The sequence below is a fragment of the Candidatus Burkholderia verschuerenii genome, assembly GCF_001189365.1.
Classification (GTDB): Bacteria; Pseudomonadota; Gammaproteobacteria; order Burkholderiales; family Burkholderiaceae; genus Caballeronia; species Caballeronia verschuerenii.
Genome location: NZ_LFJJ01000001.1, coordinates 1 through 56,553, shown reverse-complemented (window position 1 = coordinate 56,553; position 56,553 = coordinate 1). Strand labels below are relative to the sequence as shown.

Below are 56,553 nucleotides of genomic sequence, written 5' to 3'. Positions count from 1 at the left end.
ACTTCGCGATTCTCGGCGAGAACTTCTTCAACGGTCCGAACCATACCTTCAACGGCGCCGATACCGTCAACGAGCAGTTCCTCGGCGTGGGCGCGCCGCGCGGCGTGTGGGTGGGGATGCGATACGCGTGGAAGTGATGCTCAACGGTCTTTCAGTTCGGCCAGCGTATTGCCGATCACGCGGTGGCAGAAGAACTTTTCTTCGTCACCGCGTGGAATCGTTTGAGCCGATGCGCGCCATTTCCGGTCGAGCAGGTCCACCATGCGATATTCCAGCTCCTTTGCGCTCACGCCCCAGCGCTGATCGATGCGCGACAACGCGACGCCCGCCGCGCGATACAGCGACATTAGCACGTAGAGATCGGGCTCGGGCTGCAGCGGGTTCTCGAGCAATGTGCATAGCCGCTCGATATCCACTCCCGTCAGTCGCGGAAAGTACGCCTGAAAAATCCGCGCGAACAGCCGCGCTTTTGCGGTGTTCAAGCGCGCGATATTCAGGTTCAGCGACGTCATCCCCTGATGGACCCGATACCGCGTCAGCGCTTCCGGCAGATTGGCGAAGCGCGCGCCCTGCAGCATGCATTCGAACCAGAAACCGAGATCATCAACGATGTCCAGATTCGGGTCATAGCGAATGCCGAAGCGCTCGACGAACTCTCGCCTCATCATCACGCTCGGATTGGCGAGATAAGCCGCGCCGATGATGAAGCGCGCCTTGATCTCCGCGTCCTCGAGCGGAAACGAACTGGTCGTGTGATCGTCGCCGAAATGCTGAATCTGCGTGCCGAGCACGGTGATCTCGGGATGCGCATCGAGAAACGCGGCCTGCTTGCTCAGACGATCCGGCAGCGCGATGTCATCGTGGTCGATACGCGCGATGTACTCTCCGCGACACAGCGAAAACGCCCGATTCGCATTGCTGGCGCGACCCTGATTATGTTCGAGCGCGAAGATGCGAATGCGTGAGTCGTTCAGCCCGCGCGCGAGTTCGAGCGTATCGTCCTTGCTGGCGTCGTCGAGCAAGAGAATTTCGAAGTCCGCATCTTGCTGCAAGAGCGACCGAAGTGTTTCGACGATATGCCTGCTGGCGTTATAAGTAGGAACGACAACGGAGATTTTCGGCATGGCGCGTGATCGGCTGGTTCGTTGAACAATGCAACCCGCTACACGGGTACAGCCATGCATTGTCTGCCAGCGAGCAAGACGCAATGTCAAAGAAGGTCGATGCTTCCCGCCTCGCGTGGCCGACAGAAACGAACGCTCAACGCGGCCGGAACGGATACACCTTCGCCGGCCGCCGTTGCTGCAAATCCGCGAGATAGTTCTCGACGAAGCGGCCGAGCGCGTTAGCCTTGAGTTGTTCGAGCATGCGCATCGCGTCGCTGGGCGATTCAGGCCCTAGCACGAGCGCGCCCACGCCGAGTTCGCCGAGCCGCGCGACCATCGCGCAGGACGAGAGCGAGCCGGAATCGAAGAGGCGGATCGCCTCGATGGCTTCGTCTTCGAGTTCGATGTCGACATCCGTGCACGGATCGAAACGAAACGCGCCGTTCTTGTCGACGAAACCGGGCAACCAACTGCAGTTGCCCTTGCTTCCCTGCGCCGCGACGAGCAAGCGCTTGCGTGCAGGTACGTCCGAGATTTCCTGAAATGCCGCAGCCAAGGTGAGCATGATGGACCTCGTTGCGGAGCCTACGCCGATACTATCAGCGCCCATGCCAGCGTCGTGTCCCGGATCATGCAACGATGCGCGGCACAAAACGAAACGGCCGCGCTTTTCGACCTACGCGTATCAGCGTCCGACGATCGATCCCGCGCTCTGCGGATACGTCACGATGCCCCAGGCAAGCGGCAAATCACCGATCTGCTTCACCTCATCATAGCTCGATGCATCGAGTACGTAGACCGCGTTGGAACGTCCGCACGCAAGCAGGATCTTCGCGCCATCGGGCGTGAAGCTGAAGTGCCAGCAACGCTGACCGACGGTGACGTCCTTCATGTGCTCGTAGGTGGTGCCGTCGAACACCTGCAAGGTCTTGTCGCGCGCGGCGGCGACGATCAGATGCTTGCCCGACGGATCGAACGAGATGCCGTACGGACCCATCTTCGTATCGACGGTCTTCACGATCTTCATGCTGCCGGCATCGAGCACGACGAACTTGTTGGTATTCTCAAGCGTCACGACATACTGCTTGCCGCCGGGCGCCGCCTTGATGCCACGCGGACGCGAACCCTTCGGCAGATGCACCGTGCGCACCGGCTTGCCCGTGCCGACGCGATACACCGACACCGTATCGTCGCCTTCGTTGGTGACGAGGAACTGCTTGCTATCGGGCGAGAACTCGACGCCTTCGGTCTCGTGTCCGCTCTTGACCGAATGCGTGACCTTCATCGTCTTCAGATCGACGATGGCGATTTCGGCCGGCGGCGAGTTGGCATCGTCGTCGTCCTTTTCGGGCTGGCCCGGCTTGGGCGGTCTGCCGCTTTCGCCCGGCTCGTACGTCACATACGCATAGCCGCCGTACACGCGCACGAATTCCGGGTTCTTGCCGATATTCACGCGGCGCGTGATCTTGCCCGTCGACGTATCGATCTCCGACAGATCGCTCGTCTCCTTGTTGGCGGTATAAAGACGCGTGCCGTCCTTGTTGAGGCTCAGTCCGCGCGGACCGTCGCGGCCGTTGTCGAACATCGTCTTCATCGACAGATCGCTCAGGTCGATCACGCCGACGCCGGCCTTCTCGCTCGTGACATAGGCGGTTGCGGCATGCACCGCGCCCGCGCTCAACGCGAGCATCGATGCGCAGGCGATAGCGATCGCCCTGAATCTGACTTGCATGGTCGTCTCCGGCAATTTCGTTTCGATTATTCGTCAAGCAACGGGCGAAGCGTCGCCCGTGCGAACGCACGTGCCTCTTGAGGAAACTTAGCCCAAGACGCGTTGTGCTGGCAATGTCGAAGGACGGGAGAAATTCCCGAATTCGCCCTCGCGCGTCGGTGTCAGCGCGTGGCCGAGGGATCGGCGGCGACGAGATCGATCAGCGCCTTGCCCGCGCGCTGCCACGAGAGGTCGGTGTTGCCGCGCATATCGACAGAGCGCTGGAACACGGCCTTGCCGTTCGATGCATCTTCCACGCGCAGGTTGATGTTGAGGATCAGGTTGCTGATCTTCTGCACCCAGCAGACGCCGACGCGCGATACACCTAGCTGCTTCGCGACGCGCAATTCGCAGCCGTTGCACGCGCTCATGTCCTGCGTGCTGCGCAACGATGCGATGAGCTCGTTCGCCGGCGCGTTATCAGTCACGTCGAACAGCGCGCGCTGGCGCAGATCGTCGCGCAGCGCGTTGCTGATCATCGCGAGGCGTTGGGCTTGCGTGCGATTCGTCGCGTCGTCGTTATAGGCGGCGTTATCGTCGATCAGCGTGCAGTCGAGCAGCGCGATCGATGGACGCGCACCTTCCGCGCGTGCATCGGCAAGCGACAACACGACGAGCACGCACGACACGAAAAAAAGCGGCAAGCGATCGGCAAATGGCATGGTTGGGGTCTCGCGTTGAATGCTGCATGACGATAACGCGGATTTACCATACCGTCCGCGCGCGCAGCGATCAAGCAATCGGCAAGCCTCGATTCGCAAGACGTTTGCCGCCGCGTTCAAGGCGGAGTAACGTTGATCCTTGAGCGATTGCTCTAAAGGAGGCGACCATGCCTGACGATTCCGCTCAATGGCGCGTGTTCGATTACGAAGGCTTCGAGATACACGTGCTGCCTCAGCTCAAGGCGACGCCCGAGCACGCCGCGCCGCGCGACTCGGACCGCTACGTGTATATCGGCCACGTCTGTCGGCACGGCGCGAACGCGCGTGAACCCGGCGAAGCCGTACACTTCCACGCGGACGGCGACGACGCGTTCAAACGCGAGGAAGACGCCGTCGACGAAGCACGACATATCGGCCGCGCGATCATCGACGGCACGCATCCGGATTTGTCCGTGTTGCCGATCGTGTCGCATCACCATCATCCCGGATGACGCAAGCACGCATGAACGAACCCGAAGACGACGACGTACGCATCGAAAGCCTGAGCACCATCACGTTCGCCACGCACGACATGGCGCGCTCGGTGCGCTTCTATGAAACGCTGGGCTTTCGCATCGTCTACGGCGGCGCGAACGAGGCGTTCACGTCGTTTGCGTTCGGCTCGTCGTTTCTCAACATCACCAGCGAAACGCACGGCCCGATCCAATGGTGGGGCCGCGTGATCATCTACGTCTCCGATGTAGACGCGTTTTATCGCCGGGCGATATCGCGCGGTATCGAGCCGCAATTCGCCCCGCGCGATGCGCCCTGGAACGAGCGCTATTTTCATCTCACCGACCCCGACGGCCACGAACTCAGCTTCGCGCGTCCGCTTTGAAACGCATCGGCCGGGCATGCCGTTCGCTTGAAAAAGAGTGGCGGCTAACGCACGCATCGGCCTTTTGATATGACCGTTCGCGTACATACCGCTGCATCGCATTCCCTGACGATGCAGTCGTACCGTGCTGCGCGTTCAGCGTGAAAGCAACATGACGATTGAGTTATTAAACGTCTGTTGCTATTTCGCAAAACGCCTGACAGCGCGCGCACGACGGGCGTAGAGTTCAAGTGCTTTGTCAGGAAAGTGGTGCGTTGCGGCACGTAATTTCGTGATCCGGGCTTAAAGCCGATGACGGCACAAGCCGTTTACCTGGACATGGAAGCCGCGTGTGGAGACTTTTGATGAAGAGCGCGTACGAGCAGTCCCTTCGATACCAGGTAGAAAAGTGGCTTGCGCCGGGCAGCATTCCGGTTCACGTCACCCAGTTCAGTCGCACCCGCGCCGATCGCCGGCGCTTTGTCCGGGTCGAGACATTTCATGGCGCGGCGTCTCGTGCCCTGTTTTTCTTCCGTCATGACGACGGACACTGGTGCCCTTATCCGCCCGCGCGCGAGCAGCGCAATATGTGCAGCGAACGCCTGGCGGCTTGATCGAAACGCTGATGTAGCGAAAGTTAAAGCTTCAGGTTGTTGAGAAACTGGAACCACATCGCACCGAGCGGATTGACATGAGCGGCGTCGGCGGTTTCCTTCACTTTCTCGCGTGGCATGTCGTTGTGGTCGCTGTCGTCGCGTTGGGCGTGAGCCGCATTGCGCGACTCGTGTAGCGCGATGGCGCTGTCCGCGATCTGCTGCGCCGATGCCTCGTCGCAATCGCGGCCGAGCAATACGCCGAACACCACATCACGATTATGGCCACGCGATGCGAATTGCATGGCCAGCGCAATCCGTTCCCTGTAGATCGCCTCTCGCGCTTCGCGCTCCTGTGCTTCGCGTGCATCGCGTTCGGCTTCTTCCTGCTTCTTTTGCGCGTTCCAGCGCTCCATTTCTTCCGCGAAAATGCGGTCGTAGACCGCGCGTTGCCCGGCATCGGACAGAATCGCGTACGCGTCCTTTATTTCGAGGAATTCCGCGCGCGCGGCTTCTTCGTTGCCGGCATTACGATCGGGATGGCAACGCATCGCGGCCTTGCGATACGCGCGTTTGATTTCATCGTCGGAGGCGTGCTCGCTCACGCCCAGCGTTTCGTATAACGTCGCCATGCTCGCGTTCGGTGGATGCAGTCGCGAAGATGCTATCACGCGAAATTTGTCACCTTATTTGTCACGTTTATGCGCGCGTCGCCATGATTCCGTCATACTGGGGCGCGAGAATCCCGCGTCCGCCACCCGCGTCCGCCACCCGCACCCACGCATTCCTACGATGGCTTTATCCCTTTCCCACATTCAACATCTGTTCGATCGATACGGCTCGATCGCGTATAGCGGCGAACCGGTCAGCCAGCTGCAACACGCGTTGCAGACCGCATCGCTCGCGGAAGACACGGGCGCAGCGCCGGAACTGATCGTCGCGGGTCTGCTGCACGATCTCGGGCATCTGCTCAATCTGCAAGGCGAAACGCCGACCGAACGCGGAATCGACGATCTGCATCAATACTTCGCGCTGCCGTTTCTGCGCCCGATGTTCTCCGATGCCGTGCTCGAGCCGATTCGCCTGCACGTCGACGCCAAGCGCTGCCTGTGCGCGATCGATGCGTCGTATCACGCGAAGCTGTCGGCCGATTCGGTGCGGAGTCTGTAATTGCAAGGCGGCGTGTTCAGCGATGAAGACGCGCAGGCGTTCCTCGCCAAACCCTACGCGGAAGATGCGCTCGCGCTGCGCCGCTGGGACGATCAGGCGAAAGACGCGCAGCGCATCACGCCCGATCTGGCTCACTATATGGACATCGTGACGCGCGTCGCGCATTAAGTTAAGCGGCAACCTGCGTTGCGAAAGAGGGATCGAGTAGACTGCGAAACATGTCCTCGCCCTCACTTAGACACGCCTTGCAAGTAGCCTTCAAACGGCCGGCGTGCAGCGCGCCGTGAAAGGCGGCAACTTCCGCATCACCGCCGCCGTCGTAGCTTCCGCGCTATTCATGCAGAACATGGATGGCACCATCGTCGCCACCGCGATTCCGACGATGGCGCGCGATCTCCACATCGAAACCGTCCATCTCAGCAGCGCGATCACGGCCTATCTCGTCGCGCTGACCGTCTTCATTCCCGCCAGCGGCTGGGTCGCCGATCGCTTCGGCGCGCGGCGCGTGTTCATGTGGGCGATCGCCACGTTCACGCTGGCATCGATCGCGAGCGCGGCGGCGACATCGCTGCCGCAACTGATCGCGGCGCGCATCGTGCAAGGTCTCGGCGGCGCGATGATGGTGCCCGTCGGCCGCCTGATCCTGTTTCGCGGCGTCAAGCGCGAAGAACTGCTTCAGGCGACGACCTGGCTCACGATGCCCGCGCTCGTCGGTCCGCTGCTCGGTCCGCCGCTCGGCGGCTTTCTCACCGATGCACTATCGTGGCGCAGCATCTTCTGGGTTAACGTGCCGGTCGGGATCGTCGGGCTTTTTCTGACGTGGAAGCTGCTGCCGCCGTCGACGCCCGAGCATCGCACGCCGCCCGATCTACGCGGCATGTTGCTGTCGGGTGCATCGCTGACGCTGTTCATGATCGGCATCGAAAGCGCCGGGCGCGGCGTGTTGCCGGCGGGCGCGCCGTGGATCTGCGTTGCCGTCGGGCTGCTGCTGTTTCGCGTGACCGTGCTCCATTGCCGCAAGGTCGAGAATCCGGCGATCGACTTTTCGCTGCTGTCGATTCCGACCTTCCACGCCGCCACCGTCGCGGGCAGCCTGTTCCGTGCAGGCGCTGGCGCGCTGCCGTTTCTCGTGCCGCTCACCTTGCAGACGGGCTTCGGCTATAGCGCGACGAACAGCGGCCTCATCACGTTCGCGAGCGCGCTCGGCTCGTTCTGCATGCGCCCGATGACCGCCACCGCCCTGCGCCATTTCTCCGTGCGCACCGTGCTGTGCGCGGGCAGCGTCTGCTTTGCGGCCGTGCTGGCCGTCTGTTCGTTGATGTCGCAAGCGTGGCCTGCGTCGGCCATCTTCGTGCTGCTGCTGATCGGCGGACTCGGCCGATCGCTCAGTTTCGCGACCATGGGCGCGCTCGCTTTCGCCGACGTGCCCAAGCCGCGCCTCGCCGCCGCGACGTCTTTTCAGGGCACCGCGCAGCAGTTGATGAAGGCGGTCGGAGTCACGGTCGCGGCCGGCACCATCCAGGCGACGATGCTCGTTTCGGGCAGCACGCACACCGAGCGCTGGCAGCTCGCGTGCGGTTTTATCGCTACGGCCGCCGTCGTGCTCGCGTCGCTGCCGATGTTCCTGCGCCTTTCCGTCGAAGCCGGCGCCGGCATTTCAGCGCCGACGCCGAAGCGCGCCGAGCGCACGTTATCCCTACCGATTCGTAAAATATTTCATCATATTTAAGACAAGTCCATGATCCACAAGGGAAATTTATGCATATATAATGCGGCTTCGCCTTGATTCGTACGACCGATGCGCCGTCAAATTCTTCTACTCTTACTGTCGATCAGCCTCACGCAAGCCGCCGTCGCGCAAGGAAGCGCCCAGCCGGCCAGCGACGCCTACGCGCAAGACGCAACGACACAAGACCAGAAGACCCAGCAGGCCAGTCACAAGATTTCGGAAATGATCGCGCGCAAGTTCGGCGTGGCGCGTGAAAAGGCTCAGACCATCGCGGCGGCGGTCATGTCGTCCGCCTCGCGGTACTCGCTTCCTCCCGCGCTGCTGCTCGCCATTATCTCGATCGAATCGCGTTTCAAGGAAACGGCAAAGGGCCCGAACAATGCGTCCGGGTTGATGCAGGTCGTGCCGTCGGCGCACAAGACCCTCGTGCGCAATCTCGATTTATACGACCCGGAAGACAATATCGCCGCAGGTTCGGCGATTCTGAACGGTTATCTGAAAACCGCTCAAGGCGACGTCGATTCCGCGCTGAAAAGTTACGGCGGATCGCGTGCTTATGCCGAGAAAGTCAGTTTGCGTGTGAAGTCGTTCGAATCGGCCACCACGCCTGACGTCGGACCCGTTCTGGTGTCCGCGCCAGCGCAATAAAGCCGCTTACATATTTCTATTTCTAGTTGCGCGCCGCCGCGTGGCGGATGCCGCAGTCTTGCCCGGCGATCGCACCCGCATGCGCGCTCAGGCAAATCAATAGCCCTTCTGCGTCGACGTGCCGCCGTTCGAATTCATGCCGTTCGAATTCATCTGGTTGTTCGGCGCGCCCTGATTCTGCATCGTCCCGCTGCCGCCGTTCATGGTGCCGTTGCCCATGCCGCTCTTGACGCCGGTGCCTATCGTGCCGTCCTGCGAGCCGCCCACGCCGGTGCCGTTCATGCCGACACCCGGGCCGCCCTTGCCGGCAGCGCCCGAGCCTGCGCCGGTTGCGCCATTACCGCCCGCGCCCGCCGAGCCCATGCCCGCGCCGCCGCCTGCTCCACCGCCACCGCCCGCACCGCCGCCGGCCTGCGCATAAACGCCGCCCGACAAGCCGAGCACCAACGCGGAAATCACTAGCTTCTTCGTAGTCGAGTTCATTGCGAGTCTCCATGTTGCGTTTCATTCGAAGCGGCTAGAGCGCCGCTTCGTCCGCAAGAGTGATAGCGCAATGGGCGTGCCGCGCGATCGATCGTCAATCCCGTCAATCAATAGCCATACGCCGCCGGCGCGCACTGCACATAGGCGTGGCGATAGTTGTCGTAGCAGGTGCCCGGGGGCGGCGCGGGTTGCGCATAAGCCGGTTGGGCGTAGGCCTGCTGGACATACGCGGGTTGCTGATACACCGGTTGGGCATAGGTCGGCTGCGCATTGGCCACCGATGTCACGAGCGCGCCCAGCATCGCGCCGCCGATCAGCGCACCGACGATTGCGCCGCCGTTGCCGCCGCCGTGCCCGCCGCCGCCATGACGACCCCAGTCGCCGCGTCCGTGCGCCGATGCCTGTCCGGCCACGGTGAGACTACCGATCATCAACAAGACAAGTGCTGCGCGTTTCATGAGCTTCTCCTATCCCCGTTTGCCGGGTTGATGGAAATAATCTTAAGCAAATGGCTAAGAAACAAGTGCAGCAGTTGGTAACTGTGGAGTTCAACGCTTACAAAGTCGCTAAAGACAAATTAGTTCGGATATCGAATTAAAAGGTGTGAATGTAACAAAACCTTAAGGCGTCGTTACACTTGGACGCGTGGTCTGCGCGACTTTCGATGAACGCGCATAATGCCCGCATCGCGCGCATTTCGAACGTCCGCTTAAGCGGAATTTCATCGCCCGCTTCAAACATTTCTGGCGGCGTGCCCGCTTTTTGCTATCTCACTCTCCACATCTGCGATCCATCGCGGTGAATTTTCGCGTGAACTTTATCGATTGCGCGCGAGTCCCTTGATCCTCAGATGACTTGAACCGGTCACGTTGATCGGCCACGCTAACCACGCTCGCGGCTCAGTGTCTTTTTAATTGGGCCCGTCATATTTGCCTCGTTTGTTCAACGTCATTGCATCCGACGCATCGCACGCCGTGTCGCCGCTCAGCGCGACGCACGATAAAAACGCAGCATCGATGGAGACGTCATGACTCAACCTGCCCTGTCGCCCCGTTTTCCCAATGCCTTCGCCGAGGCCGTGAATGTCGGCCTCTCCAAGCAGCCGCAGAAAGAGCTGCCTTCGATGTATCTGTATGACGAAGTCGGCTCCGCGCTGTTCGAAGTCATCACCGCGTTGCCGGAATACGGCGTGACGCGCGCCGAGGAACGCGTGCTGAAGGCGCACGCCGCCGATATCGTCGCCGCGATGCCGGGCAACGTGACCATCGCCGAACTCGGCAGCGGCAGCGGCCGCAAGACGCGCCGCATTCTCGAGGCGCTGTCGAGAAAGCAACCTACCGCTTACCATCCGATTGAAATTTCGCACACGGCCTTGCAGTTGTGCCGCCGCGAACTGGGCGATATCGAGCGTTTGTCGATCGTCGGACACGAGCGCGATTATCTCGCCGGACTCGCCGAAGTCTACGCGAAGCGCAAGGAAGGCGAGCGTCTTCTGGTGCTGTTTCTTGGCAGCACGATCGGCAACTTCGCGCGCCTCGCCGCGACCAAGTTTCTGCGCTCGATTCGCGGCATGTTGAAGCCCGGCGACGGCCTCTTGCTCGGCACCGATCTGATCAAGCCGCTACCGATGCTGATCGCTGCGTACGACGATCCCATCGGCGTGACGGCCGCGTTCAATCTGAATCTGCTGGCGCGGATCAATCGCGAGCTGGGCGGCGACATTCCCATCGACGCGTTCGAGCATGTCGCGCGTTTCAATCCGGATGTGCGCAGCATCGAAATGCATTTGCGGGCCAAGCGCGCCGTGAGCGTGCGCGTGCGCGGCGCGGATTTGCGCGTCGATTTCCGCGAAGGCGAAACGATCTGGACGGAAAGCAGCCACAAATATTCGGCTGAAGAAGTCGCGCCGATTGCCGCCGATGCGGGCTTCGAATGCACGCATCAATGGCGCGACGAAGAATGGCAGTTTGCGGAGAGTTTGCTGATCGCGCGATGATTGCGCAATGAGTCAGTGCTGCTCGAAGCGCTCGTAACGCTTCTCGACGTGGCGCTCTTCGATCTGATAATCGGTGACGCGGGCCAGCGGCGGTCCGCGTCGCAGCCATTCGAGCATCAGATCGACCTGATTCGCCGCGCCCTGCATGACGGCTTCGACCGAGCCGTCATCGAGATTGGCCACCCAGCCGCGCACGCCGAGCGCATGCGCCTTTCTGACAGTGTGATGCCGAAAGCCGACGCCCTGCACCACGCCTCGCACGCGCACATAGTAGGTTTCGATCCTCGAATCGAGATCCGGACCGGACATCGCGTATTCCCCTTCAGTTGTCATTCATAGGCCGCATTGTAGACAGCCCGGGCGATGTCCACTCAACTGAGTCTGAACGGCTGCGCCATATCCGCATGCTCGCCCGCGCGCGGATGCGGCACGCGCGGCAGCGTCACTTCGAACAGCGTGCCCGCGCCGGCGGTCGAATGCGCGCTCACATCGCCGCCGTGCATCTGCGCGATTTCGCGCGTGATGTATAGCCCGAGGCCCAGTCCGCTCGACTCGCTCGGGCGTCGTCCGGAGCGATACGGCGCGAAAATGGTCGGCAGGACATCGGCGGGAATTTCGCCAGCGTTCTGCACGACGATCACGACATCGTCGACGCGGCCTTCGAGCCGCACCTGAATCGCCGAGCCTTCGAGCCCGTGCTGCAACGCATTGCCGATAAGATTCGAAAACACTTGCGAAAGCAGGTCGCCATCGCCGTGCAAAAGCGTATCGCCTTGCGGCAGGATGAACATGCGCCCCTTGCCGACCCGCGCCTCGTATTCCTCGACGATATTCTTCGCGAGCGTCATCAGATCGACGGCGCGCGGTTGCAGCACCACGCGTCCGCCGCGCAGGCGCGCGAGGTTCAGCAACTGATCGACCATCCGCACCATGCGCATGCCGCTCGACTTGATGCGTCCGCCGATATTCGCGACGTTCTCGTCCTTCACGAAGCGCGACAGATATTCCGCCGATGCGATCACCGCGCTCAACGGCGTGCGCAGATCGTGACCGAGCACGGCCATCAGCATTTCGTTTGCATCGAGCAGTTGCTGCACGGTCGCGAGTTGCGTCGCGAGCTGCTGCTTCTGGCGCTCCATGTGAATGAACACGTCGACCTTCGAATTGAGGATGCGCGAATCGAACGGCTTGTAGAGAAAATCGACCGCGCCCGCTTCGTAGCCGCGAAACGTGCGGTTCGCGTCCTGCGCCGTCGCCGTCAGAAAGATGATCGGCACGTGCGCGGTGCGCGGGCTGCCGCGCATCAGTTCGGCGAGTTCGAAACCATCCATGCCGGGCATGTTGACGTCGAGAATCGCGAGCGCGATTTCGTGCTTGAGCAAGAGCTCGAGCGCGGCCGGACCCGATTCGGCCTTGAGCACCGACAGATCGGGCCGCGCCAGCGATGCTTCCAGCGCGGTGATGTTGTTGCGGATGTCGTCGACGATCAGCACATGGATGGGTTGCGTCATCAAGTGACTCCTTGCCTGCCTTATTCGTTGCGGCCGATGCAGCGGGCCAGCCGCATCGCCATGTCGTCCAGCGTCAGCACTTCGTGCCGCGCGCATTCGCCGATGGCCGCGAGCGGCATCGATGACGCGCCCGCCGTGTGCGGGTCCTGCACCCAGCACGCGCCGCCTGCATCGCAGATCGCGCGCGCCGCGTGCGCCGTCGTCGTTCGCGCCCGACAGCACGATGCCGAGCAGATGTTCGCCATACGCGTGCGCGGCCGATTCGAACAGCACGTCGACCGACGGCCGCGAAAAGCGCACCGGCGGATCGACCGACAACGCAATTGCCGGCGACGCGCCGTTTTCCGCTTCGACCATCATGTGATACCCCGGCGGCCCGAAATACGCGGTGCCGCGCGCGATCACGTCCTTGTCGAACGGCTCGACGACCTTCAGCGCGCAGCGCTCCGCGAACAGCGTCGGCAGCAGGCTCGGCTGCCCTTGCCGCACATGCATGACGATCAGCACCGGCGGCGCGATATCGCGTTGCAGGGCGGGCATCAGATGACTCAGCGCCTCGACGCCGCCCGCCGATGCGCCGATCACGATCGCGCCGAATCTCTGTTCTTCGGAAGCAACGTTCATCGCTATACCTTCTGGTAAAGCCGCTCGCGCGAGTTGAAATCGAAGAAGTGATCGGTGTACTTCGAGAACCGCAAACTCTCCTTGCTGCCCAGTCCGAGAAAGCCGCGCCGCACCAGCGAATCGCTGAACAGACCGAGCGCGCGATCCTGCAGCGAACGATCGAAATAGATCAGCACATTGCGGCACGAGACCAGATGCGCTTCGAGAAACACGCTGTCGGTGGCGAGACTGTGATCCGCGAACACCACGCGCGACTTGAGCGTCTGCGAGAATTTCGCCGCGCCGTAAGCCGCGTGATAGTAGTCCGACAGCAAGCGCTTGCCGCCCGCCGCCAGATAGTTCTGGCTAAAGCCCTTCATGCGGTCGAGCGGATAGATGCCGTTTTCCGCCGCGCGCAGCGCCTGCGCGTTGATGTCGGTCGCATAGAACACGGTGCGGTCGGCGATCTTCTCTTCCGCGAACAACAGCGCGAGCGACCACAATTCCTCGCCGCTGCTGCATCCCGCGACCCACACCTTGATCGAAGGATACGTCTGCAAAATAGGCACGACCTGTTCGCGGATCGCGCGAAAGTACTGCGGATCGCGGAACATCTCGCTCACCTGCACGGTGAGGTATTGAAACAGCCGCGCGAACAGCGACGGATCGCGCAGGATGCGCTCTTGCAGATGCGACAGCGTCGGCACGTCAAAATCGTGCACCGCCTGCGCGAGCCTGCGCCGCAGCGAACTCGCCGAGTAATGCCGGAAATCGTGCTGATACTTGAGGTAGATCGCCTCGAGAATCAGCTTGAGCTCGATATCGAAGAGGGCGTCTTCGTCGTGCTTGGCGTCGTTCATCGCGTTCATCTTTGCCGAAGCCACATGCGGCACAGAGAGACGAGCTTGTCCACGTCGATCGGCTTGGAGATGTAATCGTCCGCGCCCGCTTCGAGACACTTCTGCCGATCGCTCTGCATCGCCTTGGCGGTCAGCGCGATCACCGGCAGACGCGCATGCTGCGGCTGCTTGCGAATTTCCGTCATCGCGGTGAGGCCGTCCATCTCCGGCATCATGATGTCCATCAGCACGAGATCGATATTGTCGTGACGCGCCAGCGCTTCGAGCGCCTCGCGTCCGTTGCGGGCGATTTCCAGCTTCGCGCCGAGCGGCTCGATCACGCGCGACAACGCGAAGATATTGCGCACGTCGTCTTCCGCCAGCAGGATGGTGCGGCCTTCGAACACGTCGTCGCGCTGACGCGCCGCGCGCAGCATGCGCTGCTGTTCGGGCGGCAGCGCGCTTTCCACGCTATGCAGGAACAGCGTGACTTCATCGAGCAGACGTTCCGGCGACTTCACCCCCTTGATGATGATCGATTTCGAATATCGGCGCAGCCGCTGTTCCTCTTCCTGCGACAACAAACGTCCCGTATAGACGATCACCGGCGGCGATGCATGCGCGCTGCTCGTCGACACGCGTTCGAGCAGTTCGTAGCCGGAGCCGTCGGGCAGTGCCAGGTCCATCACGACGCAATCGAACACGGCGCGCTGCATTTCCTCCAGCGCTTCGGCAATCGAACCCGCTTCGACGATCGCCACGGTTTCGCTCGCGAGCAGCGCGTGAATACTCTTGCGCAACGCGGGATCGTCTTCGACCACCAGCACGCGCCGCATGCCCTGCGACGAACGCGCTTCGAGCTTGCGGATGGCGGTCGCGAGTTCGTCGCGGGTGCTGGGCTTGAAGGTGTAGCCGATTGCACCGAGATGAAGCGCGACATCGGCGTGATCGGTCGCCGAGACGATATGGATCGGAATATGACGCGTGAGCGGATCGTGCTTGAGCCATTCGAGCACGGTCAGCCCCGATTGATCCGGCAAGCCGATATCCAGCAGGATGCCGTTCGGCTGCATCTCGCGCGCGATTTCGACGCCTTGCGTCGCGTTGGTCGCGTGCACGCAGTCGAAGTCGAGTTCGTGCGCGAGCTCGTAGAGAATGCGCGCGAAGTTCAGATCGTCTTCGATGACGAGAATCGCGCGATCGGGACGCTTGCGATTGGCGCGATCGTCGGGAATGGGCGGCGTATCGACGGCGGGAACCGGCAGCGGCCTGAGCTCCGGCTGCGCGACGGGCACGGACACAGGCAGCGCGATCGCCGCGGCCGGTTCCGGCTCCTTCATATGTCCGATGGTATCGAGCTTCGCGGTGACGGTGCCTTCGCGCGCGGCGATCGGCAAGGTGACCGCGAACACGCTGCCGCGCCCCAGTTCGCTCGATACGGAAACCGAGCCGCACAGCAATCGCGAAAACTCGCGCGAGATCGACAGCCCGAGACCGCTGCCGCCGTATTTGCGGCTCGTCGTGCCATCGGCCTGCTGGAATGCCTGAAAGATCATCTCCTGCTTTTCGCGCGCGATGCCGATGCCCGTATCGCGCACTTCGAAACGCAGCGCATCGTCGCCCGCGCGTTCGACGACCACGCTCACGCTGCCCTTCTCGGTGAACTTGAACGCGTTCGCGAGCAGATTGCGCAGCACCTGCAACAGGCGCTGATTGTCGGTGACGAAATACTGCGGCACGTTCGCGCCGTGCGCGGTGATGAATTCGAGGCCCTTGCTTTCGGCGATCGGCGCGAAGGTTTGCCGCAGCGTCTGCAGAATCGAATCGACGGCGGCGGACGTGAACTGCACGTCCATCTGACCGGCTTCGACTTTCGACAGATCGAGAATGTCGTTGATGAGCGCCAGCAAGTCGCTGTTCGACGAGTGGATCGTCGCGGCATAGCGCACCTGTTCGTCGCTCAGGTTGCCGGGCTTGTTGTCCTGAAGCAGCTTGGCGAGGATCAGCGAGCTGTTGAGCGGCGTGCGCAATTCGTGCGACATGTTCGCCAGGAACTCGGACTTGTACTGGCTGGCGCGCTCCATTTCCAGCGCGTTCGCCGTCAGTTCCTGCTGGGCGTGAAGCAGTTTCGCCTTCTGCCGCTCCAGATTCTGCGAATGTTCTTCGAGCTGCACATTGGTCTGCTCGAGCTCCGCCTGCGAGTCCTGCAACGCGCGGCCACGCTCCTCGAGTTCCTCGTTCGATACGCGCAGTTCTTCCTGCTGAACCTGCAATTCCTCGCTCTGGCGCTGCGTTTCTTCGAGCAGTTCGACCAGCCGCTGACGATAACGCGCCGATCGCAGCGCCATGCCGATCGCTTCCGACGCCGATTCCACCAGCGCCCGCGCATCCTGGAAACGCCCGTCGCGGCCGACGAAACCGAGTTCGATCGCGCCCGCGACATCGCCGTCGGCGAGCAGGGGCGCGATCAGCACTTGCGATGCCGCGCCTTCGCCCAGCGCCGAACCGGCCTTCAGATAGTGCGCGGAGGCATCGCGCAATTCGAGCACGCGCTTGTCCTCGACCGCCTGCCCGACCAGCCCCTCGCCGCGCGCGATCCGCTTCGGCGCGCCGTTCTCTTCCGGCAGCGCCCAGCCGGCCACGCGCGTGAGCGCTTCGCCGTCGAGCGCGTAGACTACGCCGACCTTCGCATCGAGATAGGGCACCAGCGTGCGCAGGATGCTCACGCCGATCGACGCCGGCGACTGCTCGCCGCGCAGCTGCATGTTCATCTGCGCCACGCCCTGCTGCAGCCACGCCGTGCATTGAACCGCCAGCCGCGATTTGATATACAGATGCGCGACCGCCGCGAGCACGAGCAGCACGAAAATGCCCATCGCGCGATTGAGCTGCAGGACGGCGATGTTCGCGCCCGGCTCGGCCACGGAGAACACGTAGCCGCCGATCATCAATATCGACGATGCGATCGCGGTCCAGACCGGCGACGACGGCCGGTCATGCCACATGCACAGCACGACCGGCAGCACGTAGAAAACCCAGATCGCGACGCGCGTCGGCGTGAGCAGATCGATGGTGAAGACGATGGCCATCGCGATCGCGATGGCGAAGTAAATCCAGGAGGCGTGGTTTCGAGTGTCTTGGGGCATCGTTCACCAGTGACGTTCGTGTTGGCACGGCTTCCCGTGCGGCAGGCACGGACCATAGCATGAGCCGCAAGTCCTTGTCACATCTGGCTTTGCGGGATTTTGACGGCGCGGCAATGGTTACGAAACACGGCCTTCTAGGCCATGACAACGAGGTAAGAATGACTGATTTTTCCGGCTCCCGCGTGCTTGTCACCGGCGCTTCGGGGTTCGTGGGCTCGGCGGTCGCGCGGCTCGCGATCGAACGCGGTTTCGATGTGCGCGTGCTGGTGCGCGCGACGAGTCCGCGCAAGAACGTGGAATCGCTCGATGCGGAGATCGTCGTCGGCGACATGCGCGACGAGGCGTCGATGCGCGCGGCGCTGAAGGGCTGCCGCTTCCTGTTCCACGTCGCGGCGGACTATCGCATCTGGGCGCCGGACCCGAGCGAGATCGAGCGCGCGAACCTGCTCGGCACCGAGGCGACCATGCGCGCGGCGCTGGCCGAAGGCGTCGAGCGCATCGTCTATACGAGCAGCGTGGCGACGCTCAAGGTGACGAGTTCGGGCGCGATCGTCGACGAAACCAAGCCATCGGATGCGCAGAGCACGATCGGCGCGTACAAGCGCAGCAAGGTGCTGGCGGAGCGCGCGGTCGAGCGGATGGTCGCGCAGAACGCGCTGCCGGCGGTGATCGTCAATCCGTCGACGCCGATCGGCCCGCGCGACGTCCGGCCGACGCCGACCGGGCGCATCATCGTGGAGGCGGCGACGGGCAAGATTCCGGCTTTCGTCGATACCGGCCTCAATCTCGTGCACGTCGACGATGTCGCTAACGGGCATTTTCTGGCGCTCGAGCGCGGCAAGATCGGCGAGCGATACATCCTCGGCGGCGAGAATCTGCCCTTGCAGCAGATGCTGACGGATATCGCTGGCTTCGTCGGACGCAAACCGCCGACGATGAAACTGCCGCGCGGCCCGCTGTATCAGCTGGCGATCGGCGCGGAATGGTTCGCGAAAATCAGCGGCAAAGAGCCGTTCGTCACCGTCGACGCGCTGCGGATGTCGAAAAACAAGATGTATTTCATGTCGGCGAAAGCGGAGCGGGAACTGGGTTACGCGGCGCGGCCGTATCGCGAAGGGCTGAAGGATGCGCTGGAGTGGTTTCGGGGGAATGGCTACCTGAACGGGTGACGGATGACGGATGACGCTTGACACGGCCCGGGCCTGAGTACTATTGCTACCGGTCGGGAGAGCGAGCGGCAAGGCCCGGCCGTCGGCGAACAGCGTTGTCGAACCGAAGCGTGCCGGACATCTGAATCCGATCAGGCGAGGTTGACCGTGCAGACACATCGGCGTCGGGATGCCGTTCGCGCATGGTTCGGTCTCGCCGCTCTCGTTCGCCCGATCCGGCGAATCCCGGCCCTGATTTTCTCCGCCGGCGCGCTCTGGGTCTGTACCGTCATGCCCGCTCACGGCGCCCGCAGTTTTTACACCGGCAGCTACGATGCAGCGGTGATGAATTTCGGCAGTATCGCCGTGCCGCGCGACGTGGGCACGGGCAATACGATCGCCACGCGCCAGACACCCTACGATTCGCTCACCGCGCATCAGGGCTATGCCTGCGGCGTGAATGTGGTCACCACGATGTCGGTCCTGATGTCGGGCTCGGGGGTATCGGGCATCTATCAAACCAACATTCCGGGCGTCGGCATCCGGATTTACATGTGGGTCACGTCGAGTTACTACAATACGCCGACCACGCCGACCCTTATTCCCAACGCGTGGACGTATTCCTATCCGGAGAGCTTCGGCAATTACGGCACGGGGATCACGCAAGTAAAAGTCGATCTGGTCGCGACCGGCGCGGTCGATCTCAGCGGCGGCAACGCGCTGGTCTATGTCGTCAACCCGTGGATCACCGTCTCCGATGGCACGAGCACGCTCAACGGCGCCTCCCTCACGGTCAACGCGACGTTCACGACCTCGACCTGCTCGGTGCTGAACAGCAACGTGCCTGTTCAGTTGCCGAAGGCTTTCGTTTCGCAACTGACGTCCGTGAACTCGACCGTCGGCGACACCGCGTTCAGCCTCGATCTGCAATGCACGGCGGGCACGAACGTCTTCGTCACCCTGACCGATGCCTCCAACACCGCGAACCGCAGCGCGATCGCCACGCTCGGGCCGGGTTCGTCGACGCAAGGCGTGGGCGTGCGGATTCTCAACGGCACGACGCCCATCTCTTTCGGCCCCGATTCGGCGCTGGCGGGCACCGTCAATCAGATCGCCGTCGGAAAAGCGGCCGGCGGCATCATGCATGTTCCGCTCACCGCGCAGTACATCTGCACCTCGTCGGGCCCGGTCGTGCCTGGCAACGTCGCCGCCAAACTGACATTCACCTTTTCGTATCAGTGAGACAGCGCGCTTCGCCCAACTCTTCTATAAGACTTAAAAAAACTTAAGTCGATGATCCGGCAAGGGAAACGCCCGTTTTCACGCTTTTTGCCGGCCCGCTTTCACACGCGCCGCCCGCAAAATCAGGCAGAATAGCGGTTTGTTGCCAGAGGGTGACGAGACCGGCGGCTTTCCCCAACCTGTTTTCGGATGTCGAGACAAGCGATGAGTAATCAGCAACCCACCATCATCTACACCCTGACCGACGAAGCTCCGCGTCTCGCGACCAGCGCGTTTCTGCCGATCATCCGTACTTTCACCGCACCCGCGGGCATCAACGTGACGACGAGCGACATTTCCGTCGCCGGGCGCATTCTGGGCGAATTCCCCGAATTCCTGACCGACGCGCAGAAGGTTCCGGACAACCTCGCCGCACTCGGCGACCTCACGCAGGACGCCGACACCAACATCATCAAGCTGCCGAACATCAGCGCGTCGGTGCATCAGCTGATCAGCGCGATCAAGGAACTGCAGAGCAAGGGCTACAAGCTGCCCGACTATCCGGAAGAGCCGAAGAACGACGAAGAGAAAGCCATCCGCGCGCGTTACGGCAAGTGCCTGGGCTCGGCCGTGAACCCGGTGCTGCGCGAAGGCAATTCGGATCGCCGCGCGCCGCTGGCCGTCAAGAATTACGCGAAGAAGCATCCGCATAGCATGGGCGAGTGGAGCATGGCCTCGCGCACGCACGTCGCGCATATGAAGCACGGCGACTTCTATCACGGCGAAAAGTCGATCACGAACGACAAAGACCGCGAAGTCCGCATGGAGCTCGTCACGAAGTCGGGCGAAACCATTGTGCTGAAGCCGAAGGTCAAGCTGCAGGCGGGCGAGATCGTCGATTCCATGTTCATGAGCAAGCGCCCGCTCGTCGAGTTCTACGAAGAGCAGATGGAAGACGCGTTCAAGACCGGCGTCATGCTATCGCTGCACGTCAAGGCGACCATGATGAAGGTCTCGCACCCGATCGTCTTCGGTCACGCCGTGAAGGTGTTCTACAAGGACGCGTTCGCCAAGCACGCCAAGCTGTTCGAGCAGCTCGGCATCAACGTGAACAACGGTCTGGTCGATCTGTACACGAAGATCGAAGCGCTGCCGGAATCGCAGCGCGAGGAAGTCATCCGCGACATGCACGCGTGCCACGAACATCGCCCGGCGCTGGCCATGGTCGATTCCGCCAAGGGCATCTCGAACCTGCACGCACCGAACGACGTGATCGTCGACGCATCGATGCCCGCGATGATTCGCGCCGGCGGCAAGATGTGGGGCGCCGATGGCCGTCCGCAAGACACCAAGTGTCTGATTCCGGAAAGCACGTTCGCGCGCATCTATCAGGAAATCATCAACTTCTGCAAGACCAACGGCCGCTTCGATCCGAAGACGATGGGCACGGTGCCGAACGTCGGCCTGATGGCGCAGAAGGCCGAAGAGTACGGCTCGCACGACAAGACCTACGAAATCGCGCAGGACGGCACGGCGCGCCTCGTCGATAACGCGACCAACGAAGTCATCGACTCGCTGACGCAGGAAGTCGAAAAGGGCGACATCTGGCGCATGTGTCTGGTGAAGGACGAGCCGATCCGCGACTGGATCAAGCTCGCCGTCACGCGCGCGAAGAATTCGGGCATGCCGGCGGTGTTCTGGCTCGACCCGTATCGTCCGCACGAAAACGAATTGATCAAGAAGGTCGAAACGTACCTGAAGGATTACGACACCAAGGGCCTCGAAATCCAGATCATGTCGCAAGTACGCGCGATGCGTTACACGCTGGAACGCGTGATTCGCGGCATGGACACGATTTCGGTCACCGGCAACATCCTGCGCGACTACCTGACCGACCTGTTCCCGATCATGGAACTCGGCACCAGCGCGAAGATGCTGTCGATCGTTCCGCTGATGGCGGGCGGCGGCCTGTATGAAACGGGCGCGGGCGGCTCGGCGCCGAAGCACGTCAAGCAACTGGTCGAAGAGAACCATCTGCGTTGGGACTCGCTCGGCGAATTCCTCGCGCTGGCGGTGTCGCTGGAAGAACTCGGCATCAAGAACGACAACGCGCGTGCCAAGCTCGTCGCGAAGGCGCTCGATGCCGCCACCGGCAAGCTGCTCGACAACAACAAGAGCCCGTCGCCGAAGACCGGCGAACTCGACAATCGCGGCAGCCAGTTCTATCTCGCGATGTACTGGGCGCAGGAACTCGCGAACCAGTCGGAAGACGCGGAACTCGCCAAGCTGTTCGCGCCGCTCGCCAAGACGCTCGCCGACAACGAGAAGAAGATCGTCGACGAACTCGCTTCCGTGCAGGGCAAGGAAGCGGATATCGGCGGCTACTATCTGCCGGACGACGCGAAGCTCGACTCGGTCATGCGCCCGAGCGCGACGCTGAACGCGGCCATCGATGCGTTGAAAGCCAACGTCAAGTAAGGAAGGTTCGACGCGCTTCGGGTGCGTCGAGGTGAAACCGGCATCTCTTTGTGGAGATGCCGGTTTTGTTTTTGCCCACACATCTGTCGTGTAATCCGCGCCTTGCAAGCAATTGGTTACAACCTGTGTCGGTCGCGTGAAAGTCGAGCAGGTAAAATCCGTGTCTTGTTGCTAGCACGCAAGACTTAAGACACTCGCATGAATCTACACGAACAGCTGGGCGCGCTGGAGTCGAGCCTCAATACGCTCCTTCAGGCCGCCGCGTCTGCCCAATCCTCCGCCGAATCCGCGCCCGCTCCCACTTCTTCGCGCGAAGAAGCGCGGACCGTTAACGAACCGCCGTCGCTCGATGAATCGCGCGTCGACGAACCCACCGCGTTGAACGAACCGCCGACGCTGACCGTGTCGCGTCCGCAGCGCGATGCCATCGAGATGACCATCGGCGACAAGTCGGTGCTGCTGAGCGCGCAGGGGATTTCGGAGCTGATCGAAGAGTTGTCGAACGTGCGGGCGTCGATGTCGGTCGAGCAGCCGGGCGGCATCGCGCCGGGCTGGCGCTTCGCGACGACGAAGAATCCGATCATGGCGGTGCAGAAGCAGCCGAACGGCGACCGCCTGCTGATCATACGTCACAACGGACACGGCTGGGTGCCGTTCACGTTTTCGCCGAACATGGTCATCGAGTTGTATGCCATGTTGACGCAGAAGTAAGCCGCAGGAAGATTCAGGAACCTTCCTGCGTCGGCGCCTGAACACGCGCCTTCCATTGCCCGCCCTTGCCGCTCCAGAAACGCACCGCCGAACCGATCGTCGCGCTCACATAGAACGCGGCGATCAGCGGCAACAGCGGCGCCCACAGCAGCGACCTCCGGTAATAACGCAGCATCGGCGCATAGGCGATGCACATGCCGATCCACGCCAGCCACGCGGGCCAGGCGCGCGCGCCCATCGTCAGCGCGAGGAGCGGCGGCGCGATATAGATCACCAGCATGCCGAGCACCGTGCCCGCCAGCAGCAGCGCCGAATAGCGCAGCTGCGTGAACGCGGTGCGCGCGATCATGTTCCAGATCTCGCGCCACGAATCGTACGGACGCAGCGACTCGCTCGAATCGGCGAGATCGAGGCGAATCGGTCGCGCATCGCTCTTGCCCGCGCGATGCTTGATGCGCTCGGCGAGACTGCAATCGTCGATCAACTCCTGCCGGATCGACTCGATGCCGCCCGCTTCCGCCAGCGCCGAGCGGCGCACCAGCATGCAACCGCCCGCCGCGCCGGCCGTTACTTTCTTCGGATCGTTGACCCACGCGAACGGATACAGCTTTGCGAAGAAGAACACGAAGGCGGGAATCAGCGCCTTTTCCCACAGCGAGTCGCAACGCAAACGCACCATCAGCGAGACCAGATCGCGATCCTTGAGGATGGTGCGCGAGACGAGTTGCGTCGCGGCATCGGCCGGATGGTAGATGTCGGCGTCGGTCAGCAGCAGATATTCGGCGGGCAGGCCGAGCGTATCGATCGCGCCGATGCCCTGCGACTGCGCCCACACCTTGCCCGACCAGCCCGGCGGCAGCGGCTTCGCGCTCAGCACGGTGAGGCGATCTTCGAGCCCGAGATCGCGGGCGGCAGCGACCGCGACGGCCGCCGTGCCGTCCGTGCTGTGATCGTCGACGACGATTACGTGAAACGCGCCTTCATAGTCCTGCTTGAGCAGCGAGCCGACCGCGCGGCCGATGACATCCGCCTCGTTGCGCGCCGGCACGACGGCGACGAGCGCGGGCCACGCGCCGCGACGCGCGATCTCGGCATTGCCGACCGCGTGAACCGTCGTCGCCGACAACGCGGGCGCGGCCTGCGCGCGCCAGAAGCCGCCGCGCGCGAACAGCAGCACGATCCAGATCAGAAGGGAAAGCCAGGCGATCAATAGCATGAGTCGTTATTCGTCTGATGATGCGGGCGCACGCAGCGGCAACCGGCCGGCGGCGCGGCAAGCCGTGCATCGTTGCGCGAAAAATACAGCGTCGCCGCTGTCTCGAATACGCGGAAAAACCGCGCGGGATCAAGCGGCGGCGGGCGGGCGGCCCCGGGAATCCAAGAGTTTAATGGGTTCTTCGATCCGCCGTATTTGCGCGCGCGACGGGCTTCGCGCGGCGCCGGGGTGCCAAGCACCCAAAAAGGGAACGCGTTAGAATACGCGGTCAATCTGGACGCGCGGATGAAAACAATCGACTCTTTTTTCGACTTTTGCGACGTGCGCCAGCGGTTCTTCGTAATCCAAATGTAAAAACAGGTGAAGCCGACCGGTCCGATGCAGTCATCTACCCTGCGTCAGCTTCACCGGCTCCCCGAAACCCGCGCCAGTCGGAGTTCGTTCGAATATGCGTATCATCCTTGCTCAACCCCGCGGCTTTTGTGCGGGCGTGGTCCGTGCGATCGAGATCGTCGATCGGGCCCTCGAACGACATGGCGCACCGGTCTATGTGCGTCACGAAATCGTGCACAATCGTCATGTCGTGGACAATCTGCGCGGCAAGGGCGCGCGTTTTGTCGAAGAACTCGATGAAGTGCCGCACGGCGCGGTTGCGGTTTTCAGCGCGCACGGCGTCGCGAAAAGCGTCGAACACGATGCGCAGACGCGCGGTCTCGACGTGCTCGACGCCACCTGCCCGCTCGTCACCAAGGTGCACGTTCTCAGGGCCGGCAATACGTCGCGCAGGGCCGCACGCTGATTCTGATCGGCCACGCGGGCCATCCGGAAGTCGAAGGCACGATCGGGCAGATTCCCGCCAAGGTCGTGCTGGTGCAGAGCGAAGCCGAAGTCGCGACGCTCGCGTCCGACGCACCGGTCGCCTACGTGACGCAGACCACGCTGTCGGTGGACGATACGCGCGGCATCATCGATGCGCTGCATCGGCGGTTTACCGATATCGTCGGCCCGGACACGCGCGACATCTGCTACGCGACGCAGAATCGGCAAGCGGCGATGCGCGAGTTGAGCACACAGGTCGATGTACTGCTGGTGGTCGGCGCGACCAACAGCTCCAATTCGAACCGGCTGCGCGAGATCGGCGCCGAGAGCGGCGTGGCGAGCTATCTCGTCGCGGACGGTTCAGAGATCAAGGCCGAATGGTTTGCGCATGCGCAGACGGTCGGCATTACGGCGGGTGCTTCGGCGCCCGAGGAAATGGTCGAACATGTGATCGATGCCTTGCGCGCCATCGGACCCGTCGAAGTGACGACGATGTCCGGCCGCGAGGAAAAGGTCGAGTTCAAACTCCCCGCGAAGCTCACGCAACCGCTCGCCGCCATCGAGGCGACGACGGCGACTGCGACGGCCGTTCGCGAAGAATAAGGAGAGCAGCAATTGTCTATTCCGATGCTTCAGAAGGCCCGAGTCGGCGCCTACATCTTCAAACAGCACATCACGGGCACCAAGCGTTACCCGCTCGCGCTGATGCTGGAACCGCTGTTCCGCTGCAATCTGGCGTGTAACGGCTGCGGCAAGATCGACTATCCAGATCCGATCCTGAACCAGCGTCTGTCGCTCGAAGAGTGCCTCGGCGCGGTCGATGAGTGCGGCGCGCCGGTGGTGTCGATCGCGGGCGGCGAACCGTTGCTGCACAAGGAAATGCCGCAGATCGTCAAGGGCATCATGGCGCGCAAGAAGTTCGTGTATCTGTGCACGAACGCGCTGCTGATGGAAAAGAAAATGGACGATTACAAGCCGAGCCCGTACTTCGTCTGGTCGGTTCACCTCGACGGCGATCGCGAAGCGCACGATCACTCGGTGTCGCAACCGGGCACGTACGACAAGGCCGTCGCGGCCATCAAGGAAGCGAAGCGTCGTGGCTTCCGCGTGAACATCAATTGCACGCTGTTCAACGATGCCGAACCGGAGCGCGTGGCGAAGTTCTTCGACACGCTCGGCCCGATCGGCGTGGACGGCATCACGGTGTCGCCGGGTTACGCGTACGAGCGCGCGCCGGATCAGCAGCACTTCCTGAACCGCGACAAGACGAAGAACCTGTTCCGCGAGATTTTCAAGCGCGGCAACAACGGCAAGAACTGGTCGTTCAGCCAGTCGACGCTGTTCCTCGACTTCCTCGCGGGCAATCAGACGTATCAATGCACGCCGTGGGGCAACCCGGCGCGCACGGTGTTCGGCTGGCAGAAGCCCTGCTATCTGGTCGGCGAAGGTTACGTGAAGACCTTCAAGGAACTGATGGAAACCACCGAGTGGGACAAGTACGGCACCGGCAAGTACGAGAAATGCGCGGACTGCATGGTCCACTGCGGCTTCGAAGCGACCGCCGTGATGGATACGGTGGCGCATCCGCTCAAGGCCGCGAAGATCGCGCTGTCGGGTCCGCGCACGACAGGCGCGTTCGCGAAGGAACTGCCGATCGACAAGCAGCGTCCGGCCGAGTTCGTGTTCTCCAAGCATGTGGAAATCAAGCTCGAAGAGATCGGGCGCATGCAGAAGGGGAAGGGATCGAAGACGGCGGCTGTGGCGAATTGATGTGCGCTAGCGGATGATAAGAAGGGCGGATGACGGTGGGTTGTCCGCCCTTTTTGTTTGTCGCGTCACGCCTCACTTCGCGCCTGACAGATTCCGGAAAGTTCCAGACATATTCAGGATCATGAACTTTCCAGTCATCCTCACCGATCGGCTCAAACGGCCGGTCGTACCACAAGACACTCCCGCGCAATTCTTCAAGTACGCGACGGCTGTCTCGATTCGATTGATGCTTGGCCGCTAATATAGTCTTTCGTCCGGTCACGATATCGCTCCTCTTCGTTCGATGGCTCTCGCTTTGAGGCAGAAGAAAGGGATTCGTTTCCAATCGACGCATTGCACACGGTAAAGAATTGTGCAAACAAAAAAAGCGCGACAGCTCTCGCCATCGCGCCCCATACCCCCGCCACAAAAAACCTCAACTCAGCAGCACTTCCCCGCCCCCGATCCATACCGCGCTTCCTGTCGCTCGCGGAAAAACTCCGCGTACGTCATCATTGGTTTGTCGGGGTGCGTCGTCTGCATGTGCGTGACGTAGGCGTCGTAGTCGGGCAGGCCGACCATCAGACGCATCGTCTGGCCGAGATAGAGGCCTGCTTGCCGGAGATCGCTGAACATCGTGCGCTCCCGACGATCAGTGGCCCGAGCGCACGGCGGCCGCCGCGCCCGAAGGCATCGCTTCGAACGGAGTCTCGCGCACCGTCGGACGCGACTCGCGACGCGCCCGCAGCACCGTCACCACGCCGAACACCGCGATGCTCAGCACCACGAACATGAACAGCCCGGCGAGCACCGCATCGACGTAATCGTTGAAGATGATGCGCTGCATCTCCGGCAGTGACTTCGCCGGCGCCATGACCTTGCCTGCGTCGAATGCGTCTTTCAGCTTGGACGCGTGGGCGAGGAAGCCGACTTTCGGATTCGCATCGAAAATCTTCTGCCAGCCCGCGGTCAGCGTGCAGATGAGCAGCCACACCGTCGGCACGAGCGTGACCCATGCGTAACGCTCGCGCTTCATCTTGAACAGCACGACGGTGCCGAGCATCAGCGCGATACCGGCCAACATCTGGTTCGAGATGCCGAACAACGGCCACAGCGTATTGATGCCGCCAAACGGATCGACCACGCCCTGATACAGGAAGTAGCCCCACGCGGCCACGCACAAACCCGTCGCAACCAGGTTCGCCGGCAGCGATTCCGTGCGGCGCAGCGCCGGATGAAACGTGCCGAGCAAGTCCTGCAGCATGAAGCGGCCAGCGCGCGTGCCTGCATCGACGGCGGTGAGGATGAACAGCGCCTCGAAGAGAATCGCGAAGTGATACCAGAACGCCATCATCGCTTCGCCGCCGATCACCTGATGCAGAATGTGCGCCATGCCGACCGCCAGCGTCGGTGCGCCGCCCGCTCGCGCGATGATCGTCGTCTCGCCGACCGCCTTCGCCGTCGACGTCAGCATATCCGGCGTCAGCATGAAGCCCCAGCCCGATACCGTCTGCGCGACCGCTTCCGGCGTCGTGCCGAGCACGGCGGCGGGGCTGTTCATCGCGAAGTAGACGCCCGGCTCGATCACGCACGCAGCCACGAGCGCCATGATCGCGACAAACGATTCCATCAGCATCGCGCCGTAGCCGATGAAGCGCATGTTCACTTCGTTGTCGATCATCTTGGGCGTCGTGCCCGACGAGATCAGCGCGTGGAAGCCCGACACCGCGCCGCACGCGATCGTGATGAACAGGAACGGGAACAGATTGCCCGCCCACACCGGCCCGCTGCCGTCGACGAACTTCGTGAACGCGGGCATCTTCAGTTCGGGCGCGACGATCAGAATGCCGATGGCCAAGCCGAGAATCGTGCCGATCTTGAGAAAGGTCGACAGATAATCGCGCGGCGCGAGCAGCAGCCACACCGGCAACACCGACGCGACGAAACCGTAACCGATCAGAATCCACACGAGCTGCACGCCGGTGAACGTGAAGTACGGCGCGATCGTCGCCGATTCCGCGACGTGGCCGCCGAACACGATCGCCAGCATCAGCCCGACGAAGCCGATGATCGACACTTCGCCGATCTTCCCCGGACGGATATAGCGCGTGTAGATGCCCATGAACAACGCGATCGGAATCGTCGCGGCGACGGTGAACGTGCCCCACGGCGAATTCGTCAGCGCCTTCACGACAATCAGCGCGAGCACCGCGAGAATGATCACCATGATCAGGAACGCGCAGAACAGCGCGATCACGCCGGGCACGGTGCCGAGTTCCATCTTGATGAGATCGCCGAGCGAGCGGCCATCGCGTCGCGTGGAAATGAACAGGATGACGAAATCCTGCACCGCGCCCGCGAACACCACGCCCGCGAGAATCCACAGCATGCCGGGCGTGTAGCCCATCTGCGCGGCGAGCACCGGGCCGACCAGCGGACCCGCGCCCGCGATCGCCGCGAAGTGATGCCCGAACAGCACGTACTTGTTGGTCGGCACGTAGTCGAGGCCGTCGTTGTGACGCACGGCCGGCGTCATGCGCAGGCCGTCGAGTTGCAACACCTTGCCCGCGATAAAGCGCGAATAAAATCGATACGCGATGAGATAAACGCAGACCACCGCGATGACGATCCACAAAGCGCTGACGCGCTCGCCGTGCGCAAGTGCGATGGTGCCGAATGCGAACGCGCCCAGCAGCGCGAGCGCGATCCAGACCAGGAATCCGGAAGCCCGATTCATGGTGTCTCCTTGAGTGTTATGACTTGGGGTAAGCCCTCGGTCTCTATCGATGCGCCGCAAAGACGCATTGGGCGGTAGTATTCGCTTTCGCTCGATCGCTCACAAGCGCAACACTACGTACGTCGCGCTACGTAGCTTCACGTAGCGGCAAACCCTGTGTCATGAATCTCAAGGCCAAGATCTTTCTGCTCGCCATCGTGCCGTTCGCGCTCGCGATCGGCGGTATCGAATATGGCGTGCGGCAACAGGCGACATCGCTCGCGCAGGCGCAGCACGCGACCACGCAATCGGCCTACATGTCGAGCAAGGAGCTCGAACTGCGGCATTACGTGGAGATCGCCAAGAGCGCGATTTCGCCGTACTACGACGCGCCGCCCGGCGATCCCCGCAGCGAAGACGCGCGCCGTCAGCTCGCGCTCGATGCCTTGCAGCGGCTCGACTTCGGACAGGACGGCTACTTTTTCGTCTACACGATGCGCGGCAAATCGCTGATGCATCCGCGTCAGCCGGATCTGGTCGGCAAGGATTTATGGCTGATGCGCGATCCGAACGGCGCGCTGACCATTCAGGCGCTCATCAATCAGGCATCGCGCGGCGGCGGCTATGTGCGCTACGTGTGGCGACGTCCGTCGACCGGCAAGCTCGCGCCCAAGCTCGGCTACGTGATTCCGCTCGAACGATGGGGCTGGATGATCGGCACCGGCATCTATCTGGAAGACGTGGAAACGACGCTCGCGCGCATCGATGCGCAGGCGGCGTCGAACATCGATCGCACGGTAATGTGGATCGGCGCGATCGCGCTGGCGGCGCTGGCGAGCATCGCGTTGTGCGCGGCCGTGCTGAATATCAGCGAGCATCGCAGCGCGGATATCAAGCTCAAGCGACTCGCGCGGCAAGTGGTGGAATCGCAGGAACAGGAACGCGCGCGGCTGTCGCGCGAATTGCACGACGGCATCAGTCAGATGCTGGTGTCGGTCAAGCTGCTGCTCGAATCGGCGCTGTTGCGATTCGAACGCGGCAAGGCACGCGAGCCCGATGCCGAAGCCGCGCTGTCCACGAGCCTCGGCCGCTTGTCGGGCACGTTGCGCGAAGTGCGCCGCATCTCGCACGCGCTGCGACCGACGATGCTCGACGATCTCGGCCTCGCCGCCGCGCTCGAACAACTCGCGCGCGAACTCGACGGACAGGAAGGACTCGAGGTGAGCTTCGAATCCGCGTCGCGCCCCACCGACTTGCCGGATACCGTCAACACGGTACTCTTTCGCATCGCGCAGGAAGCGCTGAACAACATCACGCGCCACGCGAAGGCCACGCGCGCCGCGCTCACGCTCGATGTATCGAAGCATGCGGTGAGTCTGGAAATCGTCGATAACGGACAGGGCTTCGACGTGTCCGCGATCCTGTCCGATCCGGCGCGCGGCCTCGGCCTGCGCAACATGCGCGAACGGCTCGATACGCTCGGCGGCAAGCTGCGCATCGAGTCGCAACTCGGCCGCACCGCCGTCGTCGCGACAGTTCCGCTGCCGCTCGCCGCACCCAACACGCAAGGACATGCCGATGCACTCTGAACCTGCCCGCGTCATCCTCGTCGACGATCATCCGCTGGTGCGCGACGGCCTGCGCGCGCGACTCGACGCGATGCCGCATCTGCGTGTGATCGGCGAAGCGGGCAACGCGGACGAAGCGCTCGCGCTCGCCGCCGACGAAGCGAATCCGCCCGATCTCGCGCTGATGGACGTCGGCATGGCGGGCATGAGCGGCATTCAGCTCGCGGCGCTGTTTCACGAGCGGCATCTCGGCATCCGCGTGCTGATGCTGTCGATGCACGACAACGTCGAATACGTGACGCAGGCGGTACGCGCGGGCGCGAGCGGTTATGTGCTGAAGGATTCGCCGGCGACGGAAATCGTCCAGGCGATCGATGCGGTTTTGGCCGGGCGGACCTTCTTCAGCGCGGGACTGGCCGCGCGCATGATCCAGGCACAATCGATGCAGACGCCGCTCGAACGTCTGACGCCGCGCGAACTCGATATCCTCGATGCGCTGGCGCAAGGGTTATCGAGCAAGCAGATCGCGCAGCAGCATGGTTTGTCGGTGCGGACGGTGGAAACGCACCGGCTCAACCTGAAGCGCAAACTCGATATCGACGGTCAGGCCGAATTGATCAAGTTCGCGGTGGAGCATCGGCGCTTTTGAATGTTCGGGCGATCAGCCGGCCGAGCGGGCGTTGTGTTCCGACAGATACTTGATGAGCGCATCGACGCCGCCCTTCTGCAACTGACCGGCGAATTGCGACTGATAGACCTGGATGAGCCAGGCGCCCATCATGTCGATGTCGTAGATTTTCCAGCCTTGCGGCATTTTTTCCAGCCGATAGCGCACCGGATTGTCGCCGCCGCCCGCCGACACCACGTGCGATTCGACGACCGTATCCTTCGCGCCGGCGTCGATCTTGGGCGCGTCGAAGCGGAAGCTCACGTCCTGGTCGCGCAATTGCGACAGGGACGCGGCATAGGTGCGAACGAGCAAGGTCTGGAACTGGTCGTACAGCTGTTTTTGCTGCTCGGGCGTGGCGCTGGTCCACGCCTTGCCTACGGCGATGCGCGTCGTGCGCTGAAAGTCGGTGGCGGGCAGAAAGCGCGTCTCGACGAGTTCGGTGATCTTCGCCATGTCGCCGCCGCGTGCTTTGGGATCGGCCTTCATCGCGTTGACGGTGCCCTGGACGGCATCCTTCACGACGGCATCGGGACTGGTCTGGGCAAGCGCCGCGCCGGAAAAAGTCAGCGTGGCGAGGAGGAAAGCGAAGTAAATCGACAAATAGCGTTTCATGGCGCCCGTTCTCTATTCTTGATGGTTCGTCGGCGGCGAAGGCCGCCGGTTAAGGCTGTGGAGCCAGTATACCGACAGCGCCGCCACGCGACAGTTCACTCCGCGTCAGGCGCGGTCGGCTAGTGAAACGGACCGGTATACTTGCGCGGCGATCGTAATCGTTTCATGCGTTAGAACCGAACTTCGCCGAATCTCGGCCTCAACGTTGTCCGCACTGCGGTGCGCAAAAAAATACAGGACCATCCGGTAGCGTCTTCATGCTGACGTCCAACATTACCCGCTTCGTTACGCTGGCCATCCGCAAGCCGGCGCGGATTATCGGCCTTTCGCTGCTGCTCGGCGTGCTGAGCACGATTTATGTCGTCCATCACTTCAAGATCAGCACGGATGTCAGTCAGTTGATCGAGAACGAGCCCGACTGGGCGGCGCGCGATAAAGCCATCGACGATGCATTCCCCTCGCGCGGCGCGACGCTGCTGATCGTGGTGGATGCGCCCGCGCCCGAATTCGCCAGCGCCGCCGCGACGGAACTCGCCACCGCGCTCGCGAAGGAGCCGGAGCAATTCAAGTCGGTCGCGCAGCCGGAAGGCGGCGATTTCTTCGAGCACAACGGCCTGCTCTACTTGCCGCCCGCCAAGGTCGATGAAGTCACGAAGCAGCTCGCGCAGGCGCGCCCGCTCGTCAATCAGCTCGCGCACGATCCGACGCTGACCGGCCTCGCGCAGACGCTCAACACCACGCTCAACGTGCCGCTGATGCTCGGTCAGGTGAATCTCGGCCAGATGTCGCATTTGCTGGGCACGAGCGCGACGGTGCTCGACCGCGTGCTCGCGAATCAGCCCGCCGCGTTCTCGTGGCGCGATATCGCCGATTCATCGAAGGACGGTCAGCCGGGACGCGCGTTCGTCACCGTCATTCCCGAACTTAACTTCAACGCGCTGAAGGCGGCGGCGGGTGCATCGGATGCGATCCGCGCCAAGTTCACCGAACTCGGCCTGGACAAAAAGTATGCGGCGCGCGTGCGTCTGACCGGCGCGCAACCGCTCGCCGACGAGGAATTCGCCTCCGTGCAGGACGGCGCGGTGCTCAACGGCGTGCTGACCTTCCTCGTCGTGCTGATGATCCTGTGGGTCGCGCTGCGCTCCAAGCGCATGATTCTCGCGGTGTTCATCACGCTGTTCGTCGGGCTCGCGATCACCGCCGCGCTCGGCCTGATGATGGTCCACGCGCTCAACATGATTTCGGTCGCGTTCATGGTGCTGTTCGTCGGCCTGGGCGTGGACTTCGGCATTCAGTTCGGCGTGAAGTATCGCGAGGAACGGCACAAGCACAAGCGGCTCGATGTATCGCTGGCGGAGACCGCGCGGCATGTCGCCGTGCCGCTCACGCTCGCCGCCGCCGCGACCGCCGCGAGCTTCTTCTCGTTCCTGCCGACGGCGTATCGCGGCGTGTCGGAACTCGGCTTGATCGCGGGCGTCGGCATGTTCGTCGCGTACATCACGAACATGACGCTGCTGCCCGCGCTGATCAAGGTGTTCGCGCCGCCGGGCGAAGCCAGTTCGCCGGGCTTTCCGGTGCTCGCTCCCGTCGATGAATTCCTCGATCGGCATCGCAAGCCGGTGCTGATCGGCACGCTGGTCGTCGTGATCGGCTCGTTGCCGCTGCTGACGCAGTTGCGCTTCGACTTCAATCCGCTGCATCTGAAGGATCCGCACACGGAGTCGATGGCGACGCTCGCCTCGCTGAAGGATTCGCCGGAAGCGTCGGTGAACAATGTGGCCGTGCTGGCGCCGTCGCTCGCGGATGCCGACCGCATCGCCGCGAAGCTGCGCGCGCTGCCGCAAGTGGGCAGCGCATCGACGCTCTCGTCGCTGATTCCCGCCGATCAGCCGCAAAAGCTCGCGCTCATCAAAACGGCCGCCGATCAGCTGATGCCCGCGCTCACGCAGCAAACGGCATCGCCGGTCACGGACGACGTGCGCGTCGCGACGCTCAAGCGCGTGTCGAGCCAGTTGTCGCTCGCCGCCGACGAACATCCCGGCGCGGGCGCGAACGAAGCCAAGCATCTGTCGCAGACGCTCGCCAAGCTCGCCGCCGTCGATGCCGCCACCCGCGATCGCGCCGAACACGCGATGGCCGATCCATTGCGCATCGCGCTGGCGCAATTGCGCGCGCTGCTCACGCCGAGCGAAATCACCCGCGATACGCTGCCGCCCGCGCTCGCCGACGACCTGATCAACGCGAAGGGACAAGCGCTCGTCTCCGTGTCGCCGAAAACGCCGCCCGGCGTCGATCCCAACGACGACACCCTGCTCGCCCATTTCGCCGATGCCGTGCAGAAGGCCGAGCCGAACGCCATCGGCGGGCCGATTTCGGTGCGTCATTCGGCGGACCTGATCATCAAGGCGTTCCAGCAGGCGGCCGCGTATTCGCTGATCGCCATTGCCGTGCTGCTATGGATCGCGCTGCGTCGTTTCGGCGATGTTCTGAGAACTTTGGTACCGTTGCTCGTTTCCGCCATCGTCACGCTCGAGTTGTGCGTCGTGTTCCGGATGCCGCTCAACTTCGCGAACATCATTGCGTTGCCGCTCATGCTCGGGGTCGGCGTGGCGTTCAAGGTTTACTTCGTGATGGCCTGGCGCTCGGGTCAGACGCGCTTGCTGCAATCCAGTCTCACTCATGCCGTGATGTTCAGCGCCGCGACTACCGCGACCGCGTTCGGCAGCCTGTGGTTTTCGCATCATCCGGGCACGTCCAGCATGGGCCGGCTGCTGGCGTTGTCGCTCTTTTGCACGCTGATCGGCGCGGTGGTGTTCCAGCCCGTGCTGATGGGCAAGCCGCGCCGCGTGCGCGCGGCCGACCGGGCGAAGCTGCGCGTCGCCGAACGACATGACAACCTAAGAGGAATTGAAGAATGACCGTGGGATCGGCCTTATCGAAAAGCGCGCTACGCAAACTGGGATGGAGTCTGGCCATTGCCTCGACGATCGCGACGACGGGATGCGCGACCGGCCCGGATCGCAATCCGAAAGACCCGCTCGAGCCGATGAACCGGACGGTCTTCAAGTTCAACGACACGCTCGATACCTACGTCTCGAAGCCGGCCGCGCAGTTTTACGTCGACTACACGCCGAGCCCGTTCCGCACGGCGGTCAGCAACTTCTTCTCGAATCTGGGCGATTTCAGCAACTTCGCGAACAACCTGCTGCAGCTGAAGATCACCGACGCGACGCACGATTTGATGCGGATCGCGATGAACTCGGTGTTCGGTATCGGCGGTTTGATCGATATTGCTTCGCCTGCGGGCTTGCCGAAGCATCATCAGGATTTCGGTCTGACGCTCGGCCATTACGGCATGCCTTCCGGACCGTATCTGGTGATTCCGCTGCTCGGTCCGAGCTCGATTCGCGATTCGACCACCTGGCTGGTCGACTGGCGCGTGAATCCGATCAGCTATGCCGACGACTATATTCGCTGGCCGCTGTACGGCGTGAACTTCATCAGCGCGCGTGCCGATCTGATCGGCGCGACCGATCTTCTGTCGCAAGCGGCGCTCGACAAATACGCCTTCGTCCGCGATGCGTATATGCAGCGTCGCCAGTATCTGCTGACGGGCCGCGGTGCCTCGACCTTGCCCGACTATGGCGATGAAGGCGCGGCAACGCCGGAAGGCGCGAGCGCGCCGGCGGGAAGCACGGGCGGCGGCAGTTCGGAGCAAGGCTTGCCGAACTACAGCGATCCGGGCGCATCGGCGCCGGCCGGTGGCGCGAACACGCCGGACACGAACGGTCCCGGCCCGAGTTCGAGCAAGGCGATGGGCTTGCCGCAGTATGACGATCCGGGTGCGGCGAAGAAGTGATGCCGGTGAGCGGGTAGAAATGGAAACGGGCGCGGAAAGCGCCAGTTTTTCTTCGCGACGTTGACCGGTTCACTCGTCTTCGAGACTGCGTCCTTGCTCCCAAACGGCAGCGGCTGCCTCGTAGATGCCGCCACCACGACGCCCGACCGCGAGCACGACGATATCGGCCGGCTCTTCGCCGTCACGCACGAGATACACCAGCCGATAGCCGATGCCGCGTATTTTGATCTTGTAGCAATCGACCAATGGCGACCTGAGTTCGGCACCGGGAACACGTGGAGTCAGAAGCCGCTTTTTGAGGCCGGCCTTGAACAGCGTTTTGATCGATCCGTCTAGCTGTGCCCAGTCTTCCAGCGCTTCCGGCACGAAGCGAAGTTCATATGGCATCAAAGATCGTCGAGATCGACCTTGACCGCGCGGCTCACCGACTTGAGGCGAGATTGCACATGCTTCGCGAGTTGCTGCTCGTCATATAGCTCGGCCATTTGAGCCATGACTTCGGGCGAAACCGTGTAGAACGCCGGGCGATTGTGATTGAGCACGGCGACCGGCTCACCGTTGGCCTCTTCGATCACCTTGCTCGGATTCTGTTTGAACTCCGAGATGCTGACGCTGAGTACGCTGTGAATGCGTTCCATGATAAAAATAGGGCTAAATTTAGCCCTATTTTAGGCTCAACTGGCGCGCATGCCAAATGCGTTATTGCGCTTCCTCCGCCAAATCCTCAACCGACAACTTCGGCGCTTCCACCTCGCCCACATCCTTCCGATACTGCTCGAACAGCTCATCCGCGTAACGAATCTGCGTGCGGCCGTGCGGCGACTGGTCGCCTTTCTCGTCGAGATTCACGAACACCATCTTCTCGACCGTCAGAATGCTTTTACGCGTGATCTTGTTGCGCACTTCCGCGCGCAGCGTGATGGACGAGCGGCCGAAATGCGTCGCCGTGATGCCCAGTTCGATGATGTCGCCCTGACGCGCCGAACTCACGAAGTTGATTTCCGACATGAACTTGGTCACGACGCGCTGATTGCCCAGTTGCGGGATGGCGTAAATGGCCGCTTCCTCGTCGATCCAGCGCAGCAGGCTGCAGCCGAACAGCGTGCCGTTCGGATTCAGGTCTTCGGGCTTGACCCATTTGCGAGTATGAAAATTCATGGCTGATCCTCTGTCTTTCCTGCAGATGCGCAGCGAATAGCGCGCGCATCGACTAAGGGTTTTCCTTGATTATACTGAGATAGGGGTTAACCCGCAGAAAGCAAGATTAAAAATCAGTCGAAAGCGAATGCGCCCGCGATGTCGAACGCATGGCGCGCCTGAACGAGCGTCGATTTGGCCGCGCGCGCATCGCCGGCGAGGCGCAGCAGCGCGCCGAATTGCGATGGCTGGCGCATCAGTTCGCGCAAAATCGGGCCGATCGTGGTCGTGCCGTCATCGCGCAGGCCTGCCGTGGCGGCTGGCGGCAAGGTGCGCCACGCCGGATCGACCACCGCGCGGCACACCGCGAACGGCAAGCCGCGCGCCGTCGCGATCGCCCCGGCGATATGCGATTCCATATCGACCGCCAGCGCGCCCGACGCCGAATGCAGCGAGCGCTTTTCCGCCTCGCTCTTGACCGGCGCGGCGACGCCCGCCATCGCGCCGCGACGCGTGACGCGCGCGAGCGGCGGGCTCGCCAGCGCATCGACGATGCGGGCCGACCACGCCTCGTCCGTCTTCAGCGGACCGAACGGACCGAACGGACCGCTCACCGTATCCGCGATGATCAGCGTTCCCGGTTCCAGATCCGGCGCGAGTCCGCCCGCCGTCCCGAAGCTGACGATGCCCGAGCAGCCGCGCGTCAACGCTTCGGACAACGCGCGCTCCAGCCAGTCGGCGCGCGCCGCGTACACAGCTTCGACGCCGCGTCCGCGCGCGATCTTCGCTTCGAACGCCATGCCGGTGACCGCGATCACGGGCGCGATGCAGCGCATGTCGCGACGCGCGGCGTCGGCGGATCGCCCGACGAGCGCTTTCACATGCCCACCGACACGCGCGTCAGACCTTCGCGCGTCAGATTGCGATACCGCGCCAGCGCCCACAGCGCGAAGAACTTGCGATAGCCGTGATAGCGCAGATAAAACACGCGCGGGAAACCGGTCGCGGTGAAGCGCGTTTCGTCCCACAGCCCATGATCCTGCTGCGTCTTCAGCAACCAGTCGATGCCGCGCGCGACCGCCGGATCGTCCACGCGGCCCGCCGCCATCAGCCCGAGCACGGCCCACGCCGTCTGCGATGCCGTGCTCTGCGCCTGCTCGTAACCGCGATAGTCGAGCTTGTAGCTCTCGCCGTCCTCGCCCCAGCCGCCGTCCGCGTTCTGAATGGCGATAAGCCAGTCCGCGCCGCGCTTCACGCGCGAATCGTCCGGGCCGATGCCCGCCGCATTCAGCGCGCACAGCGCCGACCAGGTGCCGTAGACGTAGTTCAGGCCCCATCGCCCGTACCAGCTGCCATCGCGTTCCTGCCGCTTGACGATGTAATCGAGCGCGCGCCGCGCCGGTTCGCTGTTGGCGGGCGTTTCGCCAAGTTGCGCGAGCATCGACAGGCAGCGCGCGGAGACATCGACGGTCGGCGGATCGAGCAGCGCGCCGTGATCCGAAAACGGGATGTTGTTGAGATATTCGTGGGTGTTTTCCGGCTCGAACGCGCCCCAGCCGCCGTCGCCGCTCTGCATGCCGACGATCCACTCGCGCCCGCGCGCGATCGCCTCGCCGTACATCGCCGTGCCGTTTTCGCGGTCGGCGCGTTCCATCGCCATCGCGACGACAGCCGTATCGTCGACGTCCGGATAATGCGGATTGGCGAACTGGAACGCCCAGCCGCCCGGCCGCACATTCGGACGACGCGAAATCCAATCGCCGCGCACATCCAGAATCTGCAGCGGACGCAGCCATTCGAGACCGCGCGACACCGCCGCGCGCGCCTTCGGCATGCCGGTTTCGAGCAGCGCATGCGCCGCCAGCGACGTATCCCACACCGGCGACAGACACGGCTGGCAATACGCTTCGCCATCGTCGGCGTCGTCGATGATCAGCAGCTTGTCGAGCGACTTGCGCGCGATCGCCCGGTTCGGATGCTCGGGCGGGTAGCCGAGCACGTCGTACATCATCACCGAGTTGGCCATCGCCGGGAAAATCGCGCCGAGGCCGTCCTCGCCGTTCAGCCGTTCGTCGACGAAACGCACGGCTTCGTTGATGGCCTGCTCGCGGACGCCCTTCGGCAGCACGGGATCGGCCACGCGCAGAATCGAATCGACGACGCGGAAAAATGCGAACCAGCCGCGGCTCTGATGCCCCGAACGCGACGGCATGCCCGTGTTGACGGGCAGATCGCGAAACACTTCGTCGATACGCACGCCGCGCGGATTGCGCGCGCGCGGGCGTTTGGCGTTCAGCACCAGCAACGGCACGATCACCGTGCGCGCCCAGTACGACACCTTCGACAGATGGAACGGGAACCACATCGGCAGACGCATGATCTCGACGGGCATCATCGGCACCGCGCGCCACGACACCACGCCGAACAGCGCCAGCAAGATGCGCGTGAAGACGTTGACCTTTTCCGCGCCGCCCGCCGCCAGAATCGCGCCGCGCGCGCGCTGCATGTGGTCGGCATCGGGCGAATCGCCGATCATTTTCAGCGCGAAGTACGCCTTGACGGTCGCGGAGACGTCCATCGCGCCATCGGCGAACAGCGGCCAGCCGCCGTTCTCGCGCTGGATACGGCGCAGATAGCTGCCGATCTTCGCTTCGAGTTCGGGATTCGCCTGCTCGCCGAGATAGTGGACGAGCAGCACGTATTCGGCCGAAATGGTAGCGTCGGCTTCGAGTTCGTACAGCCAGTAGCCATCGGGAAGCTGCGCCGCGAGCAGCGCGTCGGTGGCGCGGTTGATCGTCGCGTCGAGCGCGGAATCGGGCAACGCGCGCGTGACGGGCGTGGCGAGTGTCTCGGCTGTGGCTGCCGTGGCTGCTGTGGCGTTCGCCGGCGGAGTCGTTTCGGCCGACAGGGATAAATCGTTCATCTGCTTTCCATCGATGGGTTCATCAGCGTATCCGCGGCCTTCTGGCCCGAGCGGATAGCGCCTTCGATCGTCGCGGGCAGGCCGGTGGCCGTCCAGTCGCCCGCGAGCGTGAAATTGTTCCAGCGCGTGCGCGTCCCCGCGCGCAGTCCTTCCTGCGAGGGTATCGCGGCAAAAGTCGCGTGTTCGTCGACGACGACCTGCCAGGGCGGCGCAGGCTCCGGCGGCAGCCGCATGGCTTTCGCGACTTTGCGCCAGGCGGTGCGCGCGAGCTCGTCGTGCGGCGTGGCGAGCAGCCGGTCGGCGCTTGCCAGCGTCACCGAGAGCCGGTCGTCGCGCGCGAACAGCCAGTCCGACGTGCCGTTGACGAAGCACGTCAGCGGCGCGGCGCCCATCGGCGCATCGACGGCGAAGTGCACGGTAACGATTGCGCGATACGTATCCGGCGCGGCGATGTCCGGCACCAGCCTGCGCGCGACGTCCGGCGGCACCGCGAGCACAACGCCGTCGCCGGGCGCGATCACAAGCGAGTCCGTCGAATCGTCGAACGCGAGCGAGCTTACACGCTCCTTCGAATCCGTGCCCGAAACGCCGATGCCCGCGACGCGCGCGCCGAGCCGAATTTCCGCGCCGCCGTACTGCAGATGCCGCAGCGCCGGTTCGATGAAGGCATTCGACAGCCCGCTCTTCGCGATCAGCGGACGGCACGCCTGCCCGCCCGCCGCCAGCGTTTCGCGCAGCAATTGCCCGGCGACGGTCGCGCTTGCCTCGGACGGATCGGCGTTGAGCATCGTGCGCAGCAGCGGACGGATCAGCAGATCCCACACGCGGCCTTTTTTGCGCACGGTTTCATCGACGGTGCGGCCCGGCTTGGCGAACAGCACCGGCAGCAAGGCGAGATAGTCGGCGGGCTGCGAGTTCGGCACGCGCGCGTCTGCATCGAAAATCCAGCGCGGCAGACGGCCGTTCGACATGCGGATCGCCCATTCCTGACCGCTCGCCAGATCGAAGAACGGATACTCGGCCTGCGCGGGACCTTCGAGCGTATCGGTCGCGCCGATCGCACGGAGATACGCGATCGCCGATTGATTGCCCGACAGCAGCAGATGATTGCCGTTGTCGACGGTGAGCCCGAGCTTCGTATCGAAATAGGAACGGCAGCGTCCGCCCGCGTGCGATGCGGCTTCGTGCAGCACGACGCGCGCGCCGCGCCGCTGCGCCTGCACCGCTGCCGCGAGTCCGGCAAGACCGGCGCCGACGACGTGAACCAGCCGCGGCATCAGATCAGATTGCGCGCCACGATCCACAACAGGCGCGAACGCGGCGTGCGCACGCGCTCGCGCGGCAGGTCGAAGCCGCGCTTGAGATTGGCGTCGAGCACCGTGCGATACGCGGCCGACATGATGCGCGGCGCGCGCACCTGCGATCGGGGCGACGCCGCCATGATCGCGTCGGACTGTGCGTAATGTCCCTTGGCGCGTTCGGCGAGCACGGCGCACACGCGCGGCAGCCGCGCGTCGCCGACGATGCTGGCCGGATCGCTGGTCGAAATGCCTTCGCGCGCCAGCAGTTCGCGCGGCAGGTAGACGCGGCCGATGCCGGCGTCTTCGTCGATATCGCGCAGGATGTTGGTCAGTTGCAGCGCGCGGCCGAGATGGTGCGCCAGCCGGCGTCCGGCGTCCTCGTGCATCCCGAAGATTCTCACCGACAGACGGCCCACGGCGCTCGCGACGCGGTCGCAATACAGGTCGAGCGTGGCTTCGTCCGGCGCGACAATATCGCATGCGGCGTCCATCGCCATGCCGTCGATCACGGCCTGGAAATCGTCGTGCGACAGGTGGAACGACTGGATATGGCGCGTCAGCGCCTCGAGCGATTTTTTCGGCGTGCCGGCGTAGCACGCGTCGATGTCGTCGCGCCAGCGATCGAGCGCGACGGCGCGTTCGCGGCGCGGCAGCGTGCCTTTGTCGGCGATATCGTCGACAGCGCGGCAAAACGCGTAGATCTGGTACATCGCGTCGCGCTGCGCGGCCGGGAGGATGCGCATCGCGAGATAAAACGAGCTCCCCGACGATGCCTTCGCGGCATCGGTGGAAGATTCTTCGTCAGCGATGATATTGGAAACGGCCAAGGCGGACTCCGCGGTGGCGCCCCCGGCGACTGGCGGGCGCATTGAGAGACGACGCCGGCGGCGACGAGACCCGGATGCGCGCGGAATGACCTGGCGCTTGCGTGATGCACGGGGGTTCGAACGCGGGAAGAACGGCGCGCTTCCGGCGATGACTCGGCCGGAAGCGACTCAAAGTATACCAATTTGCGCCCCGTTACGGTGCCCCGCGCGTGTCGCCTGCGCGAAGGCTTCGGCGCGGGCCTCAGGCGAAGCCGACCGTCCGGTTGCGCCCTTCTCGCTTGGCGGTATACAACGCCGCATCGGATTCATTGATGAGCGCCTCGTATGACGAGGTGACGTCGCGCCGCGCCGTCGCCACGCCGACGCTCGCCGTGACCGGCACGCGCGCGCCCTTCACGTCGATCGGCGTTTCGCCGATCACGCAGCGCACTTTCTCGGCGACGACCATCGCGTCGTCGAAGGGCGTGCACGGCAGCAGCAGCGCGAACTCCTCGCCGCCGAAGCGTCCGAACACGTCCTGCACGCGCACGGTCCGGGCGACGCGTTCGGCCATCACGCGCAACACGGTATCGCCGACGAGATGGGCGAGCTGATCGTTGATGCGTTTGAAATGGTCGAGGTCGAACAGCAGCATCGACAGTTCGCCGCCGTAGCGCTGCCAGCGCGAAAATTGGTCGCCCAGCCGGTGATCGAAATAACGCCGGTTGGCGATGCCCGTCAGCCCGTCGCGATCGGCGAATTCCTGCAGCTTGGCGACGGCTTCGTCGCGGGCGCGCTGCATCATGCTGGCGTGGGTGACATCGGAAATGGTCACGCAGACCGCACCGACGTCGCGCTCGTGCGTGACCGGCATGAAGGTGCAGTCCTGCTGCATGTAGTCGACGCCGCCGGTGATCGGCCGGTCATGGTCGAACTTGAAGAGATACGGCCGCTGTTCCCACGAACTGAACGCGAAGCTGCCGAGCTGGAACACGCTTTCGACCTTGCGCGTAAACCACACGCGCGGCAGTTCCGGAAAACTGGCGAAGATCGAGCGGCCGATCACCTGTTCGGCCGGCTTGCCGCTGTGGTCCGCCATGAAGCGGTTCCACATCAGCACGTTCAGGTCGCGGTCGAGCACGAAAATGCCGAACCCCACCCGTTCGATCACCAGCTCGCTCAGCACCTGCCGCAGTTGTTCCATGCGTCGCTCAGAGGCTCGACAGGAGTGCGTCGAGCGCCTGATTCAGATGCGAAATCGCATCTTCGGCCATCAGCATCACCAGATGCGCGCGGAAGCTGTGATCTTCCAGCGCGAAATTCACTTCGAGCAGCAGCGCGGTTTTCCACGCCAGCATGCCGGGCTGGAACACGTCGTCCAGCGACAAATCCTGTCCGAGCATGCCCGGCGGCGAGAAAATCGGCGCGCGGCCGAGGTTGTCGAAAATGCACGACACGCACGCGCCCATCAGCACGGTCGCCACGTCGAAAATCAGTTTGGCGCGGGTCGTGGTTTCGTAGCTCGACTTGGTTTACGGATCGTCGACGAGCGCGCACAGCTAATCGACGCTGCCGCTCTTGCACAGCACGATCGCCTCGCCCTTGATGTCCGAGCGGAAGCCCTGGCGCACGGCCGTCACGGTATCGGTGATGCCGGTCATTTCGGCGAGCGCGCCCGATGCCTCCGACACGTCGACCACGCGCACGCGCGGCACCGACAGTTCGATGAACGTGCCCAGCAGCTTCGACAGGCGCGTCGCGGCCTGGCCCATCGCCATGTTGGCGACTTCCTGGAGGGCGTCGCGCTGGTCTTCGTTGAAAGCCTGAATCGACTGATCAGCCATGAAGTCCGTACTCCTTCAAAACGGGCCGCAATGCATCGGGCGTCACCGGCTTCTCCAGAAACGCGATCGCGCCGAGCGAGCGCACGCGTTCCTTGGCCATCGGCTGCACATCGGCGGATACGACGATCACGAACACGTTGAGATCTTCGTGCTGCAGCGCGTCCAGCACCTGATAGCCGGTCATGTCGGGCATCGTCAGGTCGAGAAACATCACGGAAGCGCGGCCCGCGCGATACAACTCCAGCGCCTCGCGTCCGTTGGTCGCATAGGAAATGTCGACGTCCCAGTCCTCGGGCAGCGAGCGCGTCAGCACCTTGCGGGCGAGCAGGGAATCATCGGCTATGACAATCGGCAACGGCATGGTCGGCAGAATCGGTAAGCGGTTCTAGTTCGGGGCTTGTAGCTTCGGATGAGACCGCACAGGACGCTCTCGGGCATGTTTACGACACCGCTCCGGCGATCTTTACGGACCAGCGCACGATTTCACGCGGCATTTCTCCGGGCGAAACGCTGCGCGTGAGCATAAACATCGGACAAGACGCATTGTCGGTGCAACAGAATGTCAAAGCAACTCGACAGAAGGCCGACATCGAATCGAATGCGCCGGTGGATGCACCATATTGGTAAATCCGCCTCATCAGGCGCATTTGTCATACCTTTCTCACTTTTGTGTACGTTTGCGCTTTTGAATCTCTCGCTAAGTTCGCCGCGTATGATGAACTGACCCGATTTCACGCTATACTCGCCCGTTCCGGACACGCAAACTGGCATCGTTCGTGCATGCTAGTCGTGGTTACACTGCGGAAGAACGGTCGCACGGGGCTCACAGCGTCCTTTCATGTCCGCGCACGAGTAAAAGCTGCCAATCTCCGCCAAAAATGACGCCGCCACGCGAGGAGTCCGACGCCGAGCAAGCCACGGAACAGTGGCAAGAGGAACCGCCGTTTCCGGTGGTGCCCGAACGCAACTTCGCCGCGCAGCGCATGACGCTGTATGCGCTGCTGGTTGCGGCCATCGTGTTGCCTTGCGTCTACGTCGCGCTTACCGCCTTTACCGATTTCCGCGCCCGCGAAACCGACGCGGGCAACGCCGTCGCGCGTAACGCGCGGGTCGCCGAAGAGCACGCGCTCAAGGTGTTCGATCTCAACGTGACGCTGAACGAACGCATCGTCGATCTGCTCGACGGGCTCGACGCCGAAGGCATCCGCCGTCAGGGCGCGTCGATCCATCAGCGATTGAAGGCGATGAGCGGCAGCTATCAGCAGGTGTCGGCGGCTTCGGTGTTCGGGCCGGACGGCAAGCTGCTCGCGACCAGCCGCGCGGATATCACCATCGCCACGCGCGAGGACTTCAGCGGTCTGCGCAACGCGCGCACCATCGAGCAGGTGTCGCGCGTGATGATGGGCAAGGTCGCGGGCGAGCAGGTCTTCAACACGGCGGTGGCGCGGCGCGGACCGAACGGCAAGTTCGACGGCATCGTGTCGATCGCGCTGCGGCCGTCGTATTTCAACGCGTTCTATCCCGAGCTGATCGGCGATGCGCCGAGCGTGTCACTCGGCCTCACGCGCACCGACGGCGAAGTGCTGGCGTGGTATCCGCCGCGTCCGCCCGATCGCATGTCGCTGGCGAGCGACTCGCCGTTGCGCGCCGCGATCCGCACCGGCGCGCGCGCGGGCGTGCTGCAGATGGTCTCAGGCCTCGATCAGCAACTGAAGATCGTCGCGTTCCGGCGCGTCGGAAATTATCCGGTGTATGTATCGAGCGGCTATCCGATCGATACGATCTGGTCCGACTGGTGGAAGCATCTGAGCGTGCTGGCGCTGTCGATCTTCGCGCCGTGCGTCGTGCTGTGGGGCGTGATCTTCCAGTCGCTGCGTCGGCTGCGCACCGAAAAGGAAGCGTGGGAGCGCTGGCAGGCCGAAGCGTCGATGCGCCGCTCGATCGAATCGGCATACCGGCAGGCGCGCAAGATGGAGGCGCTCGTCAATCTGGTCGGCAGTGTCGCGCACGACTTCAACAATCTGCTGATAATCGTCTCCATCAATGTGCAGATCGCGCGGCGGCGCGGCGCGCCCGGGCTCGATCGCGAACTCACCGCGATGGAACGCGCGCTCAAGAGCGGCCAGTCGCTGACGCGCCAGTTGCTCGGCGTCGCGCGCAAGCAGCCGCTGCGCACGGAGACCATCGCGATCGGCAAATGGGTGCCGGCGGGGCGCGAACTGCTGCGGGCGTCGCTCGGCGCGAAGGTGGCGCTGAACGTCGCGGTGACGCCGGACGTCTGGGCGATCCGCGTCGATCCCGCCGAACTCGAACTCGCGCTGATCAATCTCGCCGTCAACGCGCGCGACGCGATGCCCAACGGCGGCACCTTCACCGTGCGCGCGGACAACGTGCGCTTCCGTCATGAAGACGGCTTTCCGATCACCAGCGATTTCGTGCAGCTCTCGCTGGAAGACACCGGTTTCGGCATGAGTCCCGACGTGCTCGGCCACGCCTTCGAGCCGCTGTTTACGACCAAGCCGAAGGGCATGGGCACCGGTCTCGGCCTGCCGCAAGTGTTCGCGTTCTGCGAGCGCGCGGGCGGTCTCGCCACCATCGACAGCGCGATCGGCGCGGGCACGGCGGTGCGGCTGTATCTGCCGCGCGCGGCCGCCGCGCAGACGGGCAAGGTCGTCGAGGACGCGCCGGTCAGCGCGCAGAAGAAGGAAGTGTCGGGCTTGCGCGTGCTGCTCGTCGAAGACAACGAGGAAGTCGCCGCCGGCACCGAAGTCTTGCTCGCGATGATGGGCCATCACGTCACTTACGTCTTCAACGCGGACACCGCCGTCGCGGCGCTGGAAGAGGCGCGCGCGGCATGGCGAAACGAGCCGGGCGGCTTTCCCTTCGATGTCGTGCTGTCCGACATCCATATGCCGGGGCGTTTGAACGGCATCGATCTGGCCGAATTCCTCGAGCGCTTCGAGCCGTGCATTCCGGCGATTCTCGTCACCGGTTACGCGGAAGAACTCGATCGCGCGCGCCACGTCGATGCCCGCGTGCTGTCCAAGCCGTTCGATATCGCGCTGCTCGACTCGCTGCTGCGCTCCATTCGCGAAGGCATCGCGAGCGGCCCCACGAAGGCCGCCGCCCGTCCGCTCGACGGCTGAGCGCGCGCCGGACCTTCGCGCCGGACTTTTGTACCCGCTTTGTAAAAAGCGGCTTTGTTCTCCGTTCGCCTTCTGTGAATCCGCGTGCCGATCGCATCCACGCCCGGACCCCGGCACGCTCGTTGCGTGATGCTCCACACTTGCGGCGCGCATCGAACGCCGCCGGAATCCCGACATCCCGCTCAATCGCAGGAGGCTTTCATGCGACACACCGTCATCGGAGTTTTCGATACTTACGCGCAGGCCGAAGACACGCGCTCGGCGTTAATCAGCGCGGGATTTCCGCGCGCCGACATCGACTTGCAGGCGAATCCGAAGCGCGACGACGCCGCCGTGCCGTCCGCGATGCCCGACGCGGAAACGCATCAGGAGCCGGGGATTCTGGCGAACATCGAGCGCTTCTTCAGCATGCTGTTCGGCGGACGCGAGCAGCCGCCGGAAGTCGCGCATTACTCGGAAGCCGTGCGGCGCGGCGCAGTGCTCGTCGCCGTCGATACGCCGAGCGTCGAGCAGGCCGACATCGCGCGCGCGACGCTCACCGATCAGGGCGCAGTCGATATCGACGAGCGTGCGGCGAGCTGGAGCGCGCTGGATCATCGCGAGTCGGCGACGCCGGTCGAAGACGAGCGCGATCATTCGGTGCTCGACGAACTGGGCCTCGGACGCGGCAGCGCCGTGCCGGGCCGCGAGCCGGTCAACGATGCGCGCATGACGCCGCGTGCCCGCGCCTATCCGCGCGCGGATGTCGGCGATCCGGCCGTCGAGCCGCTGCTCGATCCGCTCGAAGATCCGCTGGGCGATCCGCTCGCGCGTCGCGATCCGGCGGCGCTGTCGTCGCGCGATTACATTAGCGATCCCGCCGACGATACCTTGATGCCGCGTGAAGGCGCGCGCCGCACCGACTCATCGCTCGAAGCACGCGATCCGGTGACCGGCATGCCGGTGAATCCCGCCACGGCGCGCGGCGAACTCGCCGGCGATTCGTTATCGGAACGCGACGCCCTCGCCGGCCGCGACGCGCTCGCGCCGAATACAGGGATGACCGAACGCGAAGCCCGTGCGCGTCAGGAAGCCGGCACGCTGCCCGGCGTGCGCACCGATATGGCCGACGAATGGCGTTCGGTGAACGATCCGCTCGGCCCGCTCGATGAACCCGCCAAGCCGAATCAGGCGGCACCGGGCATGCAGAGTCAGACGCCGGGGATGCAGTCGCAGAGCATGAGTGCATCTTCCGAGCCGATGAGAATGGCGGAAGGTACGCAGGCGACCGGCCCGCAGACCGTGCCCAACGAGTATATGGAGTACGAGGAAGACTTCCGCGCGGACTACGACACGCGCTATGCGACGACCGGCGAGCCGTACGAGGATTATCAGAGCGCGTATCGCTACGGCGCGACGCTCGGCAACGACGATCGCTTCCGCAATCGCGCGTGGGACGATCAGATGGAATACGAGATGCGCCGCGACTGGGAAAGCCGGCATCCGACGGGCGCGGATACGTGGGATCGCTTCAAGGCGGCGATTCGTCACGGCTGGGATCGCGTGACGGGACATCATCACGTCTGATCTACGCCATCGCTTCGAGTAAAACGCGGCCCGCTTCACAGCGGGCCGTTTGCCTGGTGCGAATCAGGCGGCGAGCTTGCGCACCCACGCGACGTATCGATCCATGAACGCCTGCAGGAACTTGCACGTGTCGTCGCTGACGATATTGCCGTTCGCGTCGATGCGATTCTCGTCGTGCTTGATGAACATCTCTAGCTGGCCGAGCAACGCGATATCGAGGTAAGCGCACACGCCGCGCAAATGCGATTGCGCCAGCGCCGTGCCGAGCGCACCGATCGACGTGCCGATGATCGCGCCCGGCTTGCCGCCACACACGCTTTGTCCCCACGGACGCGAACCCCAGTCGAGCGCGTTCTTCATTCTTCAGCACGCCGGGAATCGAGCGATTGTACTCGGGCGTGACGATCAGCACCGCATTCGCGTCCTTGATCTTCTGCTTGAAGTCGAGCGCAACTTGCGGATAGTCGGCGTCGTAATCCTGACTATAGAGCGGCAGGCCGCCGATATCGAGATGCTCGAAAGTGAAATCGTCCGGCGCGAGCGATTCGAGCGCGTGCGCCAGCTGCTTGTTGAACGAACCCTTGCGAAGGCTTCCGACCACCACAGCGATCTTGTAGACCATGACGTCTCTCTCTCCATCGTGGGAAAAATTGGAATCGCGCAAAAAAATGCGGGCGTCGCTCATGATAGGCGAGTCGACCGGGGCACGCCACGCGACGGTTTATCCGTCAGACAATAGTCTGAGTCAATCGAAGTGGCAGCCCAGTTCGCCCCCCGCCACTGCGCGGTTCCGGTGCAACTATCCCCATGTTTATCCACAGAAACTGTGGATAACTTCGCAACAAGCCGTTACACGGCGGAATTTGATTCTCCGGTGAAACATTCGCGAGGAAATAACGCTCGTTCGACCACTTTTTGCAGACGTAGAGCGAACGCTACGCCAGCATTCAACCAGTCTCGACAACAATGTGTTTGCTCAATCGGTATTTTTGTCCCATAAGAAAACTCCTAGACTGGCTCTCAAGCGTCGCGTGACGCAAGCCAATTAGGAGTGACCTCATGAAGAACGCACTGATCAGCGGAGTTGTCTTGTCGGCGCTGCTCGCTACCGCGCCGGCCTTCGCACAATCCGCTTACAACGCGAAGTCGCGCGCCGAAGTGAAGGCGGAATTGTCGAGCGCGCGCCGCGCCGGCGATCTGGAACCCGTCAATTCGCTGAGCTATCCGCAATTGCGTCCGTATCAGGAACGTCACGCGCAGGTTCGCGCAGGTGTGAGTGGACGTGGCGCGCAGTAAGTTGAAGCACGAGTTGAAGTACTGAATTGAAGCACTGCAGGTAGAAGAATCCCTCCTCCACCATCGAAACAGGTGGATTCGCCCGGTGATCCCCGTCACCGGGCGTTTTTTATGGGCGCTTCGTTTGCCTCATTTGCATCGGGCGATCAGATCAGCACGGTCAGGCAGAACGTCACCGTGATCAGCGAGACGACGGTCGAGAACAGAATCGCGCTCGATGTCACGCCGCCCTCGCAATCGTAGAACTCCGCGAGCATGAACGGTCCGGTGCCGGTCGGCAGCGCGCTGAGAATCACCGCGGTCTTCGACCACAGCGGCGGCAAGCCGAACAGATGAAACGCGAGCCACCACGTCAGGATGGGCTGCGCGAACAGCTTCAGCGTGACGAGCGCGCTGGTCGTCTTGACGCTTTGCGCCTCGCCCTTTGGGCCGAGAAACAAGCCCAGCGCGACGAGCGCACACGGACTCGCCGCGCCGCCGAGCAGCTTGAGCAAAGCCTCGCCGCCTTCCGGCACCTGCATGCCCGAGCCGCTGAACAGCGCGCCCGCGATCGACGCGACCAGCAAGGGATTCTTGATCAGCGACAGCCCCACGCGCCCGAACGTCGCGCTCAGGCGCTTCTCCGTTTGCAGGCCGAGTTCGATCAGCACGATCGCCACGGCGAACAGCACGCACACGGTAATGATCGTCGCGATGACGGCGGGCGCGAGACTTTCCTTGCCGAACGCGAGCAGACACAGCGGCAAGCCGACGAAGCCGGTATTCGGATACGCGGCATTGAGCCCGTCGATGCTCGCATCCGCGAGATGACGCGACTGCATCAGACGCACGACCAGCGTCACGATAAACACCGCCGCCGACCCGATGCCGAACGCCGCGATAAACGCAGGTTGATCGAGCGAGCTCCACGGCGTCTTCGCCATGATGTCGAACAGCAGCGCGGGCAGCGCGGGCAGCGCGAGATACACGACGAAGCGATTCAGTTCGGACGCGGCGGTCGGCCCGAGCTTGTTGAACTTGCGGCACGCGTAGCCCGCGAAGATGAGACCGAAGATCGGCAGGATGATGGTGAAGAGCGGCGTAAGCAGGGAAGACAGTGCTGAAAACGCGAAAGGCTAGTGAACCGGCGGAGGCATTTAAGCGGCGACTGAGAAGTTGTGCGGAAGGCGTGAGGATACCCGGTGTCAAAAAGGTGAGCCGATTCGGGAGTGCATCGACGGTGAGTTGGATGTGTCGCGCGACACTCACTCTATCGATTCATTACGGATCACGAACGATTTCACAGTTTCGCGCAAGTTCTTTACTTTGCGTCGCAACTATATGTTGGCAAAGGAATTTGCCAACCAGCTGCATTTTTTCGCGAGGTGACGCGAACAAGTATGACAAATCGCACCTTGCGTCCAGACGTGTTGCAAAAACGCCATAGGTGAGTCGATACGGGAGGACGTCGAGCGGTGCATCGTTAGGTGCGAATCGCTTCACGTATGCGCGTCGCGCGCGGTGCATTTTCGTGGAAAACCTCGCTCGATCAGACAGTTAGCCGCATCGACCGATTTTCGGGATAAGGTCGCGCATGCCGCGCGTTTCTCACCTGACGCGTCCAAAGGTGAGCGTTTCCGGGACGGCGCATCAACGGAACGAAGTTTGCTCAATCATCTTCCCTCGCTCCTCACACACAGCAATCAAGCGACATGAAAATCAGACGACCCTGGGCTTACGGGGCTGCGGCGCTGCTCGCGATTGGCGGTATCGGTTTGTTGGCGGCTTGCGTATCGAAGGGCACGCGAAAGGCGGGCAATAAGCAAGTACCGGAGCCGTCGAAGGCCGTCGATCTCGACCGCTATCTCGGCCACTGGCACGAGTTCGCGCGCTACGAAAACCGCTTTGAGCGCGGCTGCGAAGCCGTCACCGCGAACTACGCGAAGCGCGAGGACGGGCTGATCTCCGTCATCAACGGATGTCATCAGGGCGAAATGAACGGGCCGTATCGCACGGCGGAAGGACGCGCGAAGATCGTCCCCGGATCGAACGGGACCAAGCTGAAGGTGTCGTTCTTCGGACCGTTCTATGTCGGCGATTACTGGATTCTCGATCACGCCGACGATTACTCTTGGTCTATCGTCGGCGAACCGACCGGGCGCTATCTATGGATTCTGACGCGCGACGCCAAGCCCGGCGGCGAGTTGCGTCGCATGTTGCTCGAACGCACGCGCGCGCTCGGCTACGACGTTACGCTGCTGCGCGAGACGCAGCATCGATAAGCATCAATCGTCGATGGCCGCGTAGATCAGCCGCTCGTATTCCTTCGCGATCGGAAACGGCTCTTCCGCGCGGCGCTGGATCATAAACAGGCAGATCATGTTCTCGACCGGATCGGCGAACCAGCTCGTGCCGAGCGCGCCCGGCCACGAGAACGATCCGGCCGACCGGTAACCCGCCGGAATCTGCAGCGCGGGTTCGTCGATGGTCGCGACGCCGAGCCCGAAACCCTGCGCGCGCCACACCGGATAACCGAAGGCCGGAATCTGCCGTTGCACGGGCGTGAGAAAGTTGGCGCGCATCATATCGACGGATTTGTGCGACAAAAGACGCTGGCCGCTCATGCGCTCGTCGCCTTGCCATCGCCCGCGTCCGAGCAGCATGCGCGCGAAAAGGAGATAGTCGTCGGCAGTCGATACGAGTCCGCCTCCGCCGCTCTGAAAGCGCTCCTCTTCAGCCACCGGCTCGACGACGGGTGATCTTCGACATGACGCGTGCCATCCGCGCCGATCGCATACGAGGTCGACAGGCGCGCGGCCTGATCGGCGGAAACGCAGAACGCGGTGTCCGTCATGCCGAGCGGCTCGAAAATGCGCGTGCGGAAAAATTCGCCGAGCGGCATCCCGGCTATGCGCTGCACGAGCACGCCGAGCACATCCGTCGCGATTCCGTAATGCCAGCGCTCGCCCGGCTGAAAGATCAGCGGCAACGCGGCGACATGTTCGAGCCAGCGCGACGGATCGACCGTCGCATCGAAGCCGTTGAAGATGTTCTCGTACGCGGCGGAGAGTTCGCCCGTCGTCGTGAAGTGATACGCGAAACCCGCGCGATGCGTGAGCAGATCGAGCAGCGTGATCGGCCGGCGCGCGGCTTCGGTCTGCGCGAGCGGTCCTTCGGGATCGCTCAACACGCGCAGATTCGCGAGCTCCGGCAGCCATTGCGCCACCGGCGATTCCAACGCGATGCGCCCGTGTTCGACCAGCATCAGCGCCGCGACGCTGGTCACCGGCTTGGTCATCGACGCGATGCGAAACAGCGTGTCGCGCGTCATCGGCGTGCGCGCGTCGGCGTCGCGGAAACCTTGCGCGTCGGCCTGCGCGATCTCGCCGTGCCGCCACGTCATCGTGACGATACCGGCGATATCGCCCGAATCGACGAAGCGTTGCATCGCGGGGCGCACGGCGGCGAGCCGCGCGGAATCGAATCCGGCGAGGGACATCAGCAAATCTCCTGGCTGAACGGCCCGGCGTGCGGAAACTTACTGGCTCGCGCCGGCCCTGCAGGCGACGAGCAGCGAATTGCTGGTGTCGCCGGTGGATTGATCGATCACGTCGTAGCCGCCCGGACAGAGCGCCTTCGCGTTATCGGTGCAGTTGCGCCAGCCGCCGCCGGCGGGGCAGCTGATCTGTTGCGTCGGACGGCCGTCGGCGGAGAACAGCGGCGGCGCGCTACTGCATCCGCCAAGCGCCATCGCACTCACGGTTAGCATCACGAACAGCGCGCGACGGCCGCAGACTTTGCCGAGTTTCATCCGACACCCCTTGGTTTTTCAGGTCTTTATTGTTGGCGATGCGCTGCGTTCGGCGCGTCATGTTGCAAGTATGCCACGCAATGCTTTCGCGCCGATTTTGACGCCGACCGGGCGCGACGACGCGCTTCGCGGACAAAATAAGGACACGCCGCGTGCGCTTGTCACGCTGACGCGCTACGCTGCAAAACCCGCCTTAAAGGCACCCAAGCTATCATTCCGCCCGGCGCGCGCTTTCACGAGAAGTCGCGCGTTTCGTCCGAAGAACAAATTCACAAGCCGGAGACTCAATGTCGTTTTTCATCGTCCTTGCAGCACTGCTGTTTCTGATGCTCGCCGCGTATCGCGGCTACAGCGTCATTCTGTTCGCGCCGATCGCCGCGCTCGCGGCCGTCCTGCTTACCGATCCCGCCGCCGTCGCGCCGGTCTTCTCCGGCATCTTCATGGAGAAGATGGTCGGTTTCGTGAAGCTGTACTTTCCCGTGTTTCTGCTCGGTGCCGTGTTCGGCAAGGTCATCGAGTTGTCGGGCTTTTCGGAGGCGATCGTGGTCGCCGCGATCCGCTATATCGGCAAATCGCGCGTGAATGCGGTGATCGTCGCGGTGTGCGCGCTGCTCACCTATGGCGGCGTGTCGCTGTTCGTCGTGGTGTTCGCGGTGTATCCGTTCGCGGCGGAAATGTATCGGCAGAGCAATATCCCGAAGCGGCTGATGCCCGGCGCGATCGCGCTTGGCGCGTTCTCGTTCACGATGGATTCGCTGCCGGGCACGCCGCAGATCCAGAACATCATCCCGACGACCTTCTTCAAGACGACCGGCTGGGCCGCGCCGTGGCTCGGCGTGATCGGCTCGGCGTTCATCATCGTGGTCGGCCTGACGTTTCTGGAATGGCGCCGCCGCTCCGCGATGGCGACCGGCAAAGGCTACGGCACGTCGCTGGTCAACGAGCCGGAGCATCTGGAGTCGGCGACGCTGCCGAATCCGGTGCTCGCCATCGCGCCGCTGATTCTGGTCGGCGTCGCCAATTTCGCGCTGACCAAGTGGATTCCGACCTGGTATGGCGCGAGTTACACGGTGCCGCCGGAAGTGCTGCCGGGCGTGCATGCGCCGGTGACGACGGCAATCAAGACCGTGGTCGCGATCTGGGCCGTGGAAGGCGCGTTGCTGCTCGGCATCGTGCTGGTGTTGCTGACGGCGTTTTCGCGCGTGAAGGAGCGCTTCGCGACGGGCACGCGCGTGGCGGTCGCGGGCGCGCTGCTCGCGGCAATGAACACGGCGTCGGAGTACGGCTTCGGCGGCGTGATCGCGGCGCTGCGGGGCTTTCTGGTCGTCAGCGATGCGTTGAAGAGCATCCCGAATCCGCCGGTCAATGCGGCAATTTCGGTGAGTACGCTGGCGGGCATCACGGGATCGGCGTCGGGCGGCATGAGCATCGCGCTCACGGCGATGTCGGATACCTTCATCGCCGGCGCGAATGCGGCGCATATTCCGCTGGAAGTGCTGCATCGCGTCGTCGCGATGGCGAGTGGCGGCATGGACACGCTGCCGCATAACGGCGCGGTCATCACGCTGCTGGCGGTGACCGGCCTGACGCATCGCGAGTCGTATCGCGATATTTTCTCGGTGACCGTCATCAAGACGATGGCGGTGTTCTTCGTGATCGCGGTGTATTACCTCACCGGGATCGTTTGACGCAAAAGAAGCAGCAGGCGCGGCGTGCTGCGACAACCATAGTTTGACTTTGCCGCCAAACTTCAGTTATCAGCGCCTCTAAATATAAGCACCTCTTTCCACTCGGTCGCTTGCGCCATCCAAAAAATGGTAAGAAGTGCCGCTTGGAAGGAGTGCTGTCTCGCCTTCCAACCCGAGTGATCAGAGAACACTGACAGCTCACCTGCTACAAGTTGGCAGCACGTTCAGCGGTACCACCGTGCAGCGACCGTCGATCGAACCGCTGTTGGCGGATGACTTTGTCACTCCCCGCGCTAACCTCACAGAAAATTCCAGTCCTCATGCGATCGACGGTCGGTCCCATGCAGGATCAGGGAACCGCAGTCAGCAACCATGGAGCCTTTTCAATCCACGATTATTTTTTGGGAAGCGTCTCTGCTCGCATCTGCGCCGTGGCCGTGTAAGATCCTGAATGATTAATTGAAAATTGTCAGTCAATGGAGCGGCCCCGCCTACCCGCGCGAACCCTTTTTTCCCAAGCGGTTCGAGTAAGTCGCGAAAAACATGGAATCAGTGGCAACGACTTTGCTGCCGCGGCGGGCATAAGTCGAAACACTCTGCATCTTATTGAAAACAAAGATGCAAATGTCCGCCTCGATACCGTTGGCCAAATCGCTTTGGCGTTGAAAACTGATCCTTGTGCATTTTTCGGTAGTTCCTTGCGTGGCAAACCTACAAAATTGCGAATCGCGAATCTTCGGCGCTCCGTCGCTGGAAACATCCGCCGAATACGCGAGTCGAAGGGCCTTGGCCAAAAGTCAAATGACTAGGTCCTGTTCACATTTAAGAGCGGCCCGAAGGCAGACACGATGGAGACAAAGGTGAGGTAGCTGTGGGCGAGTTTGTCATATCGAGTGGCGACGCGACGAAAATGCTTGATACGCTTAAAGAAGCGTTCAACGAGATTGCGCTTACGGTACAGGGCACGGTCATAACGACGCTGTGTTTTGGGGTTCGAACGTGGGGGAATGACGGTCTTGGCTCGGCTGGCACGAATGCTTTTGACAAAGGCATCCGAGTCATAGCCTTTGTCGGCGATGACCGCCTTCAGGCGCAGTCCCTCGACCAGCTCTTGGGCGCACGAAATATCGGCTACCTGTCCTTCTGTAATGATCAGCCGCAGCGCTCGGCCAAGCG

The 56,553-nt window shown here is 63.0% G+C and carries 52 protein-coding genes and 6 pseudogenes (1 of these 58 only partly in view); 26 read left to right on the top strand and 32 right to left on the bottom strand.

Features of this window, described 5'->3' with window-relative positions; translation table 11 throughout:
- Positions 1–137: the 3' portion of a TonB-dependent receptor gene (locus BVER_RS00265; protein WP_050451418.1), read on the top strand. It extends 2,206 nt beyond the left edge of the window; only the last 137 of its 2,343 coding nucleotides appear in the window; the start codon falls outside the window, past its left edge; the stop codon is at positions 135–137.
- Between the two features lie 3 nt (positions 138–140).
- Here BVER_RS00265 and BVER_RS00260 read toward each other — a convergent pair whose 3' ends face one another.
- The 4 genes from BVER_RS00260 to BVER_RS00245 form a co-directional block, all read right to left on the bottom strand.
- Positions 141–1,124 (bottom strand): glycosyltransferase family 2 protein, encoded by a 984-nt coding sequence (locus tag BVER_RS00260; protein ID WP_198155101.1) that lies wholly within the window; start codon positions 1,122–1,124, stop codon positions 141–143.
- Positions 1,125–1,260: 136 nt separating this feature from the next.
- Positions 1,261–1,671, bottom strand: coding sequence for a hypothetical protein (locus tag BVER_RS00255; protein ID WP_050451414.1), 411 nt, complete (start codon positions 1,669–1,671; stop codon positions 1,261–1,263).
- Positions 1,672–1,791: 120 nt separating this feature from the next.
- Complete coding sequence (locus BVER_RS00250; protein WP_083451983.1) at positions 1,792–2,838, bottom strand: beta-propeller fold lactonase family protein; 1,047 nt, start codon at positions 2,836–2,838, stop codon at positions 1,792–1,794.
- 161 nt (positions 2,839–2,999) lie between these two features.
- Entirely contained in the window at positions 3,000–3,539 is a 540-nt protein-coding gene (locus BVER_RS00245) for a DUF3280 domain-containing protein (protein WP_050451409.1), read from the bottom strand.
- 167 nt (positions 3,540–3,706) lie between these two features.
- Between BVER_RS00245 and BVER_RS00240 the strand changes: the two genes are divergently transcribed.
- The 3 genes from BVER_RS00240 (at position 3,707) to BVER_RS29715 (ending at position 5,009) form a co-directional block, all read left to right on the top strand.
- Positions 3,707–4,030, top strand: coding sequence for a hypothetical protein (locus tag BVER_RS00240; protein ID WP_050451406.1), 324 nt, complete (start codon positions 3,707–3,709; stop codon positions 4,028–4,030).
- An 11-nt stretch (positions 4,031–4,041) separates the two neighbouring features.
- Positions 4,042–4,416 (top strand): VOC family protein, encoded by a 375-nt coding sequence (locus BVER_RS00235; RefSeq protein ID WP_232316318.1) that lies wholly within the window; start codon positions 4,042–4,044, stop codon positions 4,414–4,416.
- A 344-nt stretch (positions 4,417–4,760) separates the two neighbouring features.
- The gene (locus tag BVER_RS29715; RefSeq protein ID WP_083451982.1) at positions 4,761–5,009 is read left to right on the top strand and encodes a hypothetical protein; all 249 of its coding nucleotides are present in this window, start codon (positions 4,761–4,763) and stop codon (positions 5,007–5,009) included.
- A gap of 23 nt (positions 5,010–5,032) precedes the next feature.
- Here BVER_RS29715 and BVER_RS00230 read toward each other — a convergent pair whose 3' ends face one another.
- Positions 5,033–5,620, bottom strand: a complete 588-nt coding sequence (locus BVER_RS00230) for a DnaJ domain-containing protein (RefSeq protein ID WP_050451401.1) — start codon at positions 5,618–5,620, stop codon at positions 5,033–5,035.
- Between the two features lie 160 nt (positions 5,621–5,780).
- On the opposite strand from BVER_RS00230, the pseudogene BVER_RS00225 reads away from it, so the two are divergent.
- The 3 genes and pseudogenes from BVER_RS00225 (at position 5,781) to BVER_RS00215 (ending at position 8,535) form a co-directional block, all read left to right on the top strand.
- A pseudogene (locus tag BVER_RS00225) lies at positions 5,781–6,326 on the top strand (phosphonate degradation HD-domain oxygenase).
- A gap of 115 nt (positions 6,327–6,441) precedes the next feature.
- The gene (locus BVER_RS00220; RefSeq protein ID WP_050451535.1) at positions 6,442–7,887 is read left to right on the top strand and encodes an MFS transporter; all 1,446 of its coding nucleotides are present in this window, start codon (positions 6,442–6,444) and stop codon (positions 7,885–7,887) included.
- A 69-nt stretch (positions 7,888–7,956) separates the two neighbouring features.
- Entirely contained in the window at positions 7,957–8,535 is a 579-nt protein-coding gene (locus tag BVER_RS00215; RefSeq protein WP_050451399.1) for a transglycosylase SLT domain-containing protein, read from the top strand.
- 96 nt (positions 8,536–8,631) lie between these two features.
- Here BVER_RS00215 and BVER_RS00210 read toward each other — a convergent pair whose 3' ends face one another.
- Together BVER_RS00210 and BVER_RS00205 are read right to left on the bottom strand one after the other, a co-directional pair.
- On the bottom strand, positions 8,632–9,018 hold the full coding sequence (locus BVER_RS00210) for a hypothetical protein (protein ID WP_050451397.1): 387 nt from the start codon (positions 9,016–9,018) through the stop codon (positions 8,632–8,634).
- A gap of 107 nt (positions 9,019–9,125) precedes the next feature.
- Positions 9,126–9,476: a hypothetical protein gene (locus tag BVER_RS00205; protein WP_050451396.1), complete on the bottom strand. Its 351-nt coding sequence runs from the start codon at positions 9,474–9,476 to the stop codon at positions 9,126–9,128.
- Positions 9,477–10,045: 569 nt separating this feature from the next.
- On the opposite strand from BVER_RS00205, the gene egtD reads away from it, so the two are divergent.
- Positions 10,046–11,014 (top strand): L-histidine N(alpha)-methyltransferase, encoded by a 969-nt coding sequence (gene egtD, locus BVER_RS00200; RefSeq protein WP_050451394.1) that lies wholly within the window; start codon positions 10,046–10,048, stop codon positions 11,012–11,014.
- A gap of 12 nt (positions 11,015–11,026) precedes the next feature.
- Here egtD and BVER_RS00195 read toward each other — a convergent pair whose 3' ends face one another.
- From BVER_RS00195 to BVER_RS00180, 5 genes and pseudogenes are all read right to left on the bottom strand, one after another.
- A complete protein-coding gene (locus tag BVER_RS00195; protein ID WP_050451392.1) occupies positions 11,027–11,323 on the bottom strand; it encodes an acylphosphatase in 297 nt (98 codons plus the stop codon).
- Positions 11,324–11,385: 62 nt separating this feature from the next.
- Positions 11,386–12,525: a hybrid sensor histidine kinase/response regulator gene (locus BVER_RS00190; protein ID WP_050451534.1), complete on the bottom strand. Its 1,140-nt coding sequence runs from the start codon at positions 12,523–12,525 to the stop codon at positions 11,386–11,388.
- A 231-nt stretch (positions 12,526–12,756) separates the two neighbouring features.
- Positions 12,757–13,065 (bottom strand): annotated as a pseudogene (locus tag BVER_RS36420) (chemotaxis protein CheB); the annotation flags it as partial.
- Between the two features lie 86 nt (positions 13,066–13,151).
- The gene (locus tag BVER_RS00185; RefSeq protein ID WP_157055856.1) at positions 13,152–13,997 is read right to left on the bottom strand and encodes a CheR family methyltransferase; all 846 of its coding nucleotides are present in this window, start codon (positions 13,995–13,997) and stop codon (positions 13,152–13,154) included.
- Positions 13,994–17,113 (bottom strand): response regulator, encoded by a 3,120-nt coding sequence (locus BVER_RS00180; RefSeq protein ID WP_083451981.1) that lies wholly within the window; start codon positions 17,111–17,113, stop codon positions 13,994–13,996. Before BVER_RS00180 ends, BVER_RS00185 begins: the two co-directional genes overlap by 4 nt.
- A 158-nt stretch (positions 17,114–17,271) precedes the next feature.
- On the opposite strand from BVER_RS00180, the gene hpnA reads away from it, so the two are divergent.
- The 4 genes from hpnA (at position 17,272) to BVER_RS00160 (ending at position 22,671) form a co-directional block, all read left to right on the top strand.
- The gene (gene hpnA, locus BVER_RS00175) at positions 17,272–18,282 is read left to right on the top strand and encodes a hopanoid-associated sugar epimerase (protein WP_050451387.1); all 1,011 of its coding nucleotides are present in this window, start codon (positions 17,272–17,274) and stop codon (positions 18,280–18,282) included.
- A gap of 147 nt (positions 18,283–18,429) precedes the next feature.
- Positions 18,430–19,503 (top strand): fimbrial protein, encoded by a 1,074-nt coding sequence (locus tag BVER_RS00170; RefSeq protein WP_157055855.1) that lies wholly within the window; start codon positions 18,430–18,432, stop codon positions 19,501–19,503.
- A 204-nt stretch (positions 19,504–19,707) separates the two neighbouring features.
- Positions 19,708–21,960 carry an NADP-dependent isocitrate dehydrogenase gene (locus tag BVER_RS00165; protein WP_050451384.1) on the top strand — a complete coding sequence of 751 codons (2,253 nt, stop codon included), beginning with the start codon at positions 19,708–19,710 and terminating at the stop codon, positions 21,958–21,960.
- Between the two features lie 198 nt (positions 21,961–22,158).
- Positions 22,159–22,671: a hypothetical protein gene (locus BVER_RS00160; RefSeq protein ID WP_050451382.1), complete on the top strand. Its 513-nt coding sequence runs from the start codon at positions 22,159–22,161 to the stop codon at positions 22,669–22,671.
- 13 nt (positions 22,672–22,684) lie between these two features.
- On the opposite strand, the gene BVER_RS00155 is transcribed toward BVER_RS00160, so the two are convergent.
- Positions 22,685–23,887, bottom strand: a complete 1,203-nt coding sequence (locus BVER_RS00155) for a glycosyltransferase (RefSeq protein WP_050451379.1) — start codon at positions 23,885–23,887, stop codon at positions 22,685–22,687.
- A 72-nt stretch (positions 23,888–23,959) separates the two neighbouring features.
- Here BVER_RS00155 and BVER_RS31070 point away from each other — a divergent pair, with 72 nt between their 5' ends.
- The 3 genes and pseudogenes from BVER_RS31070 to hpnH all read left to right on the top strand — a co-directional run bounded on the left by BVER_RS31070 (position 23,960) and on the right by hpnH (position 26,476).
- Positions 23,960–24,241, top strand: coding sequence for a hypothetical protein (locus BVER_RS31070; protein ID WP_157055854.1), 282 nt, complete (start codon positions 23,960–23,962; stop codon positions 24,239–24,241).
- Between the two features lie 94 nt (positions 24,242–24,335).
- Positions 24,336–25,309 (top strand): annotated as a pseudogene (gene ispH / locus BVER_RS00150) (4-hydroxy-3-methylbut-2-enyl diphosphate reductase).
- 12 nt (positions 25,310–25,321) lie between these two features.
- Complete coding sequence (hpnH, locus tag BVER_RS00145; RefSeq protein WP_050451378.1) at positions 25,322–26,476, top strand: adenosyl-hopene transferase HpnH; 1,155 nt, start codon at positions 25,322–25,324, stop codon at positions 26,474–26,476.
- A 420-nt stretch (positions 26,477–26,896) separates the two neighbouring features.
- On the opposite strand, the gene BVER_RS00135 is transcribed toward hpnH, so the two are convergent.
- Both BVER_RS00135 and BVER_RS00130 read right to left on the bottom strand, forming a co-directional pair.
- Positions 26,897–27,091, bottom strand: a complete 195-nt coding sequence (locus tag BVER_RS00135; protein WP_050451375.1) for a YbdD/YjiX family protein — start codon at positions 27,089–27,091, stop codon at positions 26,897–26,899.
- A 16-nt stretch (positions 27,092–27,107) separates the two neighbouring features.
- A complete protein-coding gene (locus BVER_RS00130) occupies positions 27,108–29,192 on the bottom strand; it encodes a carbon starvation CstA family protein (RefSeq protein WP_050451374.1) in 2,085 nt (694 codons plus the stop codon).
- A 161-nt stretch (positions 29,193–29,353) separates the two neighbouring features.
- Between BVER_RS00130 and BVER_RS00125 the strand changes: the two genes are divergently transcribed.
- Both BVER_RS00125 and BVER_RS00120 read left to right on the top strand, forming a co-directional pair.
- Positions 29,354–30,760: a cache domain-containing protein gene (locus tag BVER_RS00125; RefSeq protein ID WP_050451372.1), complete on the top strand. Its 1,407-nt coding sequence runs from the start codon at positions 29,354–29,356 to the stop codon at positions 30,758–30,760.
- Complete coding sequence (locus BVER_RS00120; RefSeq protein WP_370444164.1) at positions 30,750–31,388, top strand: response regulator; 639 nt, start codon at positions 30,750–30,752, stop codon at positions 31,386–31,388. Before BVER_RS00125 ends, BVER_RS00120 begins: the two co-directional genes overlap by 11 nt.
- A gap of 12 nt (positions 31,389–31,400) precedes the next feature.
- Here BVER_RS00120 and BVER_RS00115 read toward each other — a convergent pair whose 3' ends face one another.
- Positions 31,401–32,021: an MlaC/ttg2D family ABC transporter substrate-binding protein gene (locus BVER_RS00115; protein WP_050451370.1), complete on the bottom strand. Its 621-nt coding sequence runs from the start codon at positions 32,019–32,021 to the stop codon at positions 31,401–31,403.
- A 257-nt stretch (positions 32,022–32,278) separates the two neighbouring features.
- On the opposite strand from BVER_RS00115, the gene hpnN reads away from it, so the two are divergent.
- Both hpnN and BVER_RS00105 read left to right on the top strand, forming a co-directional pair.
- Positions 32,279–34,939 (top strand): hopanoid transporter HpnN, encoded by a 2,661-nt coding sequence (gene hpnN, locus BVER_RS00110; protein WP_050451369.1) that lies wholly within the window; start codon positions 32,279–32,281, stop codon positions 34,937–34,939.
- On the top strand, positions 34,936–35,880 hold the full coding sequence (locus tag BVER_RS00105; RefSeq protein ID WP_050451368.1) for an MlaA family lipoprotein: 945 nt from the start codon (positions 34,936–34,938) through the stop codon (positions 35,878–35,880). Before hpnN ends, BVER_RS00105 begins: the two co-directional genes overlap by 4 nt.
- Positions 35,881–35,949: 69 nt before the next feature.
- Here BVER_RS00105 and BVER_RS00100 read toward each other — a convergent pair whose 3' ends face one another.
- From BVER_RS00100 to BVER_RS00055, 10 genes and pseudogenes are all read right to left on the bottom strand, one after another.
- Positions 35,950–36,267, bottom strand: a complete 318-nt coding sequence (locus BVER_RS00100) for a type II toxin-antitoxin system RelE family toxin (protein ID WP_050451367.1) — start codon at positions 36,265–36,267, stop codon at positions 35,950–35,952.
- Positions 36,267–36,518, bottom strand: a complete 252-nt coding sequence (locus BVER_RS00095) for a type II toxin-antitoxin system Phd/YefM family antitoxin (protein ID WP_050451365.1) — start codon at positions 36,516–36,518, stop codon at positions 36,267–36,269. The genes BVER_RS00100 and BVER_RS00095 overlap by 1 nt, the downstream gene beginning before the upstream one ends.
- A gap of 61 nt (positions 36,519–36,579) precedes the next feature.
- On the bottom strand, positions 36,580–37,038 hold the full coding sequence (locus tag BVER_RS00090) for an acyl-CoA thioesterase (protein ID WP_050451363.1): 459 nt from the start codon (positions 37,036–37,038) through the stop codon (positions 36,580–36,582).
- Positions 37,039–37,151: 113 nt separating this feature from the next.
- Positions 37,152–37,853 (bottom strand): phosphorylase, encoded by a 702-nt coding sequence (locus tag BVER_RS00085; RefSeq protein ID WP_050451532.1) that lies wholly within the window; start codon positions 37,851–37,853, stop codon positions 37,152–37,154.
- A gap of 41 nt (positions 37,854–37,894) precedes the next feature.
- The gene (gene shc / locus BVER_RS00080; RefSeq protein WP_083451980.1) at positions 37,895–39,940 is read right to left on the bottom strand and encodes a squalene--hopene cyclase; all 2,046 of its coding nucleotides are present in this window, start codon (positions 39,938–39,940) and stop codon (positions 37,895–37,897) included.
- On the bottom strand, positions 39,937–41,217 hold the full coding sequence (gene hpnE / locus BVER_RS00075) for a hydroxysqualene dehydroxylase HpnE (RefSeq protein ID WP_050451361.1): 1,281 nt from the start codon (positions 41,215–41,217) through the stop codon (positions 39,937–39,939). The genes shc and hpnE overlap by 4 nt, the downstream gene beginning before the upstream one ends.
- On the bottom strand, positions 41,217–42,068 hold the full coding sequence (gene hpnD, locus BVER_RS00070; RefSeq protein WP_050451359.1) for a presqualene diphosphate synthase HpnD: 852 nt from the start codon (positions 42,066–42,068) through the stop codon (positions 41,217–41,219). The genes hpnE and hpnD overlap by 1 nt, the downstream gene beginning before the upstream one ends.
- A gap of 241 nt (positions 42,069–42,309) precedes the next feature.
- The gene (locus BVER_RS00065) at positions 42,310–43,251 is read right to left on the bottom strand and encodes a GGDEF domain-containing protein (RefSeq protein ID WP_050451357.1); all 942 of its coding nucleotides are present in this window, start codon (positions 43,249–43,251) and stop codon (positions 42,310–42,312) included.
- 7 nt (positions 43,252–43,258) lie between these two features.
- Positions 43,259–43,891 (bottom strand): annotated as a pseudogene (locus tag BVER_RS00060) (chemotaxis protein CheC).
- Entirely contained in the window at positions 43,884–44,252 is a 369-nt protein-coding gene (locus tag BVER_RS00055; RefSeq protein ID WP_050451354.1) for a response regulator, read from the bottom strand. Before BVER_RS00055 ends, BVER_RS00060 begins: the two are co-directional and overlap by 8 nt.
- Before the next feature lie 517 nt (positions 44,253–44,769).
- On the opposite strand from BVER_RS00055, the gene BVER_RS00050 reads away from it, so the two are divergent.
- Entirely contained in the window at positions 44,770–47,037 is a 2,268-nt protein-coding gene (locus tag BVER_RS00050) for a hybrid sensor histidine kinase/response regulator family protein (protein WP_050451352.1), read from the top strand.
- A 201-nt stretch (positions 47,038–47,238) separates the two neighbouring features.
- Positions 47,239–48,603: a hypothetical protein gene (locus BVER_RS00045; RefSeq protein ID WP_050451349.1), complete on the top strand. Its 1,365-nt coding sequence runs from the start codon at positions 47,239–47,241 to the stop codon at positions 48,601–48,603.
- A gap of 63 nt (positions 48,604–48,666) precedes the next feature.
- On the opposite strand, the pseudogene BVER_RS00040 reads toward BVER_RS00045, so the two are convergent.
- Positions 48,667–49,165, bottom strand: a pseudogene (locus BVER_RS00040) (NADPH-dependent FMN reductase).
- On the opposite strand from BVER_RS00040, the gene BVER_RS33180 reads away from it, so the two are divergent.
- Together BVER_RS33180 and BVER_RS00035 are read left to right on the top strand one after the other, a co-directional pair.
- Positions 49,058–49,342: a hypothetical protein gene (locus BVER_RS33180; protein ID WP_232316325.1), complete on the top strand. Its 285-nt coding sequence runs from the start codon at positions 49,058–49,060 to the stop codon at positions 49,340–49,342. The pseudogene BVER_RS00040 and the gene BVER_RS33180 overlap by 108 nt on opposite strands.
- A 320-nt stretch (positions 49,343–49,662) precedes the next feature.
- Complete coding sequence (locus BVER_RS00035; RefSeq protein ID WP_050451347.1) at positions 49,663–49,899, top strand: DUF4148 domain-containing protein; 237 nt, start codon at positions 49,663–49,665, stop codon at positions 49,897–49,899.
- A gap of 146 nt (positions 49,900–50,045) precedes the next feature.
- Here the strand turns inward: BVER_RS00035 and BVER_RS00030 are convergent, their stop codons facing one another.
- On the bottom strand, positions 50,046–50,987 hold the full coding sequence (locus BVER_RS00030; protein WP_050451346.1) for an AEC family transporter: 942 nt from the start codon (positions 50,985–50,987) through the stop codon (positions 50,046–50,048).
- A gap of 603 nt (positions 50,988–51,590) precedes the next feature.
- On the opposite strand from BVER_RS00030, the gene BVER_RS00025 reads away from it, so the two are divergent.
- The gene (locus tag BVER_RS00025) at positions 51,591–52,160 is read left to right on the top strand and encodes a lipocalin family protein (RefSeq protein ID WP_050451344.1); all 570 of its coding nucleotides are present in this window, start codon (positions 51,591–51,593) and stop codon (positions 52,158–52,160) included.
- A gap of 3 nt (positions 52,161–52,163) precedes the next feature.
- On the opposite strand, the gene BVER_RS35015 is transcribed toward BVER_RS00025, so the two are convergent.
- The 3 genes and pseudogenes from BVER_RS35015 to BVER_RS00015 all read right to left on the bottom strand — a co-directional run bounded on the left by BVER_RS35015 (position 52,164) and on the right by BVER_RS00015 (position 53,689).
- Positions 52,164–52,619, bottom strand: a complete 456-nt coding sequence (locus BVER_RS35015) for a serine hydrolase (protein WP_269750716.1) — start codon at positions 52,617–52,619, stop codon at positions 52,164–52,166.
- Positions 52,620–52,753: 134 nt separating this feature from the next.
- Positions 52,754–53,281, bottom strand: a pseudogene (locus BVER_RS35010) (serine hydrolase domain-containing protein); the annotation flags it as partial.
- 135 nt (positions 53,282–53,416) lie between these two features.
- Entirely contained in the window at positions 53,417–53,689 is a 273-nt protein-coding gene (locus BVER_RS00015) for a hypothetical protein (RefSeq protein ID WP_232316317.1), read from the bottom strand.
- A gap of 287 nt (positions 53,690–53,976) precedes the next feature.
- Here BVER_RS00015 and BVER_RS00010 point away from each other — a divergent pair, with 287 nt between their 5' ends.
- Both BVER_RS00010 and BVER_RS35840 read left to right on the top strand, forming a co-directional pair.
- Positions 53,977–55,377: a GntP family permease gene (locus BVER_RS00010; protein WP_050451342.1), complete on the top strand. Its 1,401-nt coding sequence runs from the start codon at positions 53,977–53,979 to the stop codon at positions 55,375–55,377.
- 476 nt (positions 55,378–55,853) lie between these two features.
- The gene (locus tag BVER_RS35840; protein WP_083451979.1) at positions 55,854–56,186 is read left to right on the top strand and encodes a helix-turn-helix domain-containing protein; all 333 of its coding nucleotides are present in this window, start codon (positions 55,854–55,856) and stop codon (positions 56,184–56,186) included.
- On the opposite strand, the gene BVER_RS29700 is transcribed toward BVER_RS35840, so the two are convergent.
- Positions 56,183–56,553 (bottom strand): IS5 family transposase (locus tag BVER_RS29700; protein WP_157055853.1); only part of this gene is annotated, 371 nt, incomplete at its 5' end. The genes BVER_RS35840 and BVER_RS29700 overlap by 4 nt on opposite strands.

What these genes read in the sequence shown, in the direction of transcription:
- BVER_RS00260 (WP_198155101.1), bottom strand. Translation starts at nt 1,124, where the DNA reads ATGCCGAAAATCTCCGTTGTCGTTCCTACTTATAACGCCAGCAGGCAT.
- BVER_RS00255 (WP_050451414.1), bottom strand. Translation starts at nt 1,671, where the DNA reads ATGCTCACCTTGGCTGCGGCATTTCAGGAAATCTCGGACGTACCTGCA.
- BVER_RS00250 (WP_083451983.1), bottom strand. Translation starts at nt 2,838, where the DNA reads ATGCAAGTCAGATTCAGGGCGATCGCTATCGCCTGCGCATCGATGCTC.
- BVER_RS00245 (WP_050451409.1), bottom strand. Translation starts at nt 3,539, where the DNA reads ATGCCATTTGCCGATCGCTTGCCGCTTTTTTTCGTGTCGTGCGTGCTC.
- BVER_RS00240 (WP_050451406.1), top strand. Translation starts at nt 3,707, where the DNA reads ATGCCTGACGATTCCGCTCAATGGCGCGTGTTCGATTACGAAGGCTTC.
- BVER_RS00235 (WP_232316318.1), top strand. Translation starts at nt 4,042, where the DNA reads ATGAACGAACCCGAAGACGACGACGTACGCATCGAAAGCCTGAGCACC.
- BVER_RS29715 (WP_083451982.1), top strand. Translation starts at nt 4,761, where the DNA reads ATGAAGAGCGCGTACGAGCAGTCCCTTCGATACCAGGTAGAAAAGTGG.
- BVER_RS00230 (WP_050451401.1), bottom strand. Translation starts at nt 5,620, where the DNA reads ATGGCGACGTTATACGAAACGCTGGGCGTGAGCGAGCACGCCTCCGAC.
- BVER_RS00215 (WP_050451399.1), top strand. Translation starts at nt 7,957, where the DNA reads ATGCGCCGTCAAATTCTTCTACTCTTACTGTCGATCAGCCTCACGCAA.
- BVER_RS00210 (WP_050451397.1), bottom strand. Translation starts at nt 9,018, where the DNA reads ATGAACTCGACTACGAAGAAGCTAGTGATTTCCGCGTTGGTGCTCGGC.
- BVER_RS00205 (WP_050451396.1), bottom strand. Translation starts at nt 9,476, where the DNA reads ATGAAACGCGCAGCACTTGTCTTGTTGATGATCGGTAGTCTCACCGTG.
- egtD (WP_050451394.1), top strand. Translation starts at nt 10,046, where the DNA reads ATGACTCAACCTGCCCTGTCGCCCCGTTTTCCCAATGCCTTCGCCGAG.
- BVER_RS00195 (WP_050451392.1), bottom strand. Translation starts at nt 11,323, where the DNA reads ATGTCCGGTCCGGATCTCGATTCGAGGATCGAAACCTACTATGTGCGC.
- BVER_RS00190 (WP_050451534.1), bottom strand. Translation starts at nt 12,525, where the DNA reads ATGACGCAACCCATCCATGTGCTGATCGTCGACGACATCCGCAACAAC.
- BVER_RS00185 (WP_157055856.1), bottom strand. Translation starts at nt 13,997, where the DNA reads ATGAACGCGATGAACGACGCCAAGCACGACGAAGACGCCCTCTTCGAT.
- BVER_RS00180 (WP_083451981.1), bottom strand. Translation starts at nt 17,113, where the DNA reads ATGCCCCAAGACACTCGAAACCACGCCTCCTGGATTTACTTCGCCATC.
- hpnA (WP_050451387.1), top strand. Translation starts at nt 17,272, where the DNA reads ATGACTGATTTTTCCGGCTCCCGCGTGCTTGTCACCGGCGCTTCGGGG.
- BVER_RS00165 (WP_050451384.1), top strand. Translation starts at nt 19,708, where the DNA reads ATGAGTAATCAGCAACCCACCATCATCTACACCCTGACCGACGAAGCT.
- BVER_RS00160 (WP_050451382.1), top strand. Translation starts at nt 22,159, where the DNA reads ATGAATCTACACGAACAGCTGGGCGCGCTGGAGTCGAGCCTCAATACG.
- BVER_RS00155 (WP_050451379.1), bottom strand. Translation starts at nt 23,887, where the DNA reads ATGCTATTGATCGCCTGGCTTTCCCTTCTGATCTGGATCGTGCTGCTG.
- BVER_RS00135 (WP_050451375.1), bottom strand. Translation starts at nt 27,091, where the DNA reads ATGTTCAGCGATCTCCGGCAAGCAGGCCTCTATCTCGGCCAGACGATG.
- BVER_RS00130 (WP_050451374.1), bottom strand. Translation starts at nt 29,192, where the DNA reads ATGAATCGGGCTTCCGGATTCCTGGTCTGGATCGCGCTCGCGCTGCTG.
- BVER_RS00125 (WP_050451372.1), top strand. Translation starts at nt 29,354, where the DNA reads ATGAATCTCAAGGCCAAGATCTTTCTGCTCGCCATCGTGCCGTTCGCG.
- BVER_RS00120 (WP_370444164.1), top strand. Translation starts at nt 30,750, where the DNA reads ATGCACTCTGAACCTGCCCGCGTCATCCTCGTCGACGATCATCCGCTG.
- BVER_RS00115 (WP_050451370.1), bottom strand. Translation starts at nt 32,021, where the DNA reads ATGAAACGCTATTTGTCGATTTACTTCGCTTTCCTCCTCGCCACGCTG.
- hpnN (WP_050451369.1), top strand. Translation starts at nt 32,279, where the DNA reads ATGCTGACGTCCAACATTACCCGCTTCGTTACGCTGGCCATCCGCAAG.
- BVER_RS00105 (WP_050451368.1), top strand. Translation starts at nt 34,936, where the DNA reads ATGACCGTGGGATCGGCCTTATCGAAAAGCGCGCTACGCAAACTGGGA.
- BVER_RS00100 (WP_050451367.1), bottom strand. Translation starts at nt 36,267, where the DNA reads ATGCCATATGAACTTCGCTTCGTGCCGGAAGCGCTGGAAGACTGGGCA.
- BVER_RS00095 (WP_050451365.1), bottom strand. Translation starts at nt 36,518, where the DNA reads ATGGAACGCATTCACAGCGTACTCAGCGTCAGCATCTCGGAGTTCAAA.
- BVER_RS00090 (WP_050451363.1), bottom strand. Translation starts at nt 37,038, where the DNA reads ATGAATTTTCATACTCGCAAATGGGTCAAGCCCGAAGACCTGAATCCG.
- BVER_RS00085 (WP_050451532.1), bottom strand. Translation starts at nt 37,853, where the DNA reads ATGCGCTGCATCGCGCCCGTGATCGCGGTCACCGGCATGGCGTTCGAA.
- shc (WP_083451980.1), bottom strand. Translation starts at nt 39,940, where the DNA reads ATGAACGATTTATCCCTGTCGGCCGAAACGACTCCGCCGGCGAACGCC.
- hpnE (WP_050451361.1), bottom strand. Translation starts at nt 41,217, where the DNA reads ATGCCGCGGCTGGTTCACGTCGTCGGCGCCGGTCTTGCCGGACTCGCG.
- BVER_RS00065 (WP_050451357.1), bottom strand. Translation starts at nt 43,251, where the DNA reads ATGGAACAACTGCGGCAGGTGCTGAGCGAGCTGGTGATCGAACGGGTG.
- BVER_RS00055 (WP_050451354.1), bottom strand. Translation starts at nt 44,252, where the DNA reads ATGCCGTTGCCGATTGTCATAGCCGATGATTCCCTGCTCGCCCGCAAG.
- BVER_RS00050 (WP_050451352.1), top strand. Translation starts at nt 44,770, where the DNA reads ATGACGCCGCCACGCGAGGAGTCCGACGCCGAGCAAGCCACGGAACAG.
- BVER_RS00045 (WP_050451349.1), top strand. Translation starts at nt 47,239, where the DNA reads ATGCGACACACCGTCATCGGAGTTTTCGATACTTACGCGCAGGCCGAA.
- BVER_RS00035 (WP_050451347.1), top strand. Translation starts at nt 49,663, where the DNA reads ATGAAGAACGCACTGATCAGCGGAGTTGTCTTGTCGGCGCTGCTCGCT.
- BVER_RS00025 (WP_050451344.1), top strand. Translation starts at nt 51,591, where the DNA reads ATGAAAATCAGACGACCCTGGGCTTACGGGGCTGCGGCGCTGCTCGCG.
- BVER_RS00015 (WP_232316317.1), bottom strand. Translation starts at nt 53,689, where the DNA reads ATGAAACTCGGCAAAGTCTGCGGCCGTCGCGCGCTGTTCGTGATGCTA.
- BVER_RS00010 (WP_050451342.1), top strand. Translation starts at nt 53,977, where the DNA reads ATGTCGTTTTTCATCGTCCTTGCAGCACTGCTGTTTCTGATGCTCGCC.
- BVER_RS35840 (WP_083451979.1), top strand. Translation starts at nt 55,854, where the DNA reads ATGGAGCGGCCCCGCCTACCCGCGCGAACCCTTTTTTCCCAAGCGGTT.